The organism is Nocardia beijingensis NBRC 16342 (genome assembly GCF_001612785.1).
GTDB classification, from domain to species: Bacteria; Actinomycetota; Actinomycetes; order Mycobacteriales; family Mycobacteriaceae; genus Nocardia; species Nocardia beijingensis.
In genome coordinates this window covers 172,054-225,343 of record NZ_BDBC01000020.1, presented here as the reverse complement: position 1 = coordinate 225,343, position 53,290 = coordinate 172,054, and the positions used below count along the sequence as shown (strand labels likewise).

The following is a 53,290-nucleotide window of genomic DNA, read 5'->3' as shown; positions in this document are numbered from 1 at the left end:
CCTCGCTCGCCGCCGCCGCGCTGGTCCTGGTCTACACCGATGCCGCCTCCGCGCCACGGCAGTCGGCCACGGTGGCCGACCCGGTGCTCGGCGGCGGCCCCGGTTGCGAGCCGACGCGCGGCGCGCAGCTGGTGCGCGGCAACGGAACCGGTTCCACCGCGTCGGGCCCCGATGTGATCCTCGCCTTCCAGCACGCCTACTACGTCACCCGGTCCGGAGCGGTGGCGCGGTCGCTGACGCTGCCGGACGCCGTGGTGCCACCGGTCGCGGTGATCGACGCGGGCATCGCCTCCGTTCCCACGGGGACGCAGCACTGCGTCATGATCACCCCCATGCTGGACGGACGCTACGACGTGGTCATCACCGAGTTGCGGCCCGACGCGACCAGCCGCACCTACCGCCAGTTCGTCACCGTGGTCACCGCCGGCGACGAGTCCGCCATCAGCAAGATCACCGCACCGAACTGAGCCGGATACTCCCGTTGCGCCGCTCGCGCGCGGGGAGTTTGGCTACGATGCCACTGCCGGAGCGGTCGATCGGCGCGAAATGCCCTGCACGAGCGGTCGATGCCAAGGGGAGGTCGTCGGTGGTGTTCGCACGGTGGTGTGCGGTTGCCGGAACGGCTCTTTCGATGCTGCTGGCGATTCCGGGCCCGCCGTCGCGGGCGCAGCCGGAACTCCCGGCGGTGACGGAGCCGGCGCCGCCGGAACAGGACCCTTTCTACCGGCCGCCCGCCGAGTTGGTCGGCTCGCAGCGGCCCGGCGGGATTCTCGCCGCCCGGCCGATCACCGTCGCCGACCAGTTGCCGGTGGCGTCGGACACCGAGGCGTGGCAGATCTCCTATCGGTCGAACAACAGCGTCGACCAGCCGATCGCCGCCGTCGCGACGTTGCTGAAACCGCGTGCGGCGAACGGAAAACTGGTGTCCCTGCACGCCGCCGAGGATTCCACCGGACTGTTCTGCGCGCCGTCCTACACGGTGCGCCGGTCGATGCAGGCGGGTCTGCTGGACGGGCAGATCGATCAGTTACGGAGCGCTCCCGCGCTGCTGGCGCAGGGATGGACGGTCGTGGTGCCGGATCATCAGGGGCCGAACTCGGCATTCGCCCACGGCCCGCTGGCCGCGCGGATCGCTCTGGACGGTATCCGCGCCGCGCAGCGGTTCGGTCCGGCGGGACTGCCGGGGCCGGACACCGAAGTGGCGATGTGGGGCTATTCCGGTGGCTCGGTCCCCACGCTGCACGGGGCTGAGCTGCGCAGCTCCTACGCGCCGGACTTGAACCTCGTCGGCGTCGTCTCCGGTGGCACCGACGTCGACTTCGAGGCCTTGTCGCTGGCGGCGAACAAGGGTCCCGGCGCGGGCCTGGTCGCGGCCGCCGTCATCGGCCTCGCCCGCGAGGAACCGGAATTGGACGCCTACCTGCGCGAGAACGCGACGCCGCTGGGGCGGCGGTTGCTGGACGCGAAGGGCAACGGTTGCGTGCTGTACCAGGCCGCGACGGAACCGTTCCTCGACGTCGACAGCCTGGTCCGAGGCGGTCTGCTGCACGCGCCGGTGCTGCGCGCGGTCTTCGAGCGCACCAGAATGGGCAAGTCGGCGCCCGACGCGCCGGTCTTCCTGTACCACGCGACCGCGGACTGGCTCGTCCCGATCGGTCCCGCCGACGCGCTCGCCGCCACCTACTGCCGCGACCCGGCCGCGCGCGTCACCTACATCCGTGACCACGCGAGCGAACACCTGACCCTGAACACCCTCGCCGAACCGAGCGTGCTCGCTTGGCTGCGCGACCGATTCGCGGGGGTGCCGGTCGAGCAGGGCTGCTCGGTGCGGAATATGGGGTCCATCGCACTCGGACGATGACGCGGGCACGTGGACGCCGTGAGACGGCCCCGGGTGTCCGCCTGATGCGCTACTCGATTCCCGCGACCTTCCTGCAGCGCCATTCCAGGTAGTTGATCAGCATCCAGAAGTCCTTGAACGCCGGGTTCGTGGTCTGCCCGTGGTGATAGCGGTAGTAGATCTGCTGGGCGATGACGGCCAGCCGGAACAGCCCGAAGACCTCGTAGAACGGCCAGTTCTCGGCGGAGCGGCCGGTGCGCGCGCAGTAGTGTTCGACGATCTGCGCGCGGGTCAGCATGCCGGGCAGGTGACTCGGCTGACGACGCGAAGCCCGCATGACCTCGTCGTCGTCCGCCTGCACCCAGTAGGCCAGCGCGCCACCGAGATCCATCAGCGGATCGCCCAGAGTCGCCATCTCCCAATCGAGCACGCCGACGATCGCGCCGGAGCCGGACGGATCCAGCACCAGATTGTCGAGCCGGAAGTCGTTGTGGATGACGGTGGTGGCGACGTCCGCGGGCTGATTGGCGTCGAGCCAGGCCATCACCGCGGCGAAATCGCTGACATTGTCGGTGCGTGCGTTCACGAAGCGCCGTGACCACCCCGCGACCTGGCGGCCGACGTAACCGGCGCCTTTGCCGATCTCGGTGAGGTCGGCCGCCTCGGGGTCCACTTGGTGCAATTCGATCAGGCAGTCGAAAGCCGCAGTGGACAACCGCTTCGCCTGTTCGGGGGAGAGGCTGGCGCCCTCCGGCAGATCGCCGCGCAGGATCGTCCCCGCCACGCGTTCCATCACGTAGAAATCGCTGCCGATCACGTCCGGATCGGCGCACCGGGCCACCATCCGCGGCACGTAGCGGTAGTGCGGGCGCAACCGCTGTTGCACCAGGAATTCGCGACCCATGTCGTGCGCGGAAGCCGCCTTGGTCCCACTCGGCGGTCGGCGCAGGATCAGGTCGCGATCCGGGTAACGCAGCAGATACGTCAGGTTGGACGCGCCCCCCGAGAATTGGCGAACCTCCGGCGGGCCGGTCAGCTCCGGCACGCGTTCGGCGAGCCAGGCGTGCATAGCGGCGACGTCGAAGGCGTCCTCCGCGCGGACGGTGGTGGCCTCCGCGGCAGTCACCGGTCGTTCCCGTACTTGCGCAATTCCTGACGGGCGATCACGCCGAGGTGCACCTCGTCGGGACCGTCGGCGAACCGCAGCGAACGAATGCCCGCGAACGCGCGGGCCAGCGGGAAGTCATCGGAAAGCCCAGCGCCGCCGTGCAATTGCATCGCCATGTCGAGCACCTCCTGGGTCATCCTCGGCACGACCGCCTTGATCTGGGAGACCTCGCTGCGCGCTCCCGCCAAGCCTTTGGTGTCCAGCAGCCAGGCGGTGTGCAGCACGAGCAGCCGCGCCTGATCGATCGCGACGCGCGCGTTGGCGATGCGCTCGCGGTTTCCGCCGAGGTTGGCCAGCGGCTTGCCGAACGCGGTGCGCGACAGCGCGCGACGGCAGGCCAGTTCGAGTGCGCGCTCGGCCAGGCCGATGGCGCGCATGCAGTGGTGGATTCGGCCGGGGCCGAGGCGGCCCTGTGCGATCTCGAAGCCTCGCCCCGGCCCGGCGATCACGGCGTCCAGCGGCAGGCGCACGTCGGTGAAGGTGACTTCGCCGTGGCCGAAAGGTTCGTCCAGGTAGCCGAAGGTGGTGAGCATCCGTTCCACCCGAACGCCGGGAGTGTCCAGCGGAACCAGCACCATCGAGTGCCGCTGGTAGGGGTGCGCATCCGGGTCGGTGAGGCCCATGAAGATGACGAACTTGCAGTTCGGGTGACCGATGCCGGTGCTCCACCATTTGCGGCCGTTGAGCACGATCTCCTCGCCGTCCACCACGGCGGTCGCGGCCATATTGGTCGCGTCCGAGGAGGCCACCTCGGGTTCGGTCATGCAGAACGCCGAGCGGATCGTGCCGTCCAGCAGTGGACGCAGCCACTGCTGACGCTGCTCGACGCTGCCGTAGTGCAGCAGGACCTCGGCGTTGCCGGTGTCGGGCGCGTTGCAGTTGAACACTTCCGGCGCCCAGCCGGAACTGCCCATCGCCTCCGCCATCGGGGCGTAATCGACGTTGCTGAGTCCCGCGCCGAGTTCCGGGTCGGGCAGGAAGAGGTTCCACAGACCCGCGTCCCGCGCCTTCTTCTTGAGCTCCTCGACCACCGGAGGGACCGCCCACGGCGACTCCCGCAGGGCGGCGGCGTGCTCCTCGTCGCGCGGCTCGATCTCGTCGCGCACGAACTGCCGCACCTGGTCGGTGAGGCGGACGGCTCGGTCGGAATGCGTGAAGTCCATACCCATCCTCGAGGTCTGCTGAGCATTGCTCAACTACCGGTCAGGATCATTGGTAGCATATTATTGAGCATTGCTCAATAGAGGAGGGTGGATGACCGAGGTCGCCGTGGAGCCGGGTGGCCGCCGCTCGGCGGACGACCGGCGCAGGCAATTGATCGGGATCGGTCTCGGCATGCTGATCGACCGGCCGTGGCACCAGATCACCGTCGACGCGGTCGCGCAGCAGGCGGGCATCTCCCGCGGGCTGCTCTTCCACTACTTCCCGACCAAGCAGGACTACTACGCGCAGCTCGTCCGCGCCGCGTCACAGCGATTCCTGCGTGCCACCGGCCCCGACCCCGACGCCGCGGACCAGCTCGCGTCGATGATCGGGAACTTCGTGGGCTACATGCGCAAGCGCAGCGGACCGCTGGTGGGCCTGCTGCGCGCCGCGGGGCAGGACCCGGTGCTCGAGTCGATCATGGAGCGGATGCACGACGAACTGACCGATCGGGTGTTCGCCGCGCTCGGCAGGCCCGCGCGGTCCACCGCCGAGCGCCTGGTGGTGCGGTCGTGGTGGGCGATGGCGGAGGACCTCACCGTGCAGTGGTTGTCCCGCGACGACGTCGACCAGGATCGACTGGACCCACTGTTGTTCGACACGTTGTCCCGGGTGCTCCACTCCGTGGACGCCGAACGCGTGACCGATCCCGAGTGAGCGGTTCGCATTCCTGGGATCGAACCGTGCGGCGGGGGCTGGGTGTTTCGCGGTCGGTCCCCTGAGAGGTGCTGCGGCATTACGAAATCCGCGATCCGTATGGGTGCATCGGTGAATAACCCGGCGCGTGGCCGGCCCGGCGCCGCCGAGGGGCGAATCTCGGCGGCGCCGGCGTATCCGAACGCGCTGCGGGAGCGCACGCGCCGCCGCGAAGGGAAAGCGCGCACGTTCAGCATAGAGCGATCAATGGTCCGCTGCGCGGCGGAAGGAAGTATCCGCGACCGCCGGGAATCACATCTCGTCGCGTGTGTCGTCCGCGGCACGCCGAATAGTTTCGTGAGATGGCAAATGAACAGTTTCGCCAGTAGCGGTGGATCGACTATGAATAAAACGTGCCGTTGCCATACGTGATCACTTGTCTGCCATCGCGTCTCCCGTGCGGGGAGCGCTGATGGTCATCGAACATCCCATCGAGGACGAGGTTACACAGCTGGCGAGGCGGGTCGAGAAGGCCCGTGGACGGCTCGCCTACCAGTTCGATCCCGCGCTCACGGAGGCGTTGTCGGAGGACGAACTGTATGCCGAACGTGAACTCGCCGAACGGATTCGCACCCAGGAGCGCGGACAGCGCTGGAAAGAGGCGCAGGCGGCTGCCGCGGCATCCGACCGCGCCAGGCAGACCACCGAAGCGATCGAGAAGGCCGACATGCGAGACCTCCTGCTCGCCCGCAAGGCGATTGCCGCGCAACGACGCGAATCCAGCCCGCATGCGAAACTGGCCTCCCTGTATCGGCATCGGTCCTGGTCGCTGCGCGCGCTGGCGGGTGTCGTCGCGGCGGGTATGTTGTGGTCGGCGGTCAATGTCCAGCACAACATCGCTCCCGGCGGCGCGACCGATCCGCTGTACTGGTTCAGCTATCTGCTCGAAGGCATGATCAGCGTCTGCCTGATCATCATCATGATCGGCACCAACAAGGTCGCCGAATGGGGCGTGGTGGACAATCGCCGCCAGGTCGCGGCCGCCGAGGTCGCCCTGCTGGCTCTCACCGTCAGCCTCAACACCTACCCCTACTTGCGCGCGGGCGCCTGGTACGACGCGGCCGTGCACGCCATCGCGCCGGTGATGATCGGTGTCGCGCTGCTCATCCACGACGCCGCGAGCGCCCGCTACGGCCTCGCCATCGCCAGGGCCACCGAGCAGGTCCGCGACCTGCCGGACCCGGCCGAGCAGATCCGGCTCACGCTGCCCAGATACCGGATGCCGGTCGCGCCGGAGGCGCCGAGCGTGCCGCACGAACAGGTGCACCAGCAACCGGAGCCCGTGGTGGCGGCGCCCGCGGTGCAGACCGTCGAGCCGGATGTCGTCGAGGTCGCCGAAACCCAGTTCCCGCCGGAGGTTTCCGACGAGCAGCAGCCCGTGGCCGCGGTGAGCGTGGAGAAGAAGCGGCCGGTCGATGCGCCGCGCAAGCCTGTGCTGCCCGAGTCCATCGAGGATCTCGACGCGATGGAGGCCTTCACGTCGCCGGTGCGGGTCAAGGACGCCGACACCGTCGTCACCAACGGCGGTGCGCCCGCCGCCAACGGAAAGAAGGTCGCCGCGGCCGAGCCGGTCGCGCCGGTTCTCGCGGCCGGGTCCGAGGACCGGCCCGCCGCGCGCGTCCTCGCCGAAGAGCCCGCCCCGGCGAAGGTGGTCGTCCGGCAGACGCCGCAGGCCAAGCCGCGCACGGTGGTATCCGAGACGGAGGCCCCGACGGCCGAGATCCCGGCCGCCACTCGGCAGCCGTTGGCGGAGGTCAAGACCGACAGCGCGATGCCGGAGCCGAAGAACGGCAAAGAAACCCCCAAGCCCGACGTCGCGCAGCCGCCAACGGCCCGCCCGCCGGACATCTACGACACCGGTTCGTTCCGCGTCGCCGACATCCTCGAGCAGGAACTCGCCGAACTGCAGGCCGAACGGCGCCGCGCCCGCACCAGCAGGCAGCGTTCCGCCACGACGGCCGGTCGCGAGTCCTAGCGATCCCGTCCCGGCCCGAGATGCCCGCCCCGCGCCGCACGCGCCCGGCGGGCATCGCCGTCTTCGCGGCCGGAACTTTCGGTGGGCGTCAAGATTCCGGGTCGGTCAAAGGCACTGCCTTCGCCCACTCCGCCCAGTCGGCGAGGGCGTCGTACAGCCGGACCGCGGCTTCGACCGTGACACGCATCGAGCGGGTTTGCGGGGAGTCGCCGAAATCCCCTCGGTCCTTGGCGTTCGCGTACCCGCGGTAGAGTTCCGCCTTCTCCCGGTAGAACCGGGCTTCCCCGGCAAGGTGCGCCTCCAGTTCGCCGGAGTTCAACAGCCAGAAGAACAACGAGCGCAGAACCGGTTCCAGCCGGATGGTGTGGTCCACATCGACGTGCACCAGCCAGCGGCGCAACTCGGCGACGCCGTCGTCGGTGATGCGGTACTCCTTGCGCCGTCGCGGACCCTCGGCCGCCACCTCGACCAGGCCTTCCTCCGCGAGCCGGGTCAGCTCCCCGTAGATCTGGGGATGCTTGGCGGGCCAGATCGCGCCGAGCATCTCCTCGAAGCGGCGGGTCAGGTCGTAGCCGCTGCCGGGCTGGTCGGCGAGCAGTCCGAGTAACCCGTGACGCAGTGACATCGACTCTCCCATTTCGTGATCGGTGGCCCGGCTGGAGCGTACCTCCGTCGTTCTGCCAAAGTTCACCTTCTTGACTGTGCCGACATGTATATCTATACATGTTGTAAAGCACATGTTGTTATTTACATATGGAGGCGAAATGGCGAATGAAGGTTCGAAAGCGGTGCTGATCACCGGTGCGGGCGGCGGGATCGGTTCCGCCGCTGTCGAGGCGTTCGCCGCGCGGGGCTACCGCGTCTACGCGGGTGTACGGACGCTGGAAGGCGCTCGGTTCGGGCACGAGAACGTCGTGCCGGTGGAACTCGATGTGACCGACAGCGCGTGCGTTCGCCATGCGCTCGACGCGGTCGCGGCCGACCGTGGCCCAGCCGGGTTACAGGTGCTGGTCAACAACGCGGGCGTCATCGTGCAGGGGCCACTGGAGCTGGTGTCCGAGGCGGAACTGCACCGGCAGTTCGATATCAACGTCTACGGCCCGCACCGGGTGACGGTGGCCGCGCTGCCGCTGTTGCGCGCCGGCGGCGGCCGCGTGATCAACATCAGCGCGGCGAGCGCTCGCACCGCGATGCCGTACCTGGGACCCATCTCGGCGAGCAAGGCGGCGCTCGAATCGTTGTCCCACGCGGCCCGCGTCGAACTCGCGCCATGGGGCATCCCGGTCTCGGTGGTCGAGCCCGGCGCGATCGCGACGCCGATCTTCGCGAAGGCCGAAACGCATGCGCGCGAGACGCTCGCGCTGGCCGACCCGGATCGCGTCGAGCTCTACCGCAGCGGACTGGCCGCTGTCGAAAAAGCGCTGGTCGAACAAAAGACGCGGCCCGTGGGCACGGTGGTCGACGCGATCCTGCGCGCCGCGCGGGCCCGGCGGCCCAAGGATTGCTACGTGGCGAGCTCGGACGCGCGCATGCTCCGGATGCTCGCGTATCTGCCCTTCCGCCTGCGTGATCGGGTGATCGCAGGCGCCTTGGGCCTCGGCAAGCTCGAAGTGGCGCCCGGAGCGGCGCGATGAGCCGGATCGTGTTCGCCGGGGCCACCTCCGGGCTGGGGCGGCAAGCGGCACTGCGACTGGCGAAGGACGGCCACGATCTGGTGCTGGTCGGCCGGGATGCGGACAAGGGCGCGCGGCTGGCCCGCGAAACCGGTGGCCGGTTCGTGCGCGCGGATCTGTCCGTCTCGGCGGGCGTCGACCACGTCGCCGAGCAGGTCGCCGAGCGGTTCGACGGTGTGGACGTCCTGATCAACAACGCCGGTGTCATGACGCCGGAACGGCGCGTGAGCGGCGAGGGCATCGAGCTGAATCTCGCCGTCCATCATCTCGCGCCGTTCGCGCTGACCGGACGACTGCTGCCGCTGTTGCGCCGCGGCGGCGGCCGGGTGCTCAACGTCAACTCCGAGGGCCACCGGCAGTCGATGTTCCGGGCGGGCCCCGTGCGCGTCGACTTCGACGACTTGCAGAGCGAGCGGGATTTCGACCCGTTCGTCACCTACAGCCGGACCAAGCTCGCCAACCTGTTGTTCACTTACGAACTGCATCGCCGGTATCCGGGATTGACCGTCGCCGCGGTACATCCCGGCTTCGTGCGCACGGATCTCGGCCGGGACTTCCCGCGAGCGCGGGTGGCGCTGCTGCACCTGACGGCGCTGTCCGCGCGGCAAGGGGCCGTACCGGTCGTCCACCTGGCGACCACGCGGGAGCTGGTGAACGGGGCCTACTACAACCGCCGCACCGAGACGCGCAGCTCGGACGCGTCCTATGACCAGGATGCCGCGCGGCGGCTGTGGGACCTGACCGAACGGCTGCGCGGCCCGTTCGCCGCGCCGGTCGGTGATCGGCCGCTCGACTGCTGAGAGCGGATCTGCCGAGGGCAGCAACGGAGCGATCCGGCATAGCGCGTGCGGCACGGTGGATCCATGCCTCACGACGACAAGACTCCGATGTTCAGCTGGCGGGCCCGCGAGCAACTGCTCAGCCGCCGCATAGTCGTGCTCGACGGCGCACTCGATGACGACAACGGGACGCTGCTGATGACCCAGATGCTCACCCTCGCCGCCGAGGATCCCGACGCGGGCATCTCGCTGTGGATCCATTCACCGGGCGGATCGGTGCCTTCCATGCTCGCCATCCGTGACGTGATGCGGCTGGTGCCATGTGATGTCTCCACGCTCGCGCTCGGATTGGCGTGCAGCGCGGGCCAATTCCTCTTGTCGTCGGGCAGCAAGGGGAAGCGTTTCGCGTTGCCGCACGCCAGGGTGCTGATGCACCAGGGATCGGCGGGCATCGGCGGCACCGCCGTCGACGTCGAGGTCCAGGCCGACGATCTGCGCTACACCGTGGACACGGTGCTCGGGATCATCGCCGAGGACACCGGCCAGCCGTTCGACCGGATCTACGAGGATTCGCTGCACGACCGCTGGTTCACGGCCGCGCAGGCCAAGGAGTACGGCTTCATCGACCACATCGTCGACTCGTTCGGGCAGATCGTCCCGCAACGCCAGCGCATCGGGATCTCGGCATGAACGGGGCCCGGAGGCGGCAGCGGAGCGTGACCACGCAGGGTCCCGTTCATGCCGGAAAGGAAACAGCATGAGCACCTACACCATCCCCAATGTGATCGCGCAGCATCCGCGGGGCGGTGAACGGATCACCGACATCTACTCCCACCTGCTCGCCGAGCGCATCGTCTACCTCGGAACGCCGATCGACTCCGGTGTCGCCAACGCGCTCATCGCCCAGCTGCTGCATCTGGAATCGGAGAGTCCGGAGCAGGAGATCAACCTCTACATCAACTGCGAGGGCGGCGACCTGTCCTCCATGCTCGCCGTGTACGACACCATGCAGCACATTCGATCGCCCGTCCAGACCACCTGTGTCGGCCAGGCGATCGCGGTGGGCGCGGTGCTGCTCGCGGGTGGCGAGCCGGGTCGCCGTGCCATGCTCCCGCACGCCAGGGTGGTGCTGCATCAACCCGCCGCGCGCGGGCAGGGCGCGATTCCCGACCTGATCCTGCAGGCCGACGAGCTGGTGCGGCTGCGGGCGGAGATCGAGTCGATCCTGTCCCGGCACACCGGGCAGTCGGTGGAGCGGCTGCGGCACGACACCGACCGCGACCGGGTCTTCACGGCGCAGGCCGCGATCGAGTACGGCCTCGTCGATCAGGTGCTGGGGCGACGCGACTGATCAGGCCGCAAGCGCCATGAGCGTGGGCCCGGTGCCGGAGCGCGGCGCCGAGCGTGGCAGCAGGGCGATCCGGCGCCGCGCGCGCAGTTCGTCCGCCACCTGGCCGGTGAGTTCGCCCAGCGTGGTGCCGAGCGATCCGGCCAGGGCGGCGATCATCTCGCTCGACGGCTCCTTGCGACCTCGCTCGACCTCCGACAGGTACTGCGGGGAGATGCCCGCCCGCCGGGCCGTCTCGACCAGCGTCTCGTTCCGGTCCAGCCGCAGCGTGCGCAGCTGTTCGCCGAGCACCTCGCGCCACAGCGGTTCCGGAAGCGTCCGCGAGTCCGGTTGGCGGGGACGGTCGTCGCGTCCACCGGGAATCGAGTGCAGTCTCGGGTGCTCGCTCATGAGCTGAGCGTAAGGTCCGCGGGCGCGGGTCCGCCCGGCATTACGCTCAGGGCGGACGAGCGGCGGGTCTGCGTGGTTTCGGCGTGGTCGCCGCCGCGATCGGTGCGGGGGCGAGCATGATGGGAAACCGTGCCCGAGAATCAGAGAGTTCCCGATCTCAAGCCACGCAGCCGCGACGTCACCGACGGCTTGGAGCGGACCGCCGCCCGCGGGATGTTGCGCGCGGTCGGCATGAGTGACGACGACTGGGAGAAGCCGCAGATCGGCGTGGCCTCCTCGTGGAACGAGATCACGCCGTGCAATCTGTCCCTGGAGCGACTCGCCCGGGGGTGCAAGGACGGCGTCTTCTCCGGCGGCGGTTTCCCCATGCAGTTCGGCACCATCTCGGTGTCGGACGGCATCTCCATGGGACACGAGGGGATGCACTTCTCCTTGGTGTCGCGCGAGGTGATCGCCGACAGCGTCGAGACGGTGATGCAAGCCGAGCGGCTCGACGGTTCGGTGCTGCTGGCCGGCTGCGACAAATCGCTGCCGGGCATGCTCATGGCCGCGGCCAGGCTGAACCTGGCGAGCGTGTTCCTCTACGCGGGGTCGATCCTGCCGGGGATCGCGAAGCTCTCCGACGGCAGCGAGCGCGAGGTGACGATCATCGACGCCTTCGAAGCGGTCGGCGCCTGTGCCAGGGGGTTGATGAGCCGGGACGACGTCGCCGCGATCGAGCGGGCGATCTGCCCCGGCGAGGGGGCCTGCGGCGGCATGTACACCGCCAACACCATGGCCAGCGCGGCCGAGGCGCTCGGCATGTCGCTGCCAGGCAGCGCGGCGCCGCCCGCGACCGACCGGCGCCGCGACGGTTACGCCCGGCGCAGCGGCGAGGCCGTGGTCGAGTTGATCCGCCAGGGCATCACCCCCTCGGACATCCTCACCAAGCCCGCGTTCGAGAACGCGATCGCGGTGGTCATGGCGTTCGGCGGCTCCACGAATGCCGTGCTGCACCTGCTGGCCATCGCGCACGAGGCGAATGTCGATCTGTCGCTGGACGACTTCGCCAGGATCGGTCGCCGGGTGCCGCACCTGGCGGACGTCAAACCCTTCGGCAACCACGTCATGACCGATGTAGACCGGATCGGGGGCGTGCCGGTCATGATGAAAGCCCTGCTCGACGCCGGGTTGCTGCATGGTGACTGCCTCACCGTGACCGGTCGGACGGTGGCGGAGAACCTGGCCGACATCACCCCGCCGGACCCGGACGGCAAGGTGATCCGCGCGATGGCTTCCCCGATCCATCCGACCGGCGGCATCACCATCCTGTCCGGATCTCTCGCGCCGGATGGCGCGGTGGTCAAGTCGGCAGGCTTCGATTCCGACGTGTTCACCGGCACGGCACGGGTTTTCGATCGGGAACGGGCCGCGATGGACGCGCTCGAAGACGGCACCATCGCGGCGGGCGACGTGGTCGTCATCCGGTACGAGGGGCCGAAGGGCGGCCCTGGGATGCGGGAGATGCTGGCCATCACCGCGGCCATCAAAGGCGCGGGCCTCGGCAAGGACGTGCTGCTGCTCACCGACGGGCGGTTCTCCGGGGGCACGACGGGTCTGTGCGTCGGGCACGTCGCGCCGGAAGCCGTCGACGGCGGCCCGATCGCGTTCGTGCGCGACGGTGACCCCATCCGCCTCGACGTCGCCGCGGGCACGCTGGACCTGCTGGTCGACGCCGCCGAACTCGCCGCCCGCCGCACCGGCTGGAAACCCTTGCCGCCCCGCTACACCCGCGGCGTCCTGGCCAAGTACACGAAGCTGGTGGGCTCGGCATCGGTCGGGGCCGTCTGCGGCTGACGCCCCCGATCCCGCGCGGAAGGCTCTCCTGCCGCGCGGGCCCCGTGGATTCCTAACCGGCGGCTCGGGCGATGAGCTCAGCTACCACGTCGGGAGCGGACACCGAGACCGCGTGCGAAGCCGAGACCTCGACGACCTCGGCGCCGGCGCGTTCGGCCATGAACCGCTGCGCTTCCACCGGGATGTTCTTGTCCTCGCCGGTGACCAGCGCGAACGAGCGTATGCCCCGCCAAGCGGCGGCCGTCGCGGGCTGCTGCAACGCGTCGAGGGCGACCGGCCGCTGGGTCGCGGCCATCAGTTCGGCGGTGGCGGCGGGCACGTCGGCGGCGAACTGCCGGTGGAATTCCTCCTGGCGGATGTAGAGCTCGGTGCCCGCGCCCCCGTCGGGGAGCGGATAGGACGCCGACCGGGTGGCGGGCCCGAGCGTCGACCCGGGGAACTTGTCGGTCAATTGCAGTGCGCTCTCGCCCACGTCCGGAATGAACGCCGCGGCGTAGACGAGCGTCGCGACATCGGTCCGTCCCGCGGCGGCGACCGTGATCACGCTTCCGCCGTAGGAATGGCCGACCAGAATGCTCGGCCCTGCCACCGAATCGAGGACCGACGCCAAATAGGCGGCGTCACTGTCGAGGCCGCGCAGCGGATTCGCGGCCGCGATCACGGAATGCCCTCGGGCGCGCAGTCGTTCGACGACACCGTTCCAGCTGGATGAGTCGGCGAACGCGCCGTGGACCAGCACGATGGTCGGCGCGGACGGACTGGTGGGTTCGGTGCTCACGAATATGGTTCCTTCGAATCGGATCAGTCGGTGTACAGAGCGGACCGCAACGCCGCGACGGCCTGCGCCACCGCGGCTTTGGCGGCATGGGTGTCGTGCAGCGAGTTGACCATCACGAAGTCGTGGACGATCCCGCCGTAGCGCACCTGGGTGACCGGCACGCCCGCGGCGCGCAACTTGCCGGCGAAGGCCTCGCCCTCGTCGCGCAGCACGTCGGCTTCGGCGGTGATGACCAGCGCGGGCGGCAACCCGGCCAGCTGCTCGGTGGTCGCCCGCAGCGGTGACACGGTGATCTGGGCGCGATCGTCCGCGCTGGTGGTGTACTGATCCCAGAACCACTTCATGCCCTCGCGCGTGAGGAAGTAGCCCTCGGCGAACTGCTCGTAGGAACCGGTGTCGAAGTTGGCGTCGGTCACCGGGTAGAACAGCACCTGCTGGACGAAGGAGACGTCGCCGCGCTCCTTGGCCATCAGCGTCAGCGCGATGGCCATGTTGCCGCCCACCGAGTCGCCCGCGATCGCGATCCGCGACGAGTCGAGGCCCTTCTGCGCGCCCTCCGCGGTGACCCACTGCGCCACCCGGTAGGACTGCTCGTTGGCCACCGGGTACCGCACATCCGGCGATCGGTCGTATTCGGGGAACACCACGGCGGCGTGCGTGCCGACGGCCAGGTCGCGCACCAGGCGGTCGTGGGTGTGCGCGTCGCCGAACACCCATCCCGCGCCGTGGGTGTAGATGATCACCGGCAGCGTTTCGGTGGCCCCCCGCGGCTTGACGATCCGCACCCGCACGGAGCCCGTCGGGCCGCCGTCGACGGTGATCCACTCCTCGTCGATCTCGGGCTTGAAGATCGGTGTGTCCTGCACGCCGTCCACCGCCTTGCGACCCTCCTCGGGCGGGAGCTGGTACAGGAACGGCGGCTGCGAGGTCGCGTCGACGAACTCCTGCGCCGCCGGTTCGAGCGAGATGCCGTGCGGGTTACCTGACATGGTGGTGCCTCTCTGGAAGTGGGGGAACTGCTGTGACTCAGGCGGATTGCGCGATCGCGTCGGCGATGACGGCCACGACTTCGTCGGGGTGGGTCTGCATCACCAGATGCGGTCCGTCGATCTCGACCACCGCGCGCACTCCGGCTCGCCGGTAGCCGAATCGCTCGACCTCGGGATTGATGGTGCGGTCGGCGCTGGAGACGATGCCCCAGGCCGGTTTCGTCTTCCACGCGGCCGCCGAGGCGGGCTCGGTGAACGCGAAAGCCGACAGCGGCTGCTGCGAGACCGCGAGGACCGCGGCCTTCGCCGGGTCCAGGCCAGCGGCGAAGACCTCGGGGAAGGCCTCGACGGCGACCGAGACGTCCGTGCCGGGCTCGGCGCCCTCGATCGGGTACGGCGCGTAGACGAGGTTGGCCGCCAGATCGGAATCCGGGAACCCGCCCTGCAACTGCCCGAGGCTTTCGCCTTCTTCCAGGGCGTAGCCGGAGACGTAGACCAGGCCGACCACGTTTTCGGCGACGCCGGCGACGGTGATGACGGCGCCGCCGTAGGAGTGCCCGGCGAGCAGCACGGGGCCGTCGATCCGCTCCACGAACGACTTGATGTAGGCCGCGTCCGCCGACAGGCTGCGATTGAACACCGGGGGCACCAGCACCCGATGGCCTCGGTCGAGCAGCCGTGCGGTGACGGGGGACCAGCTCGAAGCGTCGGCGAAAGCGCCGTGCACCAGAACGATGGTGGGATCAGCCGGGGCGGACATGCGATTCCTTTCTGCGGCGCTCGATCAGCGACGCGGTGGCCGACTCAGTCTCGGCCGCGGGCCCCGCCGCGCGCCCCTCCCCACGGGCCACAAAAACCTCCGATCAGGACACGGCCTGTTCCAGCGCCGGATCGGTCCTGACGGTCGAGCGGAAACGCTGCTGGTACTTGCGCGGGGAGATGCCGAGGCGCGCGACGAACGCCCGGCGCAACGCCTCGCTGGTGCCGTACCCCGCGGCCATGGCGGCCTCCGTCACGCTGTATCCGGCGTGCAGCATGTCCCTGGCCGTGGCGAAGCGGATGAACGCGACGTATTCCGCGGGCGAGCGTTCGAGTTCCGCGCGGAACAGCCGGGTCAGATGCCGGACGCTGACCCGCGCGTGCGCGGCCAACGTCTGAACCGTGTGCGGGTACGCCGGGTCGGCGCAGATCAGGTCCACCACGCGGCGCACAAGCGGGCTGCGCGGCGCCGGTCCGCTCAGCGACGCGGAGAACTGCGACTGACCGCCCGCGCGCTGCATATGGACCACGAGCGCCTGCGCGACGCGCCGCGCGACGTCGGCGCCGTGGTCCTCTTCCACCAGTGCCAGCGCGAGATCGACGCCGGCGGCGACCCCGGCCGAGCTGTACAGGTTGCCGTCCCGCACGAAGATCGCGTCCGGGTCGACGTCGATCGCCGGGTAGCGCCGCCCGAGTTCGGTCGCGAATTTCCAATGCGTGGTCGCGCGCCTGCCGTCGAACAGGCCCAGATCGGCCAGCACGAACGCGCCGCTGCAAATGGACGCCAGCCGCCGGGTGCTGGAGGACAGATGCCGCGCGGCCGCCATGACCTCCGGTGTCATGAATTTGCCCGGCGGCAGCTCGCTGCCCGGAATCACCACGGTGTCGAAACGGCCCGCGTCGGCTGCCGCGCAGCTCACCTCCACCCGCGCGCCGATCGAAGTCTGCGCGTCCTTGCCGTCGGCCGAGACCAAGACCACTTCATACCGCGTCCCCGACTGGTTCGCCTCGACGAACACCTCCGCGGGCCCGACGAAGTCGAGCATCTTCACGCCGTCGAAGACCAAGATGCCCACCCGTTTGCTGGGCGAGGCGGCGAAGTTGTTGGACATGTCATCAGTATTGTGGAGCCGCGACTCCAGAACAAGCGATGTGCGCCACCTCGCACGCCGATTGGTACGGTGAGCACATGGGACGGCCGCGGCGATTCGACGAGTCGAACCTGCTCGACGCCGCGACGGAGTTGTTCTGGTCGAGGGGTTTCGACAGCACATCGGTGGAAGACGTCTCGCTCGCGACCGGCGTCGGGAACGGGAGCATCTACGCCGCCTACGGCAGCAAGCGGGGATTGTTCCTCGCGGCGTTCGAACGCTATTGCGAGCGCCGGGCGCGTCTGGTGCGCGAGGCCATCGGTTCGGCGGGCGGTTCGGCGCGCTGCGCGGTGCGCGCGCTGTACCAAGCGATCATCGAGGACTGCGCCGCGCAACCGGATCGGCGCGGTTGCCTGATGATCAACAGCATCGCCCAGCTCGGCACCCGGATCCCGGAAGTCGCCACCATCGGCCGCAGGACCACCACCGAGATGGAGCGGGGCGTCGCCGACCGGTTGCGGTCGGCGATGCACGACGCGGGCGACGACGACGAAGCCGTGCTCTCGGCGGTCAGCGCCAATGTCGTGCTGGTCGCCCAGGGCCTGATCCAGCTCAGCCGTCAGGGATTTTCCGCGCAGCGGTTGCACGAGATCGCCGATGTGTCGAGTGCCGCCCTGCCACCGGCATGGGCCGACCAGCTCGTGCATTGATCCGGGGCGTCCACCGCCGCGCCGGACCAGTCTTGGTCCCGGTGACGGGCACGGCACCGGCTGCCTGGGGTGAGGATCATCGGAGGCGACCGGCAAGATGACACCCGAGGGAGGAGCCACTGTGCCGTCGACCATCGTGATGACCGGGGCGAGTCGCGGCATCGGCCGCGTCGCCGCGGAGCGCATCGTGCGCGCGGCGCCGCAGACGCATCTGGTCGTCGCCGCGCGCGAGGCCACCGGCGCACGGCTCGCGGCCGAACTCGACGCGAGCGGAGGGAGGGTGTCGCACGTCCCGGTGGACCTCGGCGTGCTGGACAGCGTGCGCTCGGCGGCGGAGGAGATCCGGGGCAGGCTCGACCGCGGCGAGCTGCCGCCGCTGCGCGGTTTCGTGGGCAACGCGGGAATTCAGTACACGAACGCGCTCACCGCGGGACCTGACGGACTGGAGTCCACCTTCACCGTCAACGTGCTCGCCAACCATCTGTTCGTCCGCCTGCTCGAGGATCGCTTCCGCACTCCGGGCCGCATCGTGATCACCGTGAGCGACACCCACTTCGGCGACTTCCGGCACAACATGGGTATGGTGCCGGGCCCGGCTTGGCGGTCCCCGGAGGTCCTCGCCCGCCCCGGCGCGTTCTCCGCGCCGCGTACCACCGCGGCCGGCCGCACCGCGTACTCGACGAGCAAACTCGCCGCCATCTATCTCGTGCACGAGTACGCCCGCCGCCTGCCGGACGGTGTCGACGCCGTCGGCTTCAATCCCGGCTTCGTCCCCGGCACCGATCTCGCCCGCAACGCGGGGCCGGTCTCCCGGTTCGCGATGCGCCGCATCCTGCCCGCGCTGACCGGCACGCCGTTCGCGACAAGCCGCGCTGCCGCCGGTCGCCATCTCGCGGACGTGGTGCTCGGCGCCACGGCCGCGCCGACCGGTTCCTACGTCGACCGCGGCCGGGTGACCCGCTCGTCGGAGGAGTCCTACGATCCGCGGCGCGAAGCCGAACTGTGGGCGGCCGTGGAGCGGCTCATCGCGCCTTACGTGCCCTGAGCGGCGCGGTTGCCGCCGCTCGTCGGCCGGATCGACGCAGGTTGCCGGTCCACCTCACAGGTAAGGGAAGCAATCGATATCGCGGTGCGTCAGGCAGGGCTGCTCGACCGGCCGCAGCCAGCGGGCGGGGACTCGCAGCGGTTCGACCTCGGGCAGCCGCACGGGCCGGTCCTCGCCGTCGAACAAGGTTCCGCGCACCCGGAACACGCCGTCCGGCAGCCCGAGTTCTTGGGCCTGCTCGCCGGTCAGCACCACGGCGATGCGGGAGTTCGCGGTGATCCGCAGCCCTTCGACGGTGATCGGCTCGCTGGTGTGGTCGATGTCGGTGACGGTGAGCCGGAACCGGCCGCCACGCAGCCACGACCACGCCCAAGTGAGCGAACCAGGCTGGTCGCAGTCGGGGTATCGACTGCGCGGCAGACGCTGCGGGACCAGCACCATATAGGTGCACCCGACCTCGATATCGCGGGTCCGCATACCTTTCAGCGTGACCGCAGCACCGGCTCATCGCAAGGAAACCGGCAAATCAAGGGCTACACCGGGGCGTACTCGAACGCGGGGTGCGAACGACCGCCGAAACCAGACCATGGCGGGTAAAACGCCGATCCGGGCCGACAACAGGACACTCCCTCGCGCCCCCCGCGACAGGGCGCGGAGCCACCCGTTCGGCGCGGGTGAGCGGACCACGCGAATCGTCGCACAGCTCGGCGGCGGGTTTCACCGGACGGTGCGGCCGATGGCGCGCAAGATGAGCCGATCGCCGAGCCGTCCGAACGTGGCATTCAGCAGGGGCGACCGGGTGACCGTCACCTTCAGGCGGTTCAGGATGGGGGCGAGCGGACGGGGATCGACGTCGCGGAGCGCCTCGGTGAGCAGGCGGACGGGTTCGCCGCAGGATTCGTAGCGATCACCGGGGGCCTTCGCGAGGGCCCGGTGCAGGATCGCGTCGACCTCCGGCGGGATCCAGCGGTGGCGTGTGGACAGCGCGGGGGGCGGCTCGTTCAGCTGGGCTTCGGCCGTGGCCATGAGGTTGCCGCGAGCGAACGGCGTGTGGCCGGTGAGCAGTTCGACGGCGGAGCAGGCCAAGGCGTACTGGTCGGTCGCCGGGGACACTGTGTCCGCTCGCAGCAGTTCGGGCGCGGCGTACGGCACCGACACGACGACGAACCCATTGCTCGCCAGCGGCGGCTCCGGCCGGTCCAGCCACCGGGCCGAATCGAAATCCGAGATCTTCACCGTCGCGGGTTCGTCCGTCCCGACCAGCACGTTCGCCGGTTTCACGTCGAGATGGACCACTCCGTTGGCGTGTGCGAAGTCCAATCCGGCCGCGACATGCGTCAGCACGTGGAGTACCTGCCGCAGGTCCGGGTACCGGCGCGGTGATCGCACCAATGTCGAACCCGTCGCACCCGCCACGTACTCGTGGGCCGACCACAGCCTGCCGTCGGTTTCCCCGTGGGTGTACATCCGCACGATGTCGGGGTGCCGCAGCGCCGACAAGATGTCGAACTCGTGCACGAATCGGGCGCGCGCCTCCTGCGACCGGCTGTCCTCCGGCCCGAGGATCTTCAACGACACCGGCCGCGACCACTCCGGATCTTCGGCCAGGTACACCTGACTGCTGCCGCCGTGTCCGAGCGGGGCTCGTACGACGAATCCCGCGAACTGATCACCTGGTTCGAGCAGCACCGCCCCACCATAGTGCGCTGCCGTCGGCCGGGCGCGAGTGTTTGCCTCGGGTGTGCCCAACGGCACTGCGTCGTCGGAGGGGAGATGGCGTCCGCGCTCTCCACTGGAGCAGGCGGGGCACGGACTTCGCCCGCCGGGCCCGAAGGTCGTGGTACGACACCTCGGGCCGACGGGCGGTGGCAGTACGTCAGACGATGGTGACCTTGAGGGTGTAGCCGGCCGCCGAACCGTCGGCGGAGGAGACGACGATCTGGTAGTCGTTGCCGTCGGCGACGAGATCGGCGTGCGGAACTTCGCTGGCGACCTGCGGCCCGATCAGCGGCGCCACCGAGACCCGGGCATTGCCCGCGACGTCGAAGCTCAGGCGCTGGCCCGGCGCCGTGGCGATGGAGTAGCTGTCGGCCTTGCCCTGCCCGACATTGCCGCTGGCCTCGGCGCTGTTCTGGCCGGGAGCGATCTGCAGGCGCTGCACGACGCCGGGAACCGAAGGAATGCCGGGCGCGGCCTGGGCGGTCGCGACGCCTCCGGCCGCGGTGAAGCTGAGGACGGCGAGCGCCGCGGGAGCGGAAGCCACCAACGAACGAATCAGTCGAGATGCGGTCATAGGCCACATCTTTCCTCAACGCGTGTGCGAGATCTCATTCGGCTGCGGTCGACAAAGCCGGCGGCGCAGAGTTGTCGGTGCCTCATGCCACACTGGCGGCGTAGTCACCTGGCCAGAGGAGAACGAATTGGCCGACATTGATGACCGCCCCATGGTGCGACTGGTCGCGCATTGCCGTCGCTGTCACGGCTGGCTGCTGTCGCCGCAATCGGTCGCACAAGGAATCGGCCCGACTTGCGCGATCCGTGAGCGCGCGGAATCGCGGGCCCGATCCGCGCGGGAACTCACTCTTTTCGACGTTGCGGCGTGAGCTGACGGATCTGTTCCGATTCGGCCGATCGCAAACCGTCGATGTGCACGAGCGGGTCGAGAGCACCTGACAGCACGCGAGTTCGGGCGCGCCGCCGCTTGCTGTGGTTAAGATGAGCAACGCTCATTTTCCGTGGACGAGCGGGAGGAAGTCATGCCGCCGAAGGCTGTCGGTCAACGTCGTCGTCCCGCGCAGGCACGGGCCAAGGCCACCAGGGAGCACATCCTGGACACGGCGGCGCGGCTGTTCGGCGAGCGCGGTATCGCCAACACCTCCACCAACCGGATCGCGGCGGAGGCGGGGGTGAGCATCGGCACGGTGTACCGGTACTTCGCCGATCGCAGCGTCCTGGTCGAAGAACTGCTCGAACGGCTGCTGGAGACGGTGGAACGGCGTTTCACCCAGCGCGTGTTCGACATCTCGGGCAAGACGATGCATCAGGTCGCCGCCGACATCCTGGGTGTGATCACCGAAGAGCTGGTGGCCAACGCGAAGTTGGTGCGCGCGCTCGTCGCCGGTGTCCAGTTCTACAGCAGTGGCATTCCCGAGTTCGAACCACGGCTGCGCCTGCTGGTGAAGGTGATGCTGATCCAAGTGCTCGGTCCCGGCGACGATCACGAGTACGACGTGATGACATTCGTCGTGATCAACACCGGTTTCGCGGCGGTGCTGCGCGCGTCAGCCCTCGACGTCGACGACCCGGTGCGGGCGGAGGCGATCGACATGACGGCGCGGATGATCGCGGCATGGGCCGAAGCCGAGGCCGCGGCGCGCGCGGCCGTATGAGTAGCCGTGGCGCAAAAAGTGAGCACCTCACCATGTATGTGGTGTGAACGGGCTTCTCAAATCGGGTGGTCGTTCCTGATCTTTCCTGGTCAGCGCCCCATTTGCCGTTTCGGTTCCGAGCATCCGAAGCGGAGTAGCAGTTGAGTCGGCCTGCGGTTTACCGTTTTTCCACAGACCGAACGGCAGGTAGCGCCGCGGACACTGCGAGGTAGTCACGGTCGCCGCTCCAGCGCGAACCCGGCGCGGCCTCGGCTCCCACGGCGACAAGGAGGTCACCAGTGACGATCGAAAGCATCGCCCACGTCGGATCGAACCATGCGCGGCAGGCCGTGCCGCTTTCCCCGAAAACCCACCGAGCGGCCGCGAAAGTCGTCGCGCACCTCATCGATTCCGCCGCTCTGCCCGGCGGCACGGCGGAAGCGGAAGTCGCTGCCGTGGTCCGGATGTGCTCGGAGTGGGCCGTCCAGCGCTTGAACGGGCAGGCTGCGACCGGACGGACCGAGATCCTGCGGACCGCGGCGGCGGGATGGGCCAGGAAGGGCATCCCGATCGACGACATCCTCCACGCGATTCACGCCGGGTTCAAATTCGGATTGGGCATGCTGTTGGCCGACCGGGACGCGTCGGACCGCGCCCACCTCGTCACCGGCACCGCCGTCACGCTCGAACTGCTGAACCTGATCACCGCGACGGTCAGCAAAGCCTATGTGCGGGAGTGCAAAGCCGTCGCGGCCGAGGACCACACCGCGATGCACACCCTGACCTCGGCGCTGCTCGGCGGCCATGCGACCTCGATGATGGCGCGGGAATGCGGAATACCGGTCGCCGAGGAGTATTTCGTGCTCGCGGTCGCGTTGCCAGCGCATCCCGACGAGAGTCTTCCCCAGCTCGACAGCCGAGTCGTCGCCCGGCGTAAGCTCCGCCGCCTCCAATCCGGCCTCGCCGACCTGTTCGATGGCCGGGCGCTGTCGCTGCTGTCGGTCGACGGAGGAACGATCCTCATTCCCACCGCCCAGGTCAGCGCCCTGGATCTCGACAGCGTGGTCGACAAGCTCTCCGCGGCGGCGCGCGTGCCGGTCACCGCCGCCGTCGTGACCGCGGGCCCGAGGCAGGTCTCCGCCGCCGCCGCGCAAGCGCATGAACTGCTCGACACCGTCGAGCAACTCGGACACGGGCCCGGCTTGTACCGATTCACCGAATTGGCGCTGCAATACCAGCTCACCCGCCCCGGCATCGGCCGCGACGTCCTCGGCACCCAGGTCGCGCCGCTGATGGAACACCCGGATCTGTTGGAGACGTTGCGGATTCACATCGACAACGACCTCAACCGCCAGCGCACAGCCCGGCAACTGCACGTGCACCCCAACACCGTCGACTACCGGCTCCGCAGAATCGCGCAGCTCACCGGACTCGATCCCGCTGATCCCAGGGGACTGTGGTACCTGCGTTCGGCGCTGCTCGTCTGGACCGAAGACGGCACCCGGCGGCCACCGGCCGAAGCCAGGCGCATGGCCGACTCGCGGTAAGCCGGTACTCTCGCGCCCTCGACAACCGGCGGTGCGGGTGCGAAGAATATCCGGGCGCGCGACGTACGCCGCGCGGATACTCATGGAGGAGCACGCCGTGGCCGATCGAGTGCCCGGAGGACGTCTGGCCAGGAGCGGTCGGTTGGGCAGACTGGCCGCGGGCCAAGCCGTGCGTGAGGTCGGAACCCGGTTGTCCATGATCGGCCGGACCGAAGAGGCCAGGCGAGTGCTGGCCGAGCGTTCCGCGCTCGCGACCGCGCAGCAGGTCGTCACGGTGCTCGGCAGCATGAAAGGCGCGGCGATGAAGCTGGGCCAGATGTTGTCGGTCCTCGATGCCGACTTCGTTCCGGAATCGCATCGTGAACTCTTCCGCAGCAAGCTGGCCGAACTCCGCGATCAGGCGCCCGCCGTACCGTTCGCGTCGATGGTGAAGGTCATCGAGGACGATCTCGGGCCGCCCGCGCGAGTCTTCGCCGACTTCGACGAGACACCGATCGCCGCGGCATCGATCGGCCAGGTCTACCGGGCGCGGCTGCACGACGGCCGCACCGTCGCGGTGAAAGTGCAATATCCCGGCGTCGACGAGGCCGTGCACGCGGACATGCGCAATCTGGAAATGCTCAGCAAGCTGTGGAGATCCATGCTGCCCAGCGCCGCCGACAGTGCCGTGCTGGACGAGATCGCGCGCAACATCGGTAACGAACTCGACTATCCGCGCGAAGCCAGGACCCAGCATCGCGTCGCGATGCGGTATCGCGGTCATCCTTTCATCACGGTGCCGGACAGCATCGAAGAATATTGTGGCCGACGAGTTCTCGTCACGGAATTCGTGACGGGTGAGAGTTTTCAGCAGCTCCGGACGCTGCCGGAAGACGAACGTGATCGGATCGGTGAGCTGATCTACCGCTTTTACATCAGTTCGCTGTTCCACGACAACGAATTCTGCGGCGACCCGCATCCGGGAAATATCCTCCTCGCGTCCGATGGCAGGCTCGCGTTCGTCGATTTCGGGCTCTACGACCGAATGGACCCCGCGCACGTCGATTTCGAGCGCGCGTGTCTACGGGCGGCCGGAGAACACCGCGTCCGGGACCTGTACGAGGCCTGGGTCGGACGCGGCATCATCGATCCGGACGCGGGCGTCGCTCCGGAGGAGTGTTTGGAATACGTCTGGGCCGCGGCGGGATGGCATTTGCTCGACGAGCGGATCACGATCACCCCCGAGGTCGCCACCGGTGCGGTGATTCTCGCCGTCGATCCTCGTGCCGCCGAGTTCAAAGGTATGCGGCAGCAGATGCTTCCACCGGAGCACGTGTTCTCCCGGCGCGCGGATCTGTTCACCTTCGCCGTGCTCGGTCAGTTGCGGGTCGCCAATAATTGGCATCGGCTCGCGCGGGAGTGGCTCTACGACGAGCCTCCCGTCACCGAGATCGGGCGCGCCATAGCGAAATGGCGGTTCCGCCGTTCTGTGGCCGCTCATATATGAGCCGTCGACTGCGCAGTGAGCCGCCCAGGATCCTGCGCTGACCAGCATTTTCCACCGACTGCCGTCCTATCGTTGCTGCCGTTCGACATTGCGAGGCGCGCCTGCCGCAAGGACAACGATGTCGAGATACGGAAAGGCATTCGATGAGATCAAGCGTCAGTCGGCGAATACTGCGTACCGCCGTATTCACCGTAACCGCGACCATGACAATGGGGTTGAGCGTGCTGACCGCGCACGCGGCGCCCGAGGCAGCACCGACGGAGCAGCAGCTGGCCGATTACATCGCGGCGGGCCGTAAAGCGGCGCCGGTGGCGGATTCGGGGAGCGCGGGGTCGGGTTCGGCGTGCACGTCGGGGAGTGGAGCCGGGTCGGGTAACGGCTCCGGTGACTGCTACGGCGGTTCGGGCAGCAGTTCGGGTTCCTCGGGCGGTTATGCCAGTGACACAGTGGGATTCGGTCCGCCGATGACGTCCTGGCTGGCGGCGTTCGGGTACGGATTGACGCATCCGGATGTGGCGCCGCCGGGGACGAACGACTGGGCGTGCAAGCCGACGGCGGAGCACCCCCGGCCGGTGGTCTTGGTGCACGGAACGTGGATGAATGCGTACAACGGATTCGCCTTCATGGGGCAGCCGATCAAGGACGCCGGATTCTGCACGTTCACGTTCAACTATGGGCGGTCGAACCTTCTGGAAGGCGGCGGCTTGGGATCGGTGTTGCCCGGCGTGATGGGCACCGGTTACATCCAGGATTCGGCCAAACAGCTGGCGGTGTTCGTGGATCGGGTGCTGGCGGCGACCGGCGCGTCGGAAGTCGATATAGTGGCGCATTCCCAGGGCGGGTCGATGTCGAACTGGTACACGAAGTTCGAGGGCGGTGCGGCGAAGGTGAAGAATTTGATCACTTACGGCGCAACGCATCACGGGACGAGTTTGGACGGCATCGGCGCGCTGGGCCGGGCAGTCAACAACTTCGGAATCGACGTGCTCGGTTTCGTGGAGATCTTCGTCGGGCATGCGGGAATTCAGCAGACGATCGGTTCGGATTTCGTCAACAAGCTGAACGAACACGGCGACACGATCACCGGGGTGGACTACACGATTGTCGGTACCCGGTACGACGAGATCACCAATCCGTATGATCTGACGTTCCTGAAAGCGGCGCCGGGAGTGTCGGTGCAGAACATCACGTTGCAGGACGGGTGCGAGCAGGATGTGTCGGATCATCTGACGATGATGTATTCGCCGCGCGCGTTGTCGATCGCGCTGCGGGCCTTGGATCCGGTTGGTCACCCGAATCTGGAGTGCACGTTCAACCCGTGGCTGCTGGGTGGCGGCGGCTCACTCTGACGAGCCGCGCCACGGCGAAGTGCCCATCGAGCGAGTTGGTCCCTCGCTCGATGGGCACACTCTTGTGACCGGGACGACCGCCTGGTGATGGCGATTCGGTCAGACGGACTCTTGCGCCGGCTGATTCGTTTCCGTGCGCCCGTAGTCGTCTTCGAGGCGGACGATGTCGTCTTCTCCGAAATAGTCGCCGTGCTGTACCTCCACGAAAACCAGTGGGGCCGGACCGGTGTTGTGAATGCGGTGAGCGGCGCCCAGTGGAATATCGATGGCCTCTCCGGTGCGCACTTCGACGGTGTCGCCGTCGAGAGTGACCAGCCCTGCTCCGGCTACCACGAACCAATGCTCGGCGCGGCGCGAATGTTTTTGGTAGCTGAGGCGCTGGCCGGGGTGCACCTCGATGGTCTTGACCTTGAAGCCGTCGCCTTCGGTGAGGATGGTGTAGCTGCCCCATGGGCGCTGAGAGGATTCGGTCACGCCGCTATCCTGCCTCAGCGGTCTGCTCCGGGAATTCGTCGGGGTGCGCACCCTGCGGTGGTCGCCGAGGGGCGGCGGACCGCTCAGTGCGCGGCCTCCCAGGCGAACCCGTCCGGGTCCACGAACGGGCCGATGGCGCCGCGGATGGCGAACCGGTGCGACCCGGACCCCTCCGGTGCGATACCGGCGTCCTTGGCAGCGGCGCGACGCCCATAGAGCGCGAGTTTGACCGAATCCGCCGGGGTAGCGAACTCGACATATTTGCTGCCGAAACTCTTCGCCACGGTCAGGCCGCGGTCGACGTAGAACTGTTTGGTCGCTTTGACATCGTCGACCCCGAGGAGCACCACGAAGCTGTCGACTTCCCGGGTGGCCGGGCCGGTGTTCTTCTTCGACGACGTCGCCACCTTCCAGATAGCGCCGTCCGGAGCCTGCACCACGCCGCCGTAGCCCCAGAAGCTCTTCTTGACCGGCTTCAGCGTCGTCGCTCCCGCCTCGACGGCGGTGCCGACGAGACTGTCGACGGTGCTCGGCTGCGACACCACCAGAGACAGCACGTAACCCCGGAAACCGGTGGTCGGAGCGTCGGAAGCGCGCAGGCGCACCGTGTCGCCGAGTCCGAACGCGGCGGCGTAGAAGGCTTCGGCGGCGGCCGGGTCCGGCACCTCGAGCACGACGGAATCGATCGCGGCCTGATCAGTGGTGAGGTTCATGCCGCCAACGCTAGGCGCCCCGCGGCGCGTGCCGCTTCTCGATTCCTGACCGGTCGGTGCACCACCCCTGGCATCCAGACCATCCGGCAGCTCGGGCGACGGACGAATCCGGCGGATGTGCTCGCCGGGTCACCACGGCCCCCGGCGCGGCCGGCGCTGTGCGCTGACACCTCCGACCGCGGCCGATCCGGGGGATCGAGCCGGAGGAAGCGCGCGATCAGCCGGACGAAGCTTCCTCAGCTGCCCGAGAGCTGAGCCTCGCACCGTCAGGAGTAGATGCGCTACGGTGCGGCGGCGTCCTGGGCCGACGAATGAGCATTCTCCAATCGAGCCGCGACCGAGGCGATCTCACCCGCCGCGTCCGGCGGCACGCCGAGTGTGACCAGGCAGGCGCGGGCGGCCGCCACGTCGGGGTCGGGGTCGGTCCAGGTTCCGTCGGTGTGCGCCTCGAGCAGGGCCAGGACCAGCCCGGCGAGCGCGCGGGACAGCGCCTCGGCGGGGAGGTGATCGGAGTACACGCCGAGCCGCTGGCCGTGCCGCAACATGGTCGCGCCGTGTTCGTGCACGGGCGCCAGTCGTTCCTCGATCCGCGCACCCAGGTTCGTTTCCGTCAGCCGGAACAGCAGGCGGTATTTGTCGCCGACTCGCCAGAGGGCGATGGTGCACCGGGCGGAGGTCACCGTCACCGGCTCGTCGGGGTCGAGCGAGCGCAGCGTGTGCGCGATGTCCTCGGACGCCAGGTCGAGGATACCGTCGATCAGCGCCTCGCGGGTGGGGAAGTGGCCGTAGAGCGTTCTGCGCACGACGCCGGCGGCGGAGGCGATCTCCTCCATGCTCGCCGCGGGATTGCGGGCCAGTTCGGCTGCCGCGACATCGAGGATCCGCTTCCGGTTGGCCCGCGCTCGCGCGCCAGGGGTCGCAGAGGAAGTCGTGGTTCTGGTCGCTGTCATGTGAGTCCCTTCACGTTCCAGCCTCGCACACTTGCGCACAGTTGTGCAAATTCCTTAGATTGCACATCAACGTGCAAATGCACAACGGCGTGCAAATTTGGAGAGGAACCGATGTGTCTCTGCTAGCCACCACACCAGTGGAACCGGGCACCGTGTACGGCCGCCGCTGGGCCGCGCTCGCCGTGCTGTGCCTGAGCGTGCTGATCGGCGTCATGACGAATACGTCGCTGATCGTCGCCGCGCCCGATATGACCCTCGATCTGGGTCTGTCCAGCCAGGACCTGCAGTGGGTCGTGGACGCCTACACCATCCCGTACGCCGCCCTGATGCTGCTCATGGGCGCGATCGGCGACAAGTACAGCCGCCGCGGCATGCTCATCGTCGGCCTGGCCGTCTTCGCGGCCGGAGCGGTGCTCGGGTCGGCCGTCGACAGTGCCGGCTGGGTGATCGCCGCGCGAGCGATCATGGGGACCGGAGCGGCGATGATCATGCCCGCGACGTTGTCGCTGCTCGTCGCGACCTTCCCGAAACGGGAACGTGCCACGGCGATTACGATCTGGACCGCTACCACCGGGCTCGCGATCGCGGTCGGCCCGCTGGTGGCGGGCTGGCTGCTCACCGGCCACGGCTGGGCGTCGACGTTCCTGATCAACGTTCCCATCGCGGTCGTGTCGATCGTCGCCGCGCTGATCGTGGTTCCGCCGTCCCGGGCGCACACGACACAGCGGTTGGACCTGATGGGCGGCGGCCTGTCTGTCGTCGCGGTCGCGGCGCTGGTTTACATGATCATCGAAGGTCCGCGCAACGGCTGGCACACCTCCGCGGTGCTCGCCGGTGTGGTGGCCGCTTTCGCGGCTGCGGGGTTCGTCGCGTGGGAACTGCGGCACCCCAACCCGATGCTCGATATCCGCAAATTCCGCGATCGCGCCTTCGCGGGTGCGAATCTCGCTGTGCTGCTGTTCTTCCTGGCCGCTTTCGGTGCGATCTACTACGTCACGCAGCATCTGCAGTTCGTGCTCGGATACGACGCCCTCGCCACCGGCGTGCGGCTGCTGCCGCTGGCGGGCGCGGTGTTCGTCGGCTCGGCGATCACCGGCGTGCTGAGGCCGCGCCTCGGGCTCCGGACGATGGTGGTGGCCGGCATGCTGCTGGGCGTCCTCGCGCTGGTCGCCTTGATCCGGGTCGACGCCGAGTCCGGCTACGCGGCGTTCGCCGGCCCGCTGGTGCTGATGGGCCTGGCCATCGGCCTGAGTGTCTCCCCGGCCACCGACACGATCATGGATGCCTTCCCGGAGCGGTTGCTCGGCGTGGGTGGCGCGGTGAACGACACCTCGGTGGAGCTGGGTGGCACGCTCGGCATCGCGATCCTCGGCTCCCTGCTCGGCACCGCCTACGGCGACGAGATAGCCCCGCTCGTCACCGGCCGCATGCCCGCCGAAGCCGCCGCCGCGGCACAGGACTCCATCGGCGGCGCGCTGGCCGTGGCCCAGCGGATCGACGAGGCAGGCATGCATCAACAGGCAGCACAACTGGTGTCCGCCGCCGATGCCGCCTTCGCCCACGCGGTCTCACACACCAGCCTGATCGCGGCGATCGTGCTGGCGATCGGCACCCTCGCCGTCGCCGCGCTGCTTCCCGGCAAGCACAAGAACGCCCCCGCCGTCCATTCCAGTGCGATCAAGGAAGAGATCACTGTCGGTTGACGCGGTCCGAACCCCGACCCCGCGGCCGGTCGCCATTTCTCGCTCCCCGCGCTGCCGGGGTTGTGCTTTCATCGCCAAAGTCGCTGATATGGCATGGGGCGCAACGCTTCCCGCATGTCTTGATCGATTTGGATAGTCGCCACTCCCATTTGACACACTGCCTTCGCGAAGGTGTGCGCTGCGACGGACTCGGCCCGGTAGTGCATCGGCGGCCAACCCGGGAATCGTACTGTGACATGGCATTGCATTGCTTCGGCCCTACGGGTGCGGTCGGGTGCGGATGTGGGACTGCCCTGGTGTGGCTCGGGCGCCGGTCGAATCACACCTTCTCGGTGTGCTGCTGTCTTCCGGGACGATCGCCGCTTCCCCCGGCCAGGAGCGGAACAAGTACGGCGGCGACTGCCAGGTGCATGAGGGCGAGTGTGGCTTTGGCGCCGCCGGACGCCTCGACGTACGCCATGGGCAGGAGCGACACCAGCAACACCGTGACGGCCAGTCGGGTCCAGACCCTCGGGGCCCGGTCACTCCAGCGGTCCAACCACTTCCGTGTCGCTGCGGCGAGCAGGGCGACGACGAGCGTGCTCCCCGCGACGAGAGGCAGGCCGACTACCTGGGCCTGCCGTCCGTCGCGGGTATCGACGCGAAGTTCGACGCCGAGGCTGTGGGCTGCGGCCCACAGCAGGACTGTGGCCAGGACGGCGCCGCCGACCGCGTATACATGGCGCAGCGGGCTCGGGTTGATCTGGCGGGTGGACGACATCAGGGCACTCCATCGAAGGTCGGGGACGGTCTTGCCTGGGCTCGGGCGCCGCGGCGAAGTCTGGATGGCACGCCGGTTCCGGCGAGCAGGCGGTCGAGACGAGCGGGCCACCCGGGCGTCGCGGCGTGCGAGCATTCCGTTCATTCGCCCTCCAGAATCGGGAGGAGCAGGCGTGAGCTGGAGTGCACCGTGTTGATGCCCGCCGTTCCGACGGGAGCGTGACTGAACAGCAGCATGGGCTGGAAATCCTTGCGATTGTCGTCGCTGGTGAGGATCAGCCGGATGCGGTGCCCGCGCCGGAATCGGCGGGCATTGGCCACCAACGGGATACGGTAGGCGACCGGCTCGCCCGGAGGGACGGGAATCCGCTCCCGCAGCGTGAGGGCGGGGCGGCCCGTCTCACTCGCGTCCTCGTCGACGTGGCGCATGCCGGCGCGCAGCCAGCCCTGGGTGATGTCGGAGGTCCTGCCGTCGGGGCCGACGTCTTGCAGGAGCAGGATCCATGCCGTGTCGGTCGCGCTACTGGTGGCGGTAAGCCGCAGTTCGGGGTGGCCGACCATGTCGATGTCATCGGGAAGGGGGTCGCTGGTCCAACTGAGCTGTGCCGGCATGGAGTTCGCGCCGTCGGTGGCGTAACTGCGTTCACCCGGCCGCTCGTCGGCCGTCAGCGAGCCGTCGGCGCCGAGGGCCAGAGCGACGTGGGTGGCCTGCGGGGGCCAGACGTCGGCGGTGCGCCACTGTTCCGCCCCGGGTAGCCAGTAGCGGATGGCGGGACCTTCGAGGATGCCGGTGTCCCTGTCCTTGAGCCAGTGGTCGAACCAGGCGAGGGCCTCGATGTGCATGCTCTCCCAAGGCCAGGGCAGGCTGTGATCCCCGAGCATGGCCATGCGCACGTGCGGGTTGTGCGCGAGCGCGTCCCTGGCTCGGAAGAGGCCCGTGAGGTGGAGGGGGACGTTGGACCACTCGCCGCCGAGGTAGACGGGGATGTCGACATCGGCGAGCGGTCCGGTCAGGTCACGGTCGTCCCACCACGCGTCCCGAGTGGGGTGATCGGTGAGCACGGCCTCGAGCAGGTCGTTCCATGGGTGGGCGGCGTGGCGGAAGCGGCTGACCAGCCGCAGGCCACGGGTTGCCTGGACGCCGTCGGTCCGGCTGAACCGCCGGTGGACGGCCGGGACGGCGAGCAATCGGCGCAGGAGACGGGACAGGCCCTTGCGATAGAGGCGGTCGCCGTGGGCGGACAGGACGCCGAGGGCATGGAACCAGGGGATGATGAAGGCTTCGCTCAACAGGCCGTTGTGGTAGGCGGCTTCCCGTGCGCCGACCGTGACGTTGAAGGGGAACAGCGCCTTCAGGTGCGGCGGGCGCTGGGTGGCCGCCTCCAACTGGGTCATGGCGTAGTAGCTGATGCCGATCATGCCCACGTTCCCGTCGCACCAGGGCTGCCCGGCGACCCATTCGACGAGGTCGTACAGGTCCTCGCGCTCTTGCCCGTCGAAGAAGGTGTAGGCGCCGCCGGAACCGACCGTGCCGCGGAGGTTGGCGATGACGTGGGCATAGCCGCGCGGCACCCAGAAGTCGCTGGCGCCTGCCTCGATGAAGGCCGCCGGGGCGCCGAGGTCCTGCAACTGGCGGGGGTAGGGGGCCGCCGCGATGAGGGCGGGGAACCTGCCCTCCGCGTCGGGCCGGTGGATGTCGGCCAGGAGCTCGGTGCCGTCGCGGACCGGGACGGGCACATTGTCTTCCCGCGTCATCTCATGAAGGACCGGAGACAGGTTGCGGTACTGACGACCGGTGGTCTGCGGTCCGTTCATCCGACGTTGACCGGGCTCCACTCCAGCGGCCTTGTATCGCGCCATGACACTCTCATTTCCACACGTACGGAAATTAACTGCCCTTACCGTACGCGCGGCGGCACGCCGGGAGCAAGAGTAATTTCCATACGGCGTGAAAATACGTCCGGCAGGGAGGAGGGCCGGTCATGAGCCGGGCCGAGCTATTGCGGCGCGAATGCCGTCTCCATCAAGACGGGTGCGAGAGGTCGTCACGCGGGGCCTCTGCGCCCTGACAGGGGAGGTCTCACGCAGGAGGGGTATCGGGCAGTGCTAGCGGTCGACGGTCTGCGCCGAAACAGTCGAGCTTGCGGTGACGCCCACCGCCCCGAGCGGTCGCTCGTGGTCATGGATGTCCTCGCCGAGGGCGCCCGTGAGGTAGTGCTGCACAGTCGGCGCGATCAGGCGGACGACCTGCTCCGAGGGCATAGCGGCGATGCGGTCGATCCCCCAGACATAACGCGTCATCGCCAGGCCGACGATCTGTGTGGCGACCAGATCCGAGCGCAGCTCGGCCTCGTCGTGCGGAAGGCTGGCCGACACCACTTGCAGGACGAGCGCGGAGAAGACCGAACGGAGGCGCTCCATGGCGAAGGGCTCGTGACTGGCCGCGAGGATGATCGAGCGCAGGACCTCCGAGGTGGCCGGGTCGTCCCACATGCGCAGCGCCGCCTCCACGAAGGCTCGTCCGCGCTGCTCGAGTGGCACTCGGGCGGCCTCCGCGATGCCGGCGCCGAAGGCTTCCGGCGGCTCCAGCGCCGCCTTCAGCAATCCGGCCTTGTTGGAGAAGTAGTAGTTCACCAGGGTGGGGTCCACATCGGCGTCCCTGGCCACCGACCGCAACGAGGTTCCGTTGTAACCCCGCTCGGCGAAGGACTTGCGGGCCACCGCCAAGATGCGGTCCGCTTGCGCGCCGCGTTCCCCCCGCGGACCCCTTCCCGCTCGTACCGCCATGCCCCAGTGCCCTCTTTCGCCTGCCGCGCGAGCGCGCGTGATGCCTGCCGATAGCGTTCAGCGGCAGCTGAAACATATTTCACTATACCGTGAAATTAATCTCGGCGATAAGGCCGCGCTCGAGCGGTCCTCGGACGCGGGGTCTCCCCGTTCGGGTTGAGCACGGTCGCCGAAGGCGCGGACCCTCAGCGGGACACCCCGTGCAGGATGAGGGTGTGCTCGATGCAGCGCGCGATGAATTCGTCGTCGAGCGGACCATCGACCACCAAGCGCGGTCCGCGTGGCCGCCTCCGAGGCGGAGAGTCCGCGGGCAGGCAATGCGATGACGGCGTGTCCGTCCGGTGACCTTCGGGTCGGCACCACTCCGGCATCGAGTGGGATCAGCTCCAGTCGGGTGCCCGGCCGACACTCGAGCGCAGTGCCGGTGTGCTTGTCGAGGACGCAACCTTCGTTGCCGCCGATGGACAGATAGGGGACATCGCCGTCGCCGGTACGAACCACGCGGTTCGTGACCTGCGGTACGTAAACGATTATCTGCAACGCCGCCTGCGGCGGGGTGACCGGCGCGATCAACGCCAACCGCCTGTGCCAGCAAACATTTCGCAGGGGTCAAGGTTGGGGCGGTCCGGCAGATGGGCCAGGAATAGGAACAGGTCAGAGCAGTTTTTCCGGGGGTGCTTCTGGGTGTGAAGGTGCACTACGACACCCGGCTCGGGAAAGCGTCACGACTGACGGGAATCTGTGCGCGAGAGGGGACTTGAACCCCTACGTCCGTGGACACCAGAACCTAAATCTGGCGCGTCTGCCAATTTCGCCACTCGCGCTTGATGGTACGACCGTCCAAACTCTACCGGGCCAAACGGTCATAGCGAAGCATTGGGTTGGCGTGGCGTACTCGTCAGTAACCCCACCTGGGATTATAACGATTTGGTGAACCTCAATATGAGGGGCACTCATGTTTCGTACGTGTTGGTAACCCGATGGACCAGCGGGTTCAAACATGAGGCGGAGTCATGTTCACCACTATTCTGGTACGTACGTACGGAAATACTCCTAAGTAACGGCCACGCCCGGAGGCAAACGTGAGGATTTCCTCATGATTTTGTGTCATCCTCGCCCCTATCAGGCCGATCACCCGCGATCACTCGTGAACCGGTAGGGACCGGCGTGTCGCCGAGGCATGTCGCATGGAGAAGGAAGTCGAAGCGTCTTGACGATCAACGAGAGCACCAAGACCGAGTCCGGACAGAGCACGAAGGTGGTTGCCGCCGCCGGGAAGGCCGCGTCGGGCGGGGCGCGGTCGCCGCTGTTGGATCGTCTGCTCGGCGGCGTGCCGTACGCGCTCGCCTTCGGTGGGCAGGGCGCGCAGTGGCTGCGTGAACTGGAGGAGATCGGGCGCGACAGCGCGCTGGAGCCGGAGCTGACCGCGCTGGTCAACGAGGCGGCCACGTTGCTCGAGCCGGTCGCGGCGCAATTGCTGGTGGTTCGTCCCGTCGGTTTCGATCCCATCGGGTGGATGCTCGAGAACGAGCTCGCCGACGGTGACGAGGCTGAGGCGTCCGCGGCTCCGTCCGAAGCGGTGCTGCGCTCGGCGGCGGTGTCCATGCCTGGTGTGCTGCTGACCCAGGTGGCGGCCGTGCGTGCGCTGCGGCTGCAAGGTCTGGATCCGGCCGAGCATGCGCCGGTCGCGATCGTCGGGCACTCGCAGGGCCTGCTCGCCGCCGCCGCGGTGGAAGCCGGTGGCGCCCGCGACGCCGAGCTGCTCGCGGTGGCCCAGATGATCGGCGCCGCAGCTGGTTTGGTGGCGCGCAGGCGTGGGCTGATGCCGGTGGGCGAGCGCTCGCCGATGGTCGCGGTGTCCAATGTCGATCCCGAGCAGTTGCGCGCCGTGGTGGCCGAGGTGTGCGCGGGAGACGATCCCGCCGACGCCGTGGTGGTCTCGATCCGCAACGGACGTCGGCGCGCGGTGCTGTCCGGACCGCCCGCACAGTTGGAGCGGGTGCGGCAGCGGTGTGGGCAGATCCACGACGAGCAGGCGCGTGAGCGCGACGCCAAGGTGCGCGGCGGCTCGGTGTTCGCTCCGGTCTTCGAGGACGTGGCCGTCGACGTGGCGTTCCACCACCCGGCGCTGGCCGACACCGTCGACCTGGTGAGCAGCTGGGCCACCCAGTGTGGCCTGGACGCGGAACTGGCGGGTGAGCTGGCGCGGCAGATCCTGGTCGATCCGATCGACTGGGTGGAGGTCGTCGATGGCGTGATCGCCGCAGGCGCGGAGTGGATTCTGGACCTCGGCCCCGGTGATCTGCTCTCCCGCGTCACGGGCGGCACGCTGAAGGGCACCGGCCTCGGCATCGTCGCGGCCGCGACCCGCGCCGGCCAGCGCAGCCTGCTCACTCCCGGCGCCGCGCCGGAGCCGGCGACCCCGTGGTCGGCGTTCGCGCCGCGGCCGGTGCGGCTGCCCAACGGGCGCATCGTGGTCGAGACCGCGTTCACCAAGCTGACCGGGCGCTCGCCGATCCTGCTCGCGGGCATGACCCCGACCACGGTCGACGCGAAGATCGTGGCGGCCGCGGCGAACGCGGGCCACTGGGCGGAGCTGGCCGGTGGCGGACAGGTCACCGAGCAGATCTTCGCCGACCGGGTGGCCGAGCTGAAGAAGCTGCTGCATCCGGGGCGCTCGGTGCAGTTCAATTCCTTGTTCCTCGATCCCTACCTGTGGAAGCTCCAGCTCGGCGGCAAGCGGCTGGTGCAGCGGGCCCGTGCGGCGGGCGCCCCGTTCGACGGCGTCATCGTGACCGCGGGCATTCCGGAGCTGGAGGAAGCCGTCGCGCTGATCCAGGAACTCACCGAGGTCGGGATCAGCCATGTCGCGTTCAAGCCGGGCACCGTCGCCCAGATCCGGGCCGTGCTTCGCATCGCCGACGAGGTGCCGGACTACCCGGTGATCATGCACATCGAGGGCGGCAAGGCCGGTGGTCACCACTCCTGGGAGGACCTGGACAACCTGCTGCTGGAGACCTACGCCGAGCTGCGCAACCGCGCCAACGTGGTGGTGTGCGTCGGCGGCGGCATCGGAACCCCCGAGCGCGCGACGGAGTACCTCACCGGCCAGTGGGCGGTGCGGCACGGCTACCCGGTGATGCCGCTGGACGGCGTTCTGGTCGGCACCGCGGCCATGGCCACGCTGGAAGCCACCACCGCGCCGGAGGTCAAGCAACTGCTCGTGGACACACCCGGCACCCCGGACTGGGTCGGTGCGGGCACCGCGTCCGGCGGCATGGCCTCGGGTCGCAGCCAGCTGGGCGCCGACATCCACGAGATCGACAACGCCGCTTCGCGCACCGGCCGGCTGCTGGACGAGGTGGCGGGTGACGCCGACGCCGTCGCGGCGCGCAGGGACGAGATCATCGCGGCGCTGAACGCCACGGCCAAGCCGTACTTCGGCGACCTGGGCACCATGACCTACCAGGAGTGGCTGGAGCGCTACGTCGAGCTCGCCGTCGGCCTGGACCGCCGCAAGGACTTCGACTGCGGCAGCGACCTGGGCGACGCGATCGCGGAGGCCACCCGTTCGGTGTGGCTGGACATCACCTGGCGCGACCGGTTCGCGGAGATGGTGCGCCGCACCGAGTCCCGGCTGCACCCGGCCGACCGCGGCGAGATCCCCACGCTGTTCGCCAGCGACGACGACTTCGAGGACCCGGTCGGCGTGCTGTGCGCGCTGAAGGACGCCTACCCCGCCACGGCGCGGACGCTGCTGCACCCGGCCGACGTCCCGTTCTTCATCGCGTTGTGCAAGACCCCTGGCAAGCCGGTGAACTTCGTTCCGGTCGTCGACGGCGACGTGCGCCGCTGGTGGCGCTCGGATTCGCTGTGGCAGGCGCACGATCCGCGCTACTCGGCCGATCAGGTGTGCGTCATTCCCGGCACGGTCTCGGTGGCGGGCATCACCCGGGTCGACGAGCCGGTCGGCGAGTTGCTCGACCGCTTCGAACAGGACACCGCGTACTCCCTGGTGCGCGCGGGCGTGGCGCCGGCCCCGGTGGACGCGCGCCGCACGGCGGGCGTCACCGCCGGTCCGATCGACGCCGTGCTCGCCGCCCCCGACGTGCAGTGGGCCGGGCGCACCGCGATCAACCCGGTGCACCGGCTCGGCGACCTGGCCGAGTGGGTCGTCGACGGGAAGGGCGCGGTGCATCCGCCCAGCGGCGCGACGCTGGTCGAGACCACCGGCCCGGAGCCGGAGCACGCCTACGTGGAACTGACCGTCCCGCTGCTGGCAGGCAACGCGGTCCGCATTCGGCTCACCGTGCCGACCTCGGTCTACAACGGCGGCGCCCCGGTCGTCACCGAGGCCGACGCCGACGAGGCCATGTCCGCGCTGCTCGCGGTCGCGGCGGGCCAGGACCTGCCCGAGGTCAAGGGCAAGGTCGCCCACGTGAACCTGGCCTGGACGCCGGACCTGATCGCCGATCACGCCGGGGTCACCGGCTCCGGTCTGCCCGCCGCGCTGAGCACGCTCGGCCGCACCGTGCCCGACGTGCTGGTCGGCGCGTGCTGGCCCGCCGTGTTCGCGGTGCTCGGGGCGACCAGGACCGCGCGGGGCGAGAGTGTCATCGAGGGCATGCTCGACCTGGTCCACCTGGACCACCAGGTGCATCTCGCCGGTGCGCTGCCCGCCGAGACCAGCGTGCTGGCGGTGCGCGCGGAGGCGGGGGAGACCGTCGACACCGACCTCGGCCGCGTGGTCGAGGTGCACGTGCGGATCACCGCCATGCTGGACAAGCCGGAGACCGGGATGTCGATGCCGGTGCTGGCCACCCTCACCGAGCGATTCGCGATCCGCGGACGCACCGGCGCGGGCGAACTCGCCGATCCGCCGCGCGCGGCGGGCACGGTGTCCGACGCCGCCACCGACACCCCGCGCCGGCGTCGCCGCGACGTCACGATCGTGGCTCCGCGCAGCATGCACGCCTTCGCCGCCGTCTCCGGCGACCACAACCCGATCCACACCAGCGATGCCGCCGCCAAGCTCGCCGGGCTCGGCGGTCCGATCGTGCACGGCATGTGGCTGTCGGCGGCCGCGCAGCACGTCGTATCGGCGGTGGATCCGGCGAGTTCGGTACCCGCGCGGACGCTGACCGCATGGACCACCCGGTTCCTGGGCATGGTCCGCCCCGGCGCGCAGATCGATGTGCGCGTCGAGCGGGTCGCGCTCGACGCCGGCAGCGAGATCGTCGAGGTCTCCTGCCGCACCGAAGGCGAGCTGGTGATGACCGCCACCGGTCGCACCGCGGCGCCGAAGACCGTCTACGCCTTCCCCGGCCAGGGCATCCAGCGCAAGGGGATGGGGCTGGACGCCCGCTCCCGGTCGAAGGCGGCCAAGGAGATCTGGGACCGCGCCGACAAGCACACCCGTGCGGCGCTGGGCTTCTCGATTCTCGCCGTGGTGCGGGACAACCCGACCTACCTGAAGGCGCGCGGCGTCGAGCACCGGCACCCGGACGGCGTGCTGCACCTGACCCAGTTCACCCAGGTCGCCATGGCGACCCTCGGCGTCGCCCAGATGGCGGAGCTGCGCGAGTCCGGCGCGTTCGTCGAGGGCGCGCTGCTCGCGGGCCACTCGGTGGGCGAGTACAACGCGCTGGCCGCCGTCGCCGGAGTGCTGCCGCTGGAGGCGGTGCTCGAGGTGGTGTTCCAGCGCGGTTCCGCGATGCACGAGCTGGTGCCGCGGGACGCGCAGGGACGCAGCGACTACCGGATGGCCGCGATCCGCCCCTCGCAGATCGGACTGCCCGACGCGGAGGTCGTCGACTTCGTCAAGGAAGTCGGGGATCGGGTCGGGGAGTTCCTCGAGGTGGTCAACCTGAACCTGCGCGGTTCGCAGTACGCGATCGCGGGCACGGTGGCCGGGCTGAACGCCCTGGAGGTGGAGATCGACCGCCGCCGTGCGGAGTTCGGTGGCAAGCGCGCCTTCATCCTGGTCCCCGGCATCGATGTGCCGTTCCACTCGACGGTGCTGCGCAAGGGCGTTCCGGAGTTCCGGCAGAAGCTCGAGCAGCTGCTGCCGGTGGACTTGGACCCGGCGACCCTGGTCGGCCGCTACATCCCGAACCTGGTGCCGAGGCTGTTCTCGCTGGAGCGGGCGTTCGTGCAGGAGATCGCGGACCTGGTGCCGTCCGAGCCGCTCACCGAGGTGCTGGCCGACTTCGACAGCTGGGCGGCGCGGCCGGTCGATCTGTGCCGCGTGGTGCTGATCGAGTTGCTCGCGTGGCAGTTCGCCAGCCCGGTGCGCTGGATCGAGACCCAGGACCTGCTGTTCACCGACCCCGCGCAGGGTGGGCTCGGAGTGGAGCGGTTCGTCGAGATCGGTCTCGGCGCTACGCCGACGGTGGCCAACTTGGCCAGCCAGACGCTGAAGCTGCCCGCGTTCGGCGGGGCCAAGGTCGAGGTGCTAAACATCGAGCGCGAGGCGGCGATCGTCTACGCGACCGACACCGATCCCGCCCCGGTCGACGAACCGGTGGACGAGCCCGCCGCCGCCGCGGCTCCGGCAGCGGCCGTCGCCGCCGCCCCCGTGGCCGCACCCGCGCCGAGTTCGGGCGGACCGCGTCCGGACGACATCGCCTTCACCGCCGCCGACGCCACGCGCGTGCTGATCGCGCTGTGGACCAAGCTGCGGCTGGACCAGATCGGCCCGGTGGACACCATCGAGGGCCTGTGCGACGGCGTGTCGTCCCGCCGCAACCAGTTGCTGGTCGACCTCGGCTCCGAGCTGTCGCTCGGTGCGATCGACGGCGCGGCCGACGCCGACATGGGCGCGCTGTCGGCGACGGTGGAGCGGCTCGCCCGCACCTACCGTCCGTTCGGCACGGTGCTCACCGACGCCATCGGCGACCATCTGCGCAAGGTGTTCGGTCCGTCCGGCAAGCGACCGGCCGCCATCGCGGACCGGGTCAAGAAGGTCTGGGAACTCGGTGACGGGTGGGCCAGCCACGTGACCGCCGAGGTGTCGCTCGGCACCAGGGAAGGCACCAGCGTGCGCGGCGGCGACCTGGGCGGGCTGGTCTCCGGCGCGCTGAGCGACGCCGCCTCGGTCGACGCGGCCATCGACGCCGCCGTGCAGGCCGTCGCGGCCCGCCGCGGGGTCGCGGTGTCGCTGCCGTCGGCGGGCGGCGGTGGCGGTGCGACCGTCGACGCCGCCGCGCTGGGCGAGTTCACCGAGCAGATCACCGGTCGCGACGGCGTGCTGGCCACGGCCGCGCGCGTCGTGCTCGAACAGCTCGGTTTGTCCGAGCGCGTGTCGGCGCCGGAAGTCACCGAGGACTCCCTGGTCGATCTGGTGTCGGCCGAACTCGGTTCGGACTGGCCGCGTCTGGTCGCGCCCGCGTTCGACGCCCGCAAGGCGGTGCTGCTGGACGACCGGTGGGCGACGGCGCGCGAGGATCTGGCCCGGCTATGGCTCGCCGACGACGCGGGCAGCGCCAACGGGCCGGTCACCGGGTTCATCGGCGCTGGTGAAGCCGTTGCGGCGCAAGCCAATTGGTGGCGGCAGCGCGCGATGCACGAGGCGCGTTCGGTGCTGGCGGGGTTGTACGAGCGCATCGCAGAGGCGGCGCTGAGCACGGAGGAGCCCGGTCTGTGGTCCTCCGACATCGCGGTGATCACCGGGGCGAGCAAGGGATCCATCGCCGCGGCGGCGACCGGAAGGCTGCTCAGCGGTGGCGCCACGGTGGTGGTCACCACCTCGTCGCTGAACGACGAACGCCTCGCCTTCTACCGGAAGCTGTACCGCGACAACGCTCGCCACGGCGCGGCCCTGTGGGTCGTTCCCGCCAACATGGCGTCCTACCAGGACGTCGATGCCCTGATCGACTGGATCGGCAGCGAGCAGATCGACAGCGCGGGCGGCGCCAAGATCAAGATCAAGGACGCGATGACGCCCACCCTGCTGCTGCCGTTCGCGGCGCCTCGGGTGGCCGGTGACCTCGCCGACGCCGGCGCGCGCGCCGAGCTGGAGATGCGCGTGCTGCTGTGGTCGGTCGAACGGCTGATCGGCGGGCTGTCCAAGCTCGGCGCCGACCACGACGTGGACGCGAAACTGCACGTGGTGCTGCCGGGTTCGCCCAACCGCGGCATGTTCGGCGGCGACGGCGCCTACGGCGAGTCGAAGGCGGCGCTGGACGCGGTGGTCGCCAAGTGGCGGGCCGAGAAGTCGTGGTCGAGCCGGGTCACCCTGGTGCACGCGCTGATCGGCTGGGTGCGCGGCACCGGCCTGATGGGCCACAACGACCCGATGGTCGAGGCGGTCGAGAAGGCGGGCGTGCAGACCTGGTCCACCACCGAGATGGCCGACGAGCTGCTCAAGTGGTGCACCTCCAGGGCCCGTCAGGTGACCGCGAGCGGCCCGCAGCAGATCGACCTGACCGGTGGGCTGGCCAGGGCCAAGCTGGACCTGCCGGCGCTGGCCAAGCAGGCCGCGGAGCAGGCGGAGGCGGAGACCGACGCGGACGAGGGCCGCACGATCGCGGCGCTGCCCGCGCCGCCGACCGTGACCTCCGCGCTGCCGGTGCCCGAGTGGGGCGAGGTGACCGCGGACCCGGCCGACATGGTGGTCATCGTCGGCGCGGGCGAGCTCGGCCCGTACGGCTCGGCGCGCACCCGTTTCGAGATGGAGGTCTCCGACGAGCTGTCGGCGGCGGGCGTGCTGGAACTCGCCTGGACCACCGGCATGGTCACCTGGGAGAACGACCCGAAGCCCGGCTGGTACGACGCCGCGTCCGGTGACTACGTGCCCGAGCACGAGCTGGCCGAGCGTTACCACGACGCCGTCGTCGCCCGTTGCGGTGTACGCCGCTACGAGGACGACGGCGCCATGACCGACAACTCGGCCCCGCTGATGACCTCGGTCTTCCTCGACCAGGACCTGTCGTTCACGGTGGGCGGCGAGGCCGAGGCCCGCGCCTTCTACGCCGCCGACCCGGAGCACACGGTGATCACGCCGGTCGAGGGCTCCGGCGACTGGACGGTGACGCGCAAGGCGGGCACCGAGATCCGCGTGCCGCGCCGGGCGAAGCTCTCGCGCACCGTCGGCGGTCAGATCCCGACCGGCTGGGACCCCACCATCTGGGGTATCTCGCCCGACATGGCCGCTTCGGTGGACCGGGTCGCGCTGTGGAACATCGTCTGCACGGTGGACGCGTTCATCGGCTCCGGGTTCAGCCCCGCCGAGTTGATGAGCTGGGTGCATCCCTCGCTGGTCGCCAACACGCAGGGCACCGGCATGGGCGGCATGTCCTCGATGCGCTCGCTGTACATCGACAACCTGCTCGGCGAGTCGCGCCCGAACGACATCCTGCAGGAGGCGCTGCCGAACGTGGCGCTGGCGCACGTGGTGCAGTCCTACGTCGGCAGCTACGGCGCGATGGTGCACCCGGTGGCGGCCTGCGCCACCGCCGCGGTGTCGGTCGAGGAGGGCGTCGACAAGATCCGGCTCGGCAAGGCCGACCTGGTCGTGGCCGGTGGTTACGACGATCTCGGCATCGAGGGCATCGTCGGCTTCGGCGACATGTCGGCCACCGCGGATTCCGCGGCCATGAGCGCCAAGGGCATCAGCGACCGGTACTTCTCCCGCGCCAACGACCGCCGCCGCGGCGGATTCGTCGAATCGCAGGGCGGCGGCACGATCCTGCTGGCGCGCGGCAGCGTGGCGCTGGAGATGGGTCTGCCGGTGCTGGGCGTGGTGGCCTACGCGCAGTCCTTCGCCGACGGCGTGCACACCTCCATCCCGGCTCCCGGTCTGGGCGCGCTCGGCGCCGGTCGTGGCGGGACGGAGTCCAGGCTGGCGACCGAACTGCGCAAGCTCGGCGTCACCCCGGACGAGATCGCGGTGGTGTCCAAGCACGACACCTCGACCGCCGCCAACGACCCGAACGAGTCCGAACTGCACGAGCGTCTCGCGACGGCCATCGGACGTTCGGACGGCGCTCCGCTGTTCGTCGTCTCGCAGAAGACCCTCACCGGGCACGCGAAGGGCGGCGCGGCCGCCTTCCAGCTCATCGGCCTGTGCCAGGTGCTGGAGCAGGGCGTCATCCCGCCGAACCGCAGCCTCGACTGCGTCGACGAGAAGATGCTCGCCTTCCCGCACCTGGTGTGGCTGCGCGAACCGCTGCGCCTGGGTGGCCGCCTTCCGCTGAAGGCGGGCCTGGTCACCTCGCTCGGCTTCGGCCACGTGAACGGGTTGCTGGCGGTCGTGCACCCGGAGGCGTTCATCCAGGCCATCGAGCCGGAGCGGCGCGAGGAGTACCAGCGCAAGGCGCAGGAGCGTCAGCTGGCCGGACGGCAGCGGTTCGTGGAGGCGATGTGCGGCGGCGCTCCGCTGTACGAGCGTCCCGCGGATCGCAGGCTCGGCGGGGAGGGCACGCCGTCCCAGCGGGCGCGGCAGCTCGAAGCCGACGTGCTGCTGTCGCCGGAGGCGCGCCTCGACCAGGACGGCGCCTACCGCGCGAAGGGCATCGGATGCGCGTAACCGGAAGCGCGGCGGGGCAACTCGCCGCGCCGGGTCCGCGCGCGGGCGCGCCGGGCACGTCGTAGGCTGCCCGCCTATGACGATCCTCGGTATCGGCTTGGACTTGGTGACCATCTCCGAGTTCGCCGAACAGCTCGAACGCGCCGGAACGACCATGCTCCGGGAAAGTTTCACCGCGGGAGAGCGGCGCTACTGCCAGAGCAAAGGGACCGACCCGGCGCGCAGCTACGCGGCGCGGTGGGCGGCGAAGGAGGCGGTGCTCAAAGCATGGGCGTCGTCGCGGTTCGCCCGCCGCCCGCAGATCGGGGACAACCCGTATCCGCTGATCGAGGTGGTCAACGACGCGTGGGGCAGGCCGAGCATCAAGCTGCACGGCCTGGCCGCGGAATTCCTGCCTCGGGTGCGGGTCCACCTCTCGCTGACGCACGACGGCGACACCGCCGCCGCCATGGTGGTGCTGGAGGACCCGGGCGAGCTGGCCGACCTCATCGAAGGCCGCGACAGCGCCGGTTGAGCAGCGCGGTGGTCCCGGTCGCGGCCGGGACCACCGGTTATCCTTGGCCGCCGGTGCGGGATTCCTTCTCCGCGACCAGCAGGTAGGCGACCATCAGCCGCTTGAGTTCGGCGACCGCTTCGGCGCTGCTCTGCTCGTCCTGCACGGAGAAGTTGAGCATCGAATAGACCACGTGCACCAGCACTTCGGCCATCATGGTGCGCCGTGCCCGCGGCGTGCGCGGCGTGAGCGGGCGCAGCATCTGCGAGACGACCTCGGCGAACTGCTTCTCGTGGATCGCCCCGGTAGCCCGGGTGGACGGCGTGGACTGCATGGCCAGCCACACCTCCCGCCGGGACGGGTCGGTCATCCAGAGGTTGGCCAGGTGGTCGACGAACTGGTTCATGTGCCGCAACCAGTCCAGCGAGGGAATCTCACCGTGGAAGTCGGCCAGCTCCTGGGAAACGGCAACCAGGTCTTGGCGATTCAGCTCACAGACGATGACGTACTTGTTGGCGAAGAACTGATACAGCGTGCCGATCGGCACCTCCGCCCTTGCCGCCACCTCTTCACAGGTGAACGACTCGAACCCGACCTCGACGAGCAGTTCCCTGGACGCCTGGAGTAAGGCGTCGAACTTTCGTTTGCTACGTTCCTGCGTCGGCCGGCGTCGCGGCATGAGCTCCTGTGGGTCGGCCTGCAGCTCCAACGCAGGGTCCAGACGGTGCTTCACCCTGGCCTCCGCGCGTACTTCCACGCATCCAGGCTAACGGTAGGGACAAGCGTGCGATACGCGCATCCGTCGTTCCCGTCCAGTCGGCTGGATTTCCGCTACCCATCCGTAACCGATGCGGCATCGAACCTATACCGAGCGCGCGTGCATCGCGACGTGTGTTCCGAGCAGGGGAATCCATGGGGCTCATGGCTTTCGGCAAGCCCGTGAGCTCGGTCAATGCACAGAGGGAAGGCGTGATCAGTGGTAGCTGAATCTGTGGTGACTCTCGGCGTTTCGACCGAACGCGGTGCCGTGCACGCGGTGGCGCTGGCCGACGGCAGGAAGCTGGCCGATCGGGTGCTGCTGCGCCGGGTCGAGCGAACCGGTGGCGACAGCAAGGCGGACGTGGCCGCGGCGGTGGAGGCCGCGCTGGACGCCGTGGCCGCTGGGCTCGGCGCGGAGCGAGAAGTCGGTGGCGTGGCGGTCGCCTATCGCGACGCCGCCGAGCGGCGCGCCATCGTGACCAGGTTGGCGGCGGGCCGGTGGCACAGCGCTTCGATGGTCTCGGTGAAATCCGCCCACCTGAGCGTGGCGAGCATGATGACGTGGCTCGACGCCTACGACAACCTCCTGGTGTGCGAGGTGGTGCCAGGGCACCACGCGTTCACCTTGGTCGACCGGGGCCGCCGCCGGGTGCTCGCCGCCGTGGGGCAGGCGGGCCGGGCGACCCCGCGATCGCTCGGCATGGGTGTCACGGCCGCGTGGGATCAGCTGGACGCGGCCGGCGCGCGGCCCGACGCGGTGGCGCTGATCGGCTCGGCGGGCGCGGGCTCGGCCGTGCTGACGGCGGTCGAGAAATTCGGGGCTCCGGTGATCCCCTGCACGGTAGGCGCTTTCGCCTCCGCCGCGGGCGCGGCGTTGAGCGCACGGCTGGAACAGGACAGCTATGCCAAGCCCGCGAGCGAGCCGGCTCGGCCGCGCGGCGGGGTCGCGGTGTTCGCCGCGGCCGGTGTGCTGGCCAGCGGCATGGTCATCGGCGGCAGCTACCTGCTGAACGATTCCTCCCGGTCGGTGCCGACCGTCGTGACCGACGCCAGGATCGAGGGCGCCGGAGCGACGCATCCGGTGGAGCCGGTCCGGCCGGCCGACACCGAGGCGGACGAGTCGTTCGACGGCCCGCACGGTGGCGACGCCACCACGACCGGGGTGTGGCTTCCGGACCAGCGCTGGGGACAGGTCCCGCGGCACCATCCGCTGCCGCTGGTCGCCGCCGATGCCCCGGCCGCGCCGGAGCAAGAGGCGCCGGAGCCGCTCGTCCCGGGGACCGGAATCCCGTCCGATCGCCAGGTGGGCGCGCCCGACGGCGCGTTGCTGTTCCCCGGTGAGGCCCCACCGCCCGCGGCGTTCACCCCGGAAGCGGCGGACTGGTGGGACGAGCACCTTCGCCTGATGGCGCAATGGGCCGCCCAGCAGGTATTGCAGGCTTGATCCACCCGACTCCGGCCCGGCGCCCCTGCGGCGCCGGGCTTTTCGCTGCCAGGCAGCTACACCGACAGGTCGCGGCGCAGCTTGGCGACGTGACCTGTGGCGCGGACGTTGTACTGCGCGAGGGCGATCTTGCCCGCTTCGTCCACCAGGAAGGTCGAGCGGATGACGCCGACGACAGTCTTGCCGTACATGGTCTTCTCGCCGTACGCGCCCCAGGCGGTCAGCACGGCGCGATCGGGATCCGACAGCAGCGGGAAGGTCAGCCCCTCCGTGTCGCGGAACTTGGCCAGCTTGGCGGGCTTGTCCGGCGAGATGCCGACCACGTCGATGCCTGCGCCGTCCAGGTCGGCCAGGTTGTCGCGGAAATCGCAGGCCTGCTTGGTGCAGCCGGGCGTGCTCGCGGCGGGGTAGAAGTACACGATCACCTTGCGACCGCGGTAGTCCGACAGCGAGACGTTCTTGCCGTCGGCGTCGGGGAGGGTGAAGTCGGGGGCGGTGTCGCCCGGGGAGAGTCGTTGGTTGGTGGTCACCTCCAGCACGGTATCCGAAGGTTCCGACCGGAGATCAGCGCGCGGCCGGATCGCGCCGCGTGGCGGCGGATAGACTCGTCCGCGTGCCCGGGTGCTGCGCGAACGGCCGAGCGTGCGGCGTGATTCGCGCACCGGGCGCGGCAATCGACAACAGGAGGGTGGAACGTGGCAAGGGATACCGAGCGGATCGAGCAGGAGATCGAGGCCGCCCGCACTCGGCTGGCGAGCACGCTCGACGAACTCGCGGTACGCGCGGACCCGCATCGCATCGCGGACGACACCAAGCAGATCGTGGTCTCGAAGCTGAACGAGCCGAAGGTGAAATACAGCCTGATCGGCGCAGCCGCCGTCGTGGTCGGGCTGGTGCTGCTCAAGATCTTCCGCTGAGCTGCGGAAACGACGACACCCGGTGGCTGTGCCCACCGGGTGTCGTCGTTTCGCGGTCGGTTCAGACCGTCGGGCAGGCGAAGCCGTCGCCGTCGGGATCCAGGTGCGGGCCGTAGCCCGGCTCACCGCGGAACAGCGGCGCGTGTCCGGCGGCGCGGGCGTCGTCGCAGTTGGCGTAGGCGCCACCGGCCGAGCCGGTCTGCGACAGACCGGCCGAGCCGGTCGCGGCGGAGCCGGTGTCGACGGCCGAGGAGCCGGTTCCGGCGGATCCGGACGGAGGGGCGGCTAGGGCGGCGGGAGCCGCGAGAAAGGTCAATCCCGCGACGGCCGCGCTGACGGAGAGCCGGCGAACGTTCATGTATTCCTCTGTGTGGTTGCTGCGGTGGATGGGCGTCCGACCGGACGCCGCATCCACTGTTGTGACGGGCCGCTCCGTTGTCAACCTCGGGGGGACGGAACTAGGGGATTAGGGGATCGCACCCGGTGCGGCCGCTCAGGCGGTCGTCCCGGCGCCGCGGATGTGTTCGGCGGGGATGTTTCCCATGCGCCCGGCCTGGTAGTCCTCCATCGCTTCGATGATCTCCGCGCGCGTGTTCATCACGAACGGCCCGTACTGCACCACCGGTTCCCGGATCGGGCGTCCACCGAGCAGCAGGACTTCCAGCGCCCCGGTCCGATTGTCTTGGCGCGCATCGGCGGTCACGCTGATCGCGTCTCCCGGACCGAAGACGGCGAGCTGCCCCTCGGCCAGTGGCCTGCGCTCCGCGCCGACCGCGCCGCTGCCCGACAGCACGTACGCCATCGCCGTGAAATCTTGCGGCCACGGCGTTTCCAGGATTCCGCCGGATGTGATCGACGCGTGGGCGTAGGCGATCGGGGTGTATGTCGAACCGGGACCGGTGAATCCGCCGACCTCACCGGCGATGAGGCGGACCAGCGCGCCGCCGTCGTGCGAACTCACCAGGGTCAGTTCACGAGCGCGCAGATCCTGGTAGCGCGGCGTGGCGAACTTGAGCGCGCGCGGCAGGTTCACCCAGAGTTGGATGCCGTGGAACAAGCCGCCCGAGGCGACCATCTCCTCCGGCGGGACCTCGTCGTGCAGGATGCCGGAGCCCGCGGTCATCCATTGGGTGTCGCCTTCGGCGATGACGCCGCCGCCGCCCTGCGAGTCGTGGTGCACCATGGTGCCGTCGAGCATGTAGGTGACCGTCTCGAAGCCGCGGTGCGGATGCCACGGCGCGCCCTTGGCCTCGTGCGGTTCATAGGCGACCGGGCCCATCTGATCGAGCAGGATGAACGGATCGGCCGTGCGCAGATCCATGCTGGGGAACGGCCTGCGCACCTCGAATCCGGCGCCTTCGCGCTGTCGGTGCGCGGTGACCACGCTGCGGACCGGCCGTTCGCGCAGGGTCGCGTCGGTGCGGGGGAGGCGTGGCAGGACCATGATGTCGGGAACGGTGACGGCGGGCATCGGGACCTCCTCGGGAGTTGGTGTCCATGTCAACCAACCGTGACTACACTTCATTCCCATGGTCCGGTGGTTGAGTGACGACGAGCAGGCGACGTGGCAGGCCTACGTGCGGCTGCGCCAGCGTTTGGACGGGGCGATCTCCGCCGGACTGGCCGAGGACGGCCTGTCCCTGGCGGACTACGAGTTGATGGTGGCGTTGTCGGCGGCCCCCAACGGGTGCCTGCGCGCCAAGGAGCTGGCCACCGAGGTGTGCTGGGAGAAGAGCCGGTTGTCCAAGCATCTGGCCAGGATGGACGCACGCGGACTGGTCGAGCGGCGGCCCGCCGAAGAGGATGCCCGCGGCATCATCGTGCAGCTCACGCCGGAAGGGCGCGTCGCGCTGGAGCGGGCCGCGCCCAATCACGTCGATCTGGTCCGTCGCGTCTTCGTCGAGTTGATGACGCCGGGTGAGGCGCGGGCGCTGCGCGCGCTGGCGGACAAGGTGATCGCCGAGGTGGAGCAGGTCACCGAACTCGGCGCCTGAGCGCCGGACGCCACTCGCCGCTATCCGGCTTCGGCGTCGTGCCGCCGCCATCGATGCCACCACCGGCGGCGCGGGCGCGGCGCTGTCCGGTCGTCCTGCGTCCGGGTGGCCGCACTGCCGGGCCGCGCGCGCTGGTGCCGCTCGGCTTCGCGCGCGTGCCGCCATTGCTCGACGATCTCGTCCGCGTTCACCGGAGCGATCGGGACGAACGGTCCTTGCGGCATCCGCAGCCAGTCCACGATGCGCTTGTTGAGTTCGCTCACGGCGGCACGCACCTCCCGTTCGCCGGTCGCGTCGCGCACGGTCTCGGGCAGGTGCTCGATATCGCGTCGCAGCAACAGCGACGGAGGAAGCAGCGCGTCACCGCTGACTCCTTCGCGGCGCAGATACGCGCGCAGCCACCAGTCCTCGTCGGGAGTGGCGCCGACGCCGGGAATCGGCTTGCCGGTGCCGGGCAGATTGTCGAATTCGCCGCGCTCGGCCGCCTCGCGGATCTGTTTGTCGACCCACGATTCGAAGGTCTGCTTCGGCGGCTTGCGCTCGGTCATCGCGACGGCTGGGTCCGCTGGTGCATGACTCCACTCTACGGAAGTCTGTAGTAGACGTGGAAAGCCTTGCAGCACAGCGTTTTACGCTGAACTTCAGGACCACGGCGTGATCGGCGGCTTCACCCAGAGCAGTTTCTCGTCGGTGTGCTCTCGCCGCGCCGCGGGATGTCGCGGATGGCGGGCGGCCCAGTCGTCCTTCTCGGTCAGCAGCCGCGCGGCCACGGTCCAGGTCTCGTCGGTGCTCGGCGGATTCGTCCCGGCGGCCCTGGCCAGTTTGAGCCGAACCGGCGCGGGCATCGCGAGCACCTCGGATTCGGTGATGCCTCGGTGCCAGAGGTAGGTCGCCAGCCGGCGCGCCTTCTCGGCGCGGCTCTTGGCCGCCGCGTCGCTGTGTGCGTAGTCGGTCACGGCAATGTCCAGTGGTCGCAGGTGTGCCGACCATTATGGCCGGAGCTCGGCCCGTCGATCGCCCGGCGCACGGCCCGGAGCCGGACGGACGCGCCGGGCCGACGGCGCCGATCGGCCGGAAAGCGCCACAGCCTCCCCATCGGTGGATGGGGAGGCTGCGTGGCGGGATGGCTCAGTACGCGCTGCTGACGTTGTCCATCGAGCCGTAGCGGTGCGCCGCGTAGTTGCAGGCGGCGACGATGTTGGCGACCGGATCCCAGATGTCGAAGGGCGTGCCGGCGACGTGGTAGGCGGCGAAGGTGGGGTCGATCACCTGGAGCAGGCCCTTGGACGGGATGCCCATGGCCGCGTTGGAGTCCCACAGGTTGATGGCCTGGGGGTTGCCGGTCGACTCACGCATGATGTTGCGGTAGATGCCGTTGTAGGTGCCGGGGATGCCGTTCGCCGACATGATGTCCAGCGCCTGGCGGATCCAGCCGTCCAGGTTGTCCGGGTAGACCGGCGGGGCCGGGGCGGGCATCGGGGCAGGCTCGGGAGCGGGAGCGGGGGCCGGCGCAGGCGCAGGCGCGGGCGCGGGCATCGGTGCGGGGATCGCCTCGGCGGCCGGCGCGGCGACCTCGGCGGCGACCGGAGCGGCGACGGCCTCCGGCTGCTGCTCGGCCACCATGGCGATGCGAGACGGGACGCTGTTGTCGGCAACGGACGCCGCGGAGCAGGCGGCCACGGCCACGACACCGGCGGCGGCGAATCCGACGGTGACGGTTTCGCGGAGCGAGGGGCGACGAAGGGCGGAAAGGCGTCTGTCAGGCATGGTTCGAATCGGTTCCTTGATCGGGGACTTACTCGATCCGGCCGCGGTTGGGCAGCACGGATCCTGCGGCGTACGCTCGTATGCGTTCGCCGAAACGGCCATGTGCTGTTGTGTGGTTTTGTTGTGGGGGACGCTGATGTCCCCGGAACGCGACGCTTCGTGCGTGCGGCACCGGATCGCCCTCGGTGGGGCTCGGCCGCTTGTCGCGCAAGACTTCGCATCCTCGATGCGAAGAGATGGGCGGAAGTATGGGATTGCGGGTCCGTTGCCGGATTCCGCTCCGCCGATCACGTGACGGGCAGTGCCTGCCGTGTGATCGTTACCGAATCGGTGTCTACAACTCCTCGGGCTGACCAAACTTCAGGTCGCTTTGTGACCTGATTGCAGAATGGTCACGCATGGTTAACGGAGGGTGAACTGATCGTGAATGACAGGTGCTGCCGATCTTGGAAAGCCCAGGGCGCGGTTGCCGAATCGTTATCCAAGCTGGGAGTTTGCCGTTAAACCTCTTGTGCTGTACGTCACAGAAATTTTCGGTCGTTTCAGTGGATTTCGGAGCCGTGGCGGGCGTATCGCTGTCCGAATTGAGACTGCTGGTGCATCTGGGAAAACGTCCAGGTCACGGTGATGTCACGGGAATTGGGACCCCCGTGGAGACGAAAGAACCGTGCCCTTGCCAGCCGGTGACTGGCAAGGGCACGGTTCTCGTGTTGTGCGCCATCAGGGACTCGAACCCCGAACCCGCTGATTAAGAGTCAGCTGCTCTGCCAATTGAGCTAATGGCGCGTGCTCCGTGTTCCGGTGCGGGACAAACCTTAACAGGCCGGGGCCGCAGAAGTGAAATCGTGTCCTGACCGGCGCGGATGTGACGCGCTCCCACCCCGGTAACGCGGGGGTGTGGCCCGGTGATCTAGAGGTGGTAACGCTGCAGTGACGGACAAGGTGTTCACATTGGCCTGGACGTGACGCACTGGCAGAATGTCCGATTGTGGTTTCGACCGCCCGCGTACACGGCGGGGTGAGCGGCGTGGTGGTCGGCATCCGAAGCCATCGGTGTGTCCTGGAGCACCGAGACTTTGAAACGGGGTTGAAATGAGTGTTGGTCTGGGTCGGCGCGAGCGTAAGCCGGCCAAACGGTGGTCGCTACGCACGTTCGCGGGACCGGTGATCGTCGTCGCGGTCGCCGCGCTGGCATCGACGGGATGTTCGGCATCCGACGCCGCCGATGCGGCCCAGGTGGCCATCGACCGCAACCCCATCACGGAATTGATCAAACCCAAGCTGATGTCGCCGGTGAAGGACGGTGAAGTCGGCGTGTCGCCCGGCGTGCCGCTGGCGTTCAAGGTGGAGGACGGCAAGTTCACCAACGTGAGCCTGGTCAGCCCGCAGGGCAAGGCGGTGGAGGGCAAGCTCGCCGCCGACGGCCGGTCGTGGGAGACCACCGAGGTGCTCGGCTACGGCAAGACCTACCGGTTGAAGGCGGACGCGATCGGGCTCGGCGGCGCGAACTCCGCGACGCTGAGTTTCACCACGAGCTCCCCCGGTAACCAGACCAAGCCGTACCTGGTCCCCGGTGAGGCGGAGATCGTCGGCATCGGCCAGCCGGTGGCCGTCCAGTTCGACGAGAACATCCCGGACCGGAAGGCCGCGCAGGACGCGATCAAGATCACCACCGAGCCGCCGGTGGAGGGCGCGTTCTACTGGGTGAACAATCGTGAGGTGCGCTGGCGGCCGGAGCATTTCTGGGCGCCGGGGACGAAGGTCACCGTCGATGTGAACGTCTACGGGCGCAATCTCGGCAACGGTCTGTACGGGCAGGACAACATCCACTCGTTCTTCACCATCGGCGACGCGATGGTCTTCACCGCCGACGACGACACCAAGCAGGTGACCGTTGAGCTGAACGGTCAGGTGATCCGCACCATGCCGACCTCGATGGGCAAGGACAGCACGCCCACCGACAACGGCGTCT

General features: G+C 69.2%; 47 protein-coding genes and 2 tRNA genes (1 of these 49 cut by a window edge). 23 read left to right on the top strand and 26 right to left on the bottom strand.

The features are described 5' to 3' along the window. Positions 1-467, top strand: a 467-nt coding sequence (locus NB3_RS35565; RefSeq protein WP_067802779.1) for a DUF8176 domain-containing protein, incomplete at its 5' end; no start/stop codon positions are given. Between the two features lie 164 nt (positions 468-631). Beyond that, the gene (locus NB3_RS15110; RefSeq protein WP_067802776.1) at positions 632-1,861 is read left to right on the top strand and encodes a lipase family protein; all 1,230 of its coding nucleotides are present in this window, start codon (positions 632-634) and stop codon (positions 1,859-1,861) included. A gap of 49 nt (positions 1,862-1,910) precedes the next feature. On the opposite strand, the gene NB3_RS15105 is transcribed toward NB3_RS15110, so the two are convergent. Then, positions 1,911-2,909 carry a phosphotransferase family protein gene (locus tag NB3_RS15105; RefSeq protein WP_084486257.1) on the bottom strand — a complete coding sequence of 333 codons (999 nt, stop codon included), beginning with the start codon at positions 2,907-2,909 and terminating at the stop codon, positions 1,911-1,913. Between the two features lie 53 nt (positions 2,910-2,962). Beyond that, on the bottom strand, positions 2,963-4,171 hold the full coding sequence (locus NB3_RS15100) for an acyl-CoA dehydrogenase family protein (RefSeq protein WP_067802769.1): 1,209 nt from the start codon (positions 4,169-4,171) through the stop codon (positions 2,963-2,965). Between the two features lie 91 nt (positions 4,172-4,262). Here NB3_RS15100 and NB3_RS15095 point away from each other — a divergent pair, with 91 nt between their 5' ends. Then, the gene (locus NB3_RS15095) at positions 4,263-4,868 is read left to right on the top strand and encodes a TetR/AcrR family transcriptional regulator (protein WP_067802766.1); all 606 of its coding nucleotides are present in this window, start codon (positions 4,263-4,265) and stop codon (positions 4,866-4,868) included. Between the two features lie 451 nt (positions 4,869-5,319). After that, a complete protein-coding gene (locus tag NB3_RS15090) occupies positions 5,320-6,882 on the top strand; it encodes a hypothetical protein (protein WP_067802763.1) in 1,563 nt (520 codons plus the stop codon). 88 nt (positions 6,883-6,970) lie between these two features. On the opposite strand, the gene NB3_RS15085 is transcribed toward NB3_RS15090, so the two are convergent. Further along, entirely contained in the window at positions 6,971-7,507 is a 537-nt protein-coding gene (locus NB3_RS15085; RefSeq protein ID WP_067802851.1) for a PadR family transcriptional regulator, read from the bottom strand. 76 nt (positions 7,508-7,583) lie between these two features. Between NB3_RS15085 and NB3_RS15080 the strand changes: the two genes are divergently transcribed. The 4 genes from NB3_RS15080 to NB3_RS15065 all read left to right on the top strand — a co-directional run bounded on the left by NB3_RS15080 (position 7,584) and on the right by NB3_RS15065 (position 10,685). Next, entirely contained in the window at positions 7,584-8,516 is a 933-nt protein-coding gene (locus NB3_RS15080) for an SDR family NAD(P)-dependent oxidoreductase (RefSeq protein ID WP_244891915.1), read from the top strand. Then, on the top strand, positions 8,513-9,355 hold the full coding sequence (locus NB3_RS15075; protein WP_067802756.1) for an SDR family NAD(P)-dependent oxidoreductase: 843 nt from the start codon (positions 8,513-8,515) through the stop codon (positions 9,353-9,355). Before NB3_RS15080 ends, NB3_RS15075 begins: the two co-directional genes overlap by 4 nt. A 63-nt stretch (positions 9,356-9,418) precedes the next feature. Further along, entirely contained in the window at positions 9,419-10,024 is a 606-nt protein-coding gene (locus tag NB3_RS15070) for a ClpP family protease (protein WP_067802753.1), read from the top strand. 67 nt (positions 10,025-10,091) lie between these two features. Continuing rightward, a complete protein-coding gene (locus NB3_RS15065; RefSeq protein ID WP_067802750.1) occupies positions 10,092-10,685 on the top strand; it encodes a ClpP family protease in 594 nt (197 codons plus the stop codon). Here the strand turns inward: NB3_RS15065 and NB3_RS15060 are convergent, their stop codons facing one another. Next, positions 10,686-11,072 carry a helix-turn-helix domain-containing protein gene (locus NB3_RS15060; RefSeq protein ID WP_084486247.1) on the bottom strand — a complete coding sequence of 129 codons (387 nt, stop codon included), beginning with the start codon at positions 11,070-11,072 and terminating at the stop codon, positions 10,686-10,688. A gap of 129 nt (positions 11,073-11,201) precedes the next feature. Here NB3_RS15060 and ilvD point away from each other — a divergent pair, with 129 nt between their 5' ends. After that, on the top strand, positions 11,202-12,908 hold the full coding sequence (gene ilvD / locus NB3_RS15055) for a dihydroxy-acid dehydratase (protein ID WP_067802747.1): 1,707 nt from the start codon (positions 11,202-11,204) through the stop codon (positions 12,906-12,908). Between the two features lie 52 nt (positions 12,909-12,960). Here ilvD and NB3_RS15050 read toward each other — a convergent pair whose 3' ends face one another. The 4 genes from NB3_RS15050 to NB3_RS15035 form a co-directional block, all read right to left on the bottom strand. Next, on the bottom strand, positions 12,961-13,686 hold the full coding sequence (locus tag NB3_RS15050) for an alpha/beta fold hydrolase (RefSeq protein WP_067802744.1): 726 nt from the start codon (positions 13,684-13,686) through the stop codon (positions 12,961-12,963). 23 nt (positions 13,687-13,709) lie between these two features. Beyond that, positions 13,710-14,675: an alpha/beta hydrolase gene (locus tag NB3_RS15045; protein WP_067802741.1), complete on the bottom strand. Its 966-nt coding sequence runs from the start codon at positions 14,673-14,675 to the stop codon at positions 13,710-13,712. Between the two features lie 37 nt (positions 14,676-14,712). Beyond that, positions 14,713-15,435, bottom strand: a complete 723-nt coding sequence (locus NB3_RS15040) for an alpha/beta fold hydrolase (protein ID WP_067802738.1) — start codon at positions 15,433-15,435, stop codon at positions 14,713-14,715. 103 nt (positions 15,436-15,538) lie between these two features. Next, on the bottom strand, positions 15,539-16,546 hold the full coding sequence (locus NB3_RS15035; protein ID WP_067802735.1) for a GlxA family transcriptional regulator: 1,008 nt from the start codon (positions 16,544-16,546) through the stop codon (positions 15,539-15,541). 77 nt (positions 16,547-16,623) lie between these two features. Between NB3_RS15035 and NB3_RS15030 the strand changes: the two genes are divergently transcribed. Both NB3_RS15030 and NB3_RS15025 read left to right on the top strand, forming a co-directional pair. Beyond that, complete coding sequence (locus NB3_RS15030) at positions 16,624-17,235, top strand: TetR/AcrR family transcriptional regulator (RefSeq protein WP_084486255.1); 612 nt, start codon at positions 16,624-16,626, stop codon at positions 17,233-17,235. A 121-nt stretch (positions 17,236-17,356) separates the two neighbouring features. Next, positions 17,357-18,280, top strand: coding sequence for an SDR family NAD(P)-dependent oxidoreductase (locus tag NB3_RS15025; RefSeq protein ID WP_157111807.1), 924 nt, complete (start codon positions 17,357-17,359; stop codon positions 18,278-18,280). Between the two features lie 54 nt (positions 18,281-18,334). Here NB3_RS15025 and NB3_RS15020 read toward each other — a convergent pair whose 3' ends face one another. The 3 genes from NB3_RS15020 to NB3_RS15010 form a co-directional block, all read right to left on the bottom strand. After that, the gene (locus NB3_RS15020; RefSeq protein ID WP_067802732.1) at positions 18,335-18,757 is read right to left on the bottom strand and encodes a hypothetical protein; all 423 of its coding nucleotides are present in this window, start codon (positions 18,755-18,757) and stop codon (positions 18,335-18,337) included. A 240-nt stretch (positions 18,758-18,997) separates the two neighbouring features. Beyond that, a complete protein-coding gene (locus tag NB3_RS15015; RefSeq protein WP_067802729.1) occupies positions 18,998-19,969 on the bottom strand; it encodes a serine/threonine-protein kinase in 972 nt (323 codons plus the stop codon). A gap of 187 nt (positions 19,970-20,156) precedes the next feature. Then, a complete protein-coding gene (locus NB3_RS15010; RefSeq protein WP_157111806.1) occupies positions 20,157-20,573 on the bottom strand; it encodes a hypothetical protein in 417 nt (138 codons plus the stop codon). On the opposite strand from NB3_RS15010, the gene NB3_RS36670 reads away from it, so the two are divergent. The 5 genes from NB3_RS36670 (at position 20,461) to NB3_RS14990 (ending at position 26,030) form a co-directional block, all read left to right on the top strand. Next, positions 20,461-20,883: a DUF6011 domain-containing protein gene (locus NB3_RS36670; protein ID WP_307694610.1), complete on the top strand. Its 423-nt coding sequence runs from the start codon at positions 20,461-20,463 to the stop codon at positions 20,881-20,883. The two genes, NB3_RS15010 and NB3_RS36670, sit on opposite strands and share 113 nt — an antisense overlap. A 132-nt stretch (positions 20,884-21,015) precedes the next feature. Continuing rightward, positions 21,016-21,669 carry a TetR/AcrR family transcriptional regulator gene (locus tag NB3_RS15005; protein WP_244891912.1) on the top strand — a complete coding sequence of 218 codons (654 nt, stop codon included), beginning with the start codon at positions 21,016-21,018 and terminating at the stop codon, positions 21,667-21,669. A 278-nt stretch (positions 21,670-21,947) separates the two neighbouring features. Continuing rightward, positions 21,948-23,195 carry a PucR family transcriptional regulator gene (locus NB3_RS15000; RefSeq protein WP_067802723.1) on the top strand — a complete coding sequence of 416 codons (1,248 nt, stop codon included), beginning with the start codon at positions 21,948-21,950 and terminating at the stop codon, positions 23,193-23,195. Between the two features lie 97 nt (positions 23,196-23,292). Then, positions 23,293-24,681 carry an ABC1 kinase family protein gene (locus tag NB3_RS14995; RefSeq protein WP_067802837.1) on the top strand — a complete coding sequence of 463 codons (1,389 nt, stop codon included), beginning with the start codon at positions 23,293-23,295 and terminating at the stop codon, positions 24,679-24,681. A 203-nt stretch (positions 24,682-24,884) separates the two neighbouring features. After that, complete coding sequence (locus tag NB3_RS14990) at positions 24,885-26,030, top strand: esterase/lipase family protein (protein WP_067802720.1); 1,146 nt, start codon at positions 24,885-24,887, stop codon at positions 26,028-26,030. Between the two features lie 99 nt (positions 26,031-26,129). Here the strand turns inward: NB3_RS14990 and NB3_RS14985 are convergent, their stop codons facing one another. From NB3_RS14985 to NB3_RS14975, 3 genes are all read right to left on the bottom strand, one after another. Further along, the gene (locus tag NB3_RS14985) at positions 26,130-26,504 is read right to left on the bottom strand and encodes a phosphomannose isomerase type II C-terminal cupin domain (protein WP_067802717.1); all 375 of its coding nucleotides are present in this window, start codon (positions 26,502-26,504) and stop codon (positions 26,130-26,132) included. An 83-nt stretch (positions 26,505-26,587) separates the two neighbouring features. Then, the gene (locus NB3_RS14980) at positions 26,588-27,217 is read right to left on the bottom strand and encodes a VOC family protein (protein WP_067802714.1); all 630 of its coding nucleotides are present in this window, start codon (positions 27,215-27,217) and stop codon (positions 26,588-26,590) included. A gap of 281 nt (positions 27,218-27,498) precedes the next feature. Then, complete coding sequence (locus tag NB3_RS14975; RefSeq protein WP_067802712.1) at positions 27,499-28,167, bottom strand: TetR/AcrR family transcriptional regulator; 669 nt, start codon at positions 28,165-28,167, stop codon at positions 27,499-27,501. 113 nt (positions 28,168-28,280) lie between these two features. On the opposite strand from NB3_RS14975, the gene NB3_RS14970 reads away from it, so the two are divergent. Further along, positions 28,281-29,870: an MFS transporter gene (locus NB3_RS14970; RefSeq protein WP_067802709.1), complete on the top strand. Its 1,590-nt coding sequence runs from the start codon at positions 28,281-28,283 to the stop codon at positions 29,868-29,870. A gap of 319 nt (positions 29,871-30,189) precedes the next feature. Here NB3_RS14970 and NB3_RS14965 read toward each other — a convergent pair whose 3' ends face one another. The 4 genes from NB3_RS14965 to NB3_RS14950 all read right to left on the bottom strand — a co-directional run bounded on the left by NB3_RS14965 (position 30,190) and on the right by NB3_RS14950 (position 34,240). Beyond that, positions 30,190-30,630: a DUF6069 family protein gene (locus NB3_RS14965; protein WP_067802706.1), complete on the bottom strand. Its 441-nt coding sequence runs from the start codon at positions 30,628-30,630 to the stop codon at positions 30,190-30,192. A gap of 140 nt (positions 30,631-30,770) precedes the next feature. Next, positions 30,771-32,489 carry a CocE/NonD family hydrolase gene (locus tag NB3_RS14960; protein WP_067802703.1) on the bottom strand — a complete coding sequence of 573 codons (1,719 nt, stop codon included), beginning with the start codon at positions 32,487-32,489 and terminating at the stop codon, positions 30,771-30,773. Positions 32,490-32,735: 246 nt separating this feature from the next. Continuing rightward, positions 32,736-33,416, bottom strand: a complete 681-nt coding sequence (locus NB3_RS14955) for a TetR/AcrR family transcriptional regulator (protein ID WP_084486243.1) — start codon at positions 33,414-33,416, stop codon at positions 32,736-32,738. A gap of 742 nt (positions 33,417-34,158) precedes the next feature. Further along, positions 34,159-34,240, bottom strand: a tRNA-Leu gene (locus tag NB3_RS14950). A 386-nt stretch (positions 34,241-34,626) separates the two neighbouring features. Here NB3_RS14950 and NB3_RS14945 point away from each other — a divergent pair. Together NB3_RS14945 and acpS are read left to right on the top strand one after the other, a co-directional pair. Then, the gene (locus tag NB3_RS14945; protein WP_067802697.1) at positions 34,627-43,944 is read left to right on the top strand and encodes a type I polyketide synthase; all 9,318 of its coding nucleotides are present in this window, start codon (positions 34,627-34,629) and stop codon (positions 43,942-43,944) included. A 76-nt stretch (positions 43,945-44,020) separates the two neighbouring features. Further along, positions 44,021-44,458 carry a holo-ACP synthase AcpS gene (gene acpS / locus NB3_RS14940; RefSeq protein ID WP_043721202.1) on the top strand — a complete coding sequence of 146 codons (438 nt, stop codon included), beginning with the start codon at positions 44,021-44,023 and terminating at the stop codon, positions 44,456-44,458. Between the two features lie 37 nt (positions 44,459-44,495). Here the strand turns inward: acpS and NB3_RS14935 are convergent, their stop codons facing one another. Then, positions 44,496-45,116 (bottom strand): TetR/AcrR family transcriptional regulator, encoded by a 621-nt coding sequence (locus NB3_RS14935; protein WP_228827362.1) that lies wholly within the window; start codon positions 45,114-45,116, stop codon positions 44,496-44,498. A 297-nt stretch (positions 45,117-45,413) separates the two neighbouring features. Between NB3_RS14935 and NB3_RS14930 the strand changes: the two genes are divergently transcribed. Then, positions 45,414-46,640, top strand: coding sequence for a DUF7159 family protein (locus NB3_RS14930; RefSeq protein WP_157111803.1), 1,227 nt, complete (start codon positions 45,414-45,416; stop codon positions 46,638-46,640). 56 nt (positions 46,641-46,696) lie between these two features. Here NB3_RS14930 and bcp read toward each other — a convergent pair whose 3' ends face one another. Then, positions 46,697-47,170 carry a thioredoxin-dependent thiol peroxidase gene (bcp, locus tag NB3_RS14925; RefSeq protein ID WP_067802831.1) on the bottom strand — a complete coding sequence of 158 codons (474 nt, stop codon included), beginning with the start codon at positions 47,168-47,170 and terminating at the stop codon, positions 46,697-46,699. Positions 47,171-47,335: 165 nt separating this feature from the next. On the opposite strand from bcp, the gene NB3_RS14920 reads away from it, so the two are divergent. Continuing rightward, complete coding sequence (locus NB3_RS14920) at positions 47,336-47,557, top strand: DUF3618 domain-containing protein (RefSeq protein WP_067802691.1); 222 nt, start codon at positions 47,336-47,338, stop codon at positions 47,555-47,557. Positions 47,558-47,618: 61 nt separating this feature from the next. Here the strand turns inward: NB3_RS14920 and NB3_RS14915 are convergent, their stop codons facing one another. Both NB3_RS14915 and NB3_RS14910 read right to left on the bottom strand, forming a co-directional pair. Further along, entirely contained in the window at positions 47,619-47,915 is a 297-nt protein-coding gene (locus NB3_RS14915; protein ID WP_067802687.1) for an excalibur calcium-binding domain-containing protein, read from the bottom strand. A gap of 135 nt (positions 47,916-48,050) precedes the next feature. Then, positions 48,051-49,028 (bottom strand): pirin family protein, encoded by a 978-nt coding sequence (locus NB3_RS14910; protein ID WP_067802684.1) that lies wholly within the window; start codon positions 49,026-49,028, stop codon positions 48,051-48,053. A gap of 70 nt (positions 49,029-49,098) precedes the next feature. On the opposite strand from NB3_RS14910, the gene NB3_RS14905 reads away from it, so the two are divergent. Beyond that, positions 49,099-49,551 (top strand): MarR family winged helix-turn-helix transcriptional regulator, encoded by a 453-nt coding sequence (locus NB3_RS14905; protein WP_307694598.1) that lies wholly within the window; start codon positions 49,099-49,101, stop codon positions 49,549-49,551. A gap of 20 nt (positions 49,552-49,571) precedes the next feature. On the opposite strand, the gene NB3_RS14900 is transcribed toward NB3_RS14905, so the two are convergent. The 4 genes from NB3_RS14900 to NB3_RS14885 form a co-directional block, all read right to left on the bottom strand. Continuing rightward, a complete protein-coding gene (locus tag NB3_RS14900; protein ID WP_067802677.1) occupies positions 49,572-50,099 on the bottom strand; it encodes a DnaJ family domain-containing protein in 528 nt (175 codons plus the stop codon). Positions 50,100-50,192: 93 nt separating this feature from the next. After that, positions 50,193-50,507: a hypothetical protein gene (locus tag NB3_RS14895; protein ID WP_067802674.1), complete on the bottom strand. Its 315-nt coding sequence runs from the start codon at positions 50,505-50,507 to the stop codon at positions 50,193-50,195. A 172-nt stretch (positions 50,508-50,679) separates the two neighbouring features. Beyond that, positions 50,680-51,318: a transglycosylase SLT domain-containing protein gene (locus NB3_RS14890; protein WP_067802672.1), complete on the bottom strand. Its 639-nt coding sequence runs from the start codon at positions 51,316-51,318 to the stop codon at positions 50,680-50,682. A gap of 713 nt (positions 51,319-52,031) precedes the next feature. Then, a tRNA-Lys gene (locus tag NB3_RS14885) sits at positions 52,032-52,104 on the bottom strand. Between the two features lie 306 nt (positions 52,105-52,410). Here NB3_RS14885 and NB3_RS14880 point away from each other — a divergent pair. Next, on the top strand, positions 52,411-53,290 hold the 5' portion of the coding sequence (locus NB3_RS14880; protein ID WP_067802670.1) for a L,D-transpeptidase. It continues 359 nt past the right edge of the window; only the first 880 of its 1,239 coding nucleotides appear in the window; the start codon lies at positions 52,411-52,413; its stop codon lies beyond the right edge, outside the window.

Excerpts from the sequence above, each read along its gene's own strand:
- NB3_RS15110 (WP_067802776.1), top strand. The coding sequence starts at position 632 with ATGCTGCTGGCGATTCCGGGCCCGCCGTCGCGGGCGCAGCCGGAACTC.
- NB3_RS15105 (WP_084486257.1), bottom strand. The coding sequence starts at position 2,909 with ATGCACGCCTGGCTCGCCGAACGCGTGCCGGAGCTGACCGGCCCGCCG.
- NB3_RS15100 (WP_067802769.1), bottom strand. The coding sequence starts at position 4,171 with ATGGACTTCACGCATTCCGACCGAGCCGTCCGCCTCACCGACCAGGTG.
- NB3_RS15095 (WP_067802766.1), top strand. The coding sequence starts at position 4,263 with ATGACCGAGGTCGCCGTGGAGCCGGGTGGCCGCCGCTCGGCGGACGAC.
- NB3_RS15090 (WP_067802763.1), top strand. The coding sequence starts at position 5,320 with ATGGTCATCGAACATCCCATCGAGGACGAGGTTACACAGCTGGCGAGG.
- NB3_RS15085 (WP_067802851.1), bottom strand. The coding sequence starts at position 7,507 with ATGTCACTGCGTCACGGGTTACTCGGACTGCTCGCCGACCAGCCCGGC.
- NB3_RS15075 (WP_067802756.1), top strand. The coding sequence starts at position 8,513 with ATGAGCCGGATCGTGTTCGCCGGGGCCACCTCCGGGCTGGGGCGGCAA.
- NB3_RS15070 (WP_067802753.1), top strand. The coding sequence starts at position 9,419 with ATGCCTCACGACGACAAGACTCCGATGTTCAGCTGGCGGGCCCGCGAG.
- NB3_RS15065 (WP_067802750.1), top strand. The coding sequence starts at position 10,092 with ATGAGCACCTACACCATCCCCAATGTGATCGCGCAGCATCCGCGGGGC.
- NB3_RS15060 (WP_084486247.1), bottom strand. The coding sequence starts at position 11,072 with ATGAGCGAGCACCCGAGACTGCACTCGATTCCCGGTGGACGCGACGAC.
- NB3_RS15045 (WP_067802741.1), bottom strand. The coding sequence starts at position 14,675 with ATGTCAGGTAACCCGCACGGCATCTCGCTCGAACCGGCGGCGCAGGAG.
- NB3_RS15040 (WP_067802738.1), bottom strand. The coding sequence starts at position 15,435 with ATGTCCGCCCCGGCTGATCCCACCATCGTTCTGGTGCACGGCGCTTTC.
- NB3_RS15035 (WP_067802735.1), bottom strand. The coding sequence starts at position 16,546 with ATGTCCAACAACTTCGCCGCCTCGCCCAGCAAACGGGTGGGCATCTTG.
- NB3_RS15030 (WP_084486255.1), top strand. The coding sequence starts at position 16,624 with ATGGGACGGCCGCGGCGATTCGACGAGTCGAACCTGCTCGACGCCGCG.
- NB3_RS15020 (WP_067802732.1), bottom strand. The coding sequence starts at position 18,757 with ATGCGGACCCGCGATATCGAGGTCGGGTGCACCTATATGGTGCTGGTC.
- NB3_RS36670 (WP_307694610.1), top strand. The coding sequence starts at position 20,461 with ATGCCGGGCGCGGCCTGGGCGGTCGCGACGCCTCCGGCCGCGGTGAAG.
- NB3_RS15010 (WP_157111806.1), bottom strand. The coding sequence starts at position 20,573 with ATGACCGCATCTCGACTGATTCGTTCGTTGGTGGCTTCCGCTCCCGCG.
- NB3_RS14990 (WP_067802720.1), top strand. The coding sequence starts at position 24,885 with ATGACAATGGGGTTGAGCGTGCTGACCGCGCACGCGGCGCCCGAGGCA.
- NB3_RS14980 (WP_067802714.1), bottom strand. The coding sequence starts at position 27,217 with ATGAACCTCACCACTGATCAGGCCGCGATCGATTCCGTCGTGCTCGAG.
- NB3_RS14975 (WP_067802712.1), bottom strand. The coding sequence starts at position 28,167 with ATGACAGCGACCAGAACCACGACTTCCTCTGCGACCCCTGGCGCGCGA.
- NB3_RS14965 (WP_067802706.1), bottom strand. The coding sequence starts at position 30,630 with ATGTCGTCCACCCGCCAGATCAACCCGAGCCCGCTGCGCCATGTATAC.
- NB3_RS14960 (WP_067802703.1), bottom strand. The coding sequence starts at position 32,489 with ATGGCGCGATACAAGGCCGCTGGAGTGGAGCCCGGTCAACGTCGGATG.
- NB3_RS14955 (WP_084486243.1), bottom strand. The coding sequence starts at position 33,416 with ATGGCGGTACGAGCGGGAAGGGGTCCGCGGGGGGAACGCGGCGCGCAA.
- acpS (WP_043721202.1), top strand. The coding sequence starts at position 44,021 with ATGACGATCCTCGGTATCGGCTTGGACTTGGTGACCATCTCCGAGTTC.
- NB3_RS14935 (WP_228827362.1), bottom strand. The coding sequence starts at position 45,116 with ATGCCGCGACGCCGGCCGACGCAGGAACGTAGCAAACGAAAGTTCGAC.
- NB3_RS14915 (WP_067802687.1), bottom strand. The coding sequence starts at position 47,915 with ATGAACGTTCGCCGGCTCTCCGTCAGCGCGGCCGTCGCGGGATTGACC.
- NB3_RS14910 (WP_067802684.1), bottom strand. The coding sequence starts at position 49,028 with ATGCCCGCCGTCACCGTTCCCGACATCATGGTCCTGCCACGCCTCCCC.
- NB3_RS14900 (WP_067802677.1), bottom strand. The coding sequence starts at position 50,099 with ATGACCGAGCGCAAGCCGCCGAAGCAGACCTTCGAATCGTGGGTCGAC.
- NB3_RS14890 (WP_067802672.1), bottom strand. The coding sequence starts at position 51,318 with ATGCCTGACAGACGCCTTTCCGCCCTTCGTCGCCCCTCGCTCCGCGAA.